The 55,856-nt window shown below is 69.4% G+C and carries 46 protein-coding genes and 1 pseudogene (2 of these 47 running past the window's edge); 17 read left to right on the forward strand and 30 right to left on the reverse strand.

Annotation, left to right across the window (positions count from 1 at the left end; genetic code table 11):
- A protein-coding gene (locus ALA01S_RS00295; protein WP_066330543.1) for an AEC family transporter crosses the window boundary here: on the reverse strand, nt 1-97 show its 5' portion. 929 nt of this gene lie to the left of the window's left edge; the window shows 97 of its 1,026 coding nt (coding positions 1-97); its start codon is at nt 95-97; its stop codon lies off the left edge, out of view.
- A gap of 138 nt (nt 98-235) precedes the next feature.
- On the opposite strand from ALA01S_RS00295, the gene cysQ reads away from it, so the two are divergent.
- Nucleotides 236-1,027, forward strand: a complete 792-nt coding sequence (cysQ, locus tag ALA01S_RS00300; RefSeq protein WP_066330544.1) for a 3'(2'),5'-bisphosphate nucleotidase CysQ — start codon at nt 236-238, stop codon at nt 1,025-1,027.
- A 96-nt stretch (nt 1,028-1,123) separates the two neighbouring features.
- On the opposite strand, the gene ALA01S_RS00305 is transcribed toward cysQ, so the two are convergent.
- Nucleotides 1,124-3,733 (reverse strand): DNA topoisomerase III, encoded by a 2,610-nt coding sequence (locus ALA01S_RS00305; protein WP_066330546.1) that lies wholly within the window; start codon nt 3,731-3,733, stop codon nt 1,124-1,126.
- Nucleotides 3,734-3,844: 111 nt separating this feature from the next.
- On the opposite strand from ALA01S_RS00305, the gene ALA01S_RS00310 reads away from it, so the two are divergent.
- The 3 genes from ALA01S_RS00310 to ALA01S_RS00320 are packed head-to-tail and all read left to right on the forward strand — an operon-like array spanning nt 3,845 to nt 6,179.
- Nucleotides 3,845-4,336 (forward strand): SET domain-containing protein, encoded by a 492-nt coding sequence (locus ALA01S_RS00310; RefSeq protein ID WP_066330547.1) that lies wholly within the window; start codon nt 3,845-3,847, stop codon nt 4,334-4,336.
- A 44-nt stretch (nt 4,337-4,380) separates the two neighbouring features.
- Complete coding sequence (locus ALA01S_RS00315) at nt 4,381-5,316, forward strand: biotin--[acetyl-CoA-carboxylase] ligase (protein WP_066330548.1); 936 nt, start codon at nt 4,381-4,383, stop codon at nt 5,314-5,316.
- Nucleotides 5,310-6,179, forward strand: coding sequence for a hypothetical protein (locus ALA01S_RS00320; protein ID WP_066330549.1), 870 nt, complete (start codon nt 5,310-5,312; stop codon nt 6,177-6,179). The genes ALA01S_RS00315 and ALA01S_RS00320 overlap by 7 nt, the downstream gene beginning before the upstream one ends.
- 66 nt (nt 6,180-6,245) lie before the next feature.
- Here the strand turns inward: ALA01S_RS00320 and ALA01S_RS00325 are convergent, their stop codons facing one another.
- The 3 genes from ALA01S_RS00325 to tkt all read right to left on the reverse strand — a co-directional run bounded on the left by ALA01S_RS00325 (nt 6,246) and on the right by tkt (nt 11,436).
- Nucleotides 6,246-8,117 (reverse strand): S8 family serine peptidase, encoded by a 1,872-nt coding sequence (locus tag ALA01S_RS00325; RefSeq protein ID WP_066330550.1) that lies wholly within the window; start codon nt 8,115-8,117, stop codon nt 6,246-6,248.
- Between the two features lie 194 nt (nt 8,118-8,311).
- On the reverse strand, nt 8,312-9,310 hold the full coding sequence (gene gap / locus ALA01S_RS00330) for a type I glyceraldehyde-3-phosphate dehydrogenase (protein WP_066330552.1): 999 nt from the start codon (nt 9,308-9,310) through the stop codon (nt 8,312-8,314).
- A 74-nt stretch (nt 9,311-9,384) separates the two neighbouring features.
- Nucleotides 9,385-11,436: a transketolase gene (tkt, locus tag ALA01S_RS00335; protein ID WP_066330553.1), complete on the reverse strand. Its 2,052-nt coding sequence runs from the start codon at nt 11,434-11,436 to the stop codon at nt 9,385-9,387.
- A gap of 213 nt (nt 11,437-11,649) precedes the next feature.
- Here tkt and ALA01S_RS00340 point away from each other — a divergent pair, with 213 nt between their 5' ends.
- From ALA01S_RS00340 to ALA01S_RS00350, 3 genes are all read left to right on the forward strand, one after another.
- Nucleotides 11,650-12,228: a hemerythrin domain-containing protein gene (locus ALA01S_RS00340; protein ID WP_066330554.1), complete on the forward strand. Its 579-nt coding sequence runs from the start codon at nt 11,650-11,652 to the stop codon at nt 12,226-12,228.
- A 576-nt stretch (nt 12,229-12,804) separates the two neighbouring features.
- Nucleotides 12,805-13,515 carry a nucleotidyltransferase family protein gene (locus ALA01S_RS00345; protein WP_066330555.1) on the forward strand — a complete coding sequence of 237 codons (711 nt, stop codon included), beginning with the start codon at nt 12,805-12,807 and terminating at the stop codon, nt 13,513-13,515.
- Complete coding sequence (locus ALA01S_RS00350) at nt 13,512-14,750, forward strand: FAD-dependent monooxygenase (RefSeq protein WP_084267075.1); 1,239 nt, start codon at nt 13,512-13,514, stop codon at nt 14,748-14,750. Before ALA01S_RS00345 ends, ALA01S_RS00350 begins: the two co-directional genes overlap by 4 nt.
- Before the next feature lie 76 nt (nt 14,751-14,826).
- Here the strand turns inward: ALA01S_RS00350 and ALA01S_RS00355 are convergent, their stop codons facing one another.
- From ALA01S_RS00355 to ALA01S_RS00365, 3 genes are all read right to left on the reverse strand, one after another.
- Nucleotides 14,827-15,723, reverse strand: coding sequence for an NlpC/P60 family protein (locus ALA01S_RS00355; protein ID WP_066330556.1), 897 nt, complete (start codon nt 15,721-15,723; stop codon nt 14,827-14,829).
- Between the two features lie 219 nt (nt 15,724-15,942).
- Nucleotides 15,943-16,755: a carbon-nitrogen hydrolase family protein gene (locus ALA01S_RS00360; RefSeq protein ID WP_066330557.1), complete on the reverse strand. Its 813-nt coding sequence runs from the start codon at nt 16,753-16,755 to the stop codon at nt 15,943-15,945.
- Between the two features lie 65 nt (nt 16,756-16,820).
- On the reverse strand, nt 16,821-20,900 hold the full coding sequence (locus ALA01S_RS00365; protein WP_066330766.1) for a YhdP family protein: 4,080 nt from the start codon (nt 20,898-20,900) through the stop codon (nt 16,821-16,823).
- A 132-nt stretch (nt 20,901-21,032) separates the two neighbouring features.
- On the opposite strand from ALA01S_RS00365, the gene glnE reads away from it, so the two are divergent.
- On the forward strand, nt 21,033-23,765 hold the full coding sequence (gene glnE, locus ALA01S_RS00370) for a bifunctional [glutamate--ammonia ligase]-adenylyl-L-tyrosine phosphorylase/[glutamate--ammonia-ligase] adenylyltransferase (RefSeq protein WP_066330559.1): 2,733 nt from the start codon (nt 21,033-21,035) through the stop codon (nt 23,763-23,765).
- A complete protein-coding gene (rrtA, locus tag ALA01S_RS00375) occupies nt 23,762-24,478 on the forward strand; it encodes a rhombosortase (RefSeq protein ID WP_066330560.1) in 717 nt (238 codons plus the stop codon). Before glnE ends, rrtA begins: the two co-directional genes overlap by 4 nt.
- A gap of 106 nt (nt 24,479-24,584) precedes the next feature.
- On the opposite strand, the gene ALA01S_RS00380 is transcribed toward rrtA, so the two are convergent.
- From ALA01S_RS00380 to recA, 11 genes and pseudogenes are all read right to left on the reverse strand, one after another.
- Entirely contained in the window at nt 24,585-25,451 is an 867-nt protein-coding gene (locus ALA01S_RS00380; RefSeq protein WP_066330561.1) for a ferritin family protein, read from the reverse strand.
- A gap of 441 nt (nt 25,452-25,892) precedes the next feature.
- Complete coding sequence (corA, locus tag ALA01S_RS00385) at nt 25,893-26,879, reverse strand: magnesium/cobalt transporter CorA (protein WP_066330562.1); 987 nt, start codon at nt 26,877-26,879, stop codon at nt 25,893-25,895.
- 196 nt (nt 26,880-27,075) lie between these two features.
- Complete coding sequence (locus ALA01S_RS00390; RefSeq protein ID WP_084267077.1) at nt 27,076-28,032, reverse strand: serine/threonine-protein kinase; 957 nt, start codon at nt 28,030-28,032, stop codon at nt 27,076-27,078.
- A gap of 70 nt (nt 28,033-28,102) precedes the next feature.
- A complete protein-coding gene (locus tag ALA01S_RS00395) occupies nt 28,103-28,546 on the reverse strand; it encodes a hypothetical protein (RefSeq protein WP_066330564.1) in 444 nt (147 codons plus the stop codon).
- A 25-nt stretch (nt 28,547-28,571) separates the two neighbouring features.
- A complete protein-coding gene (locus ALA01S_RS00400) occupies nt 28,572-29,273 on the reverse strand; it encodes a TerC family protein (protein ID WP_066330565.1) in 702 nt (233 codons plus the stop codon).
- A gap of 476 nt (nt 29,274-29,749) precedes the next feature.
- Entirely contained in the window at nt 29,750-30,466 is a 717-nt protein-coding gene (locus ALA01S_RS00405; protein ID WP_066330566.1) for a TerC family protein, read from the reverse strand.
- Between the two features lie 167 nt (nt 30,467-30,633).
- A complete protein-coding gene (gene sucD / locus ALA01S_RS00410; protein ID WP_066330568.1) occupies nt 30,634-31,527 on the reverse strand; it encodes a succinate--CoA ligase subunit alpha in 894 nt (297 codons plus the stop codon).
- 38 nt (nt 31,528-31,565) lie between these two features.
- Entirely contained in the window at nt 31,566-32,726 is a 1,161-nt protein-coding gene (gene sucC / locus ALA01S_RS00415; RefSeq protein WP_066330569.1) for an ADP-forming succinate--CoA ligase subunit beta, read from the reverse strand.
- 390 nt (nt 32,727-33,116) lie between these two features.
- Complete coding sequence (locus ALA01S_RS00420; RefSeq protein WP_238455649.1) at nt 33,117-33,749, reverse strand: regulatory protein RecX; 633 nt, start codon at nt 33,747-33,749, stop codon at nt 33,117-33,119.
- A 27-nt stretch (nt 33,750-33,776) separates the two neighbouring features.
- Nucleotides 33,777-33,884: pseudogene (locus tag ALA01S_RS34560) on the reverse strand (recombination regulator RecX); the annotation flags it as partial.
- Between the two features lie 29 nt (nt 33,885-33,913).
- Nucleotides 33,914-34,981: a recombinase RecA gene (gene recA, locus ALA01S_RS00425; protein WP_066330571.1), complete on the reverse strand. Its 1,068-nt coding sequence runs from the start codon at nt 34,979-34,981 to the stop codon at nt 33,914-33,916.
- A 174-nt stretch (nt 34,982-35,155) separates the two neighbouring features.
- Between recA and ALA01S_RS00430 the strand changes: the two genes are divergently transcribed.
- Both ALA01S_RS00430 and ALA01S_RS00435 read left to right on the forward strand, forming a co-directional pair.
- Nucleotides 35,156-35,827, forward strand: coding sequence for a response regulator (locus ALA01S_RS00430; protein ID WP_066330573.1), 672 nt, complete (start codon nt 35,156-35,158; stop codon nt 35,825-35,827).
- A 76-nt stretch (nt 35,828-35,903) separates the two neighbouring features.
- Nucleotides 35,904-37,448 carry a sensor histidine kinase gene (locus ALA01S_RS00435; protein ID WP_066330574.1) on the forward strand — a complete coding sequence of 515 codons (1,545 nt, stop codon included), beginning with the start codon at nt 35,904-35,906 and terminating at the stop codon, nt 37,446-37,448.
- A gap of 131 nt (nt 37,449-37,579) precedes the next feature.
- Here the strand turns inward: ALA01S_RS00435 and rodA are convergent, their stop codons facing one another.
- The 5 genes from rodA to ALA01S_RS00460 form a co-directional block, all read right to left on the reverse strand.
- Nucleotides 37,580-38,737 (reverse strand): rod shape-determining protein RodA, encoded by a 1,158-nt coding sequence (gene rodA, locus ALA01S_RS00440; protein WP_066330576.1) that lies wholly within the window; start codon nt 38,735-38,737, stop codon nt 37,580-37,582.
- Complete coding sequence (gene mrdA / locus ALA01S_RS00445; RefSeq protein ID WP_066330577.1) at nt 38,734-40,755, reverse strand: penicillin-binding protein 2; 2,022 nt, start codon at nt 40,753-40,755, stop codon at nt 38,734-38,736. Before mrdA ends, rodA begins: the two co-directional genes overlap by 4 nt.
- 162 nt (nt 40,756-40,917) lie before the next feature.
- Entirely contained in the window at nt 40,918-41,439 is a 522-nt protein-coding gene (mreD, locus tag ALA01S_RS00450; RefSeq protein ID WP_066330579.1) for a rod shape-determining protein MreD, read from the reverse strand.
- Complete coding sequence (gene mreC, locus ALA01S_RS00455; RefSeq protein WP_066330581.1) at nt 41,436-42,344, reverse strand: rod shape-determining protein MreC; 909 nt, start codon at nt 42,342-42,344, stop codon at nt 41,436-41,438. The genes mreD and mreC overlap by 4 nt, the downstream gene beginning before the upstream one ends.
- Before the next feature lie 57 nt (nt 42,345-42,401).
- Nucleotides 42,402-43,445: a rod shape-determining protein gene (locus ALA01S_RS00460; RefSeq protein WP_066330582.1), complete on the reverse strand. Its 1,044-nt coding sequence runs from the start codon at nt 43,443-43,445 to the stop codon at nt 42,402-42,404.
- A 388-nt stretch (nt 43,446-43,833) separates the two neighbouring features.
- Between ALA01S_RS00460 and gatC the strand changes: the two genes are divergently transcribed.
- The 3 genes from gatC to gatB are packed head-to-tail and all read left to right on the forward strand — an operon-like array spanning nt 43,834 to nt 47,082.
- Nucleotides 43,834-44,133, forward strand: coding sequence for an Asp-tRNA(Asn)/Glu-tRNA(Gln) amidotransferase subunit GatC (gene gatC / locus ALA01S_RS00465; protein ID WP_066330583.1), 300 nt, complete (start codon nt 43,834-43,836; stop codon nt 44,131-44,133).
- On the forward strand, nt 44,130-45,620 hold the full coding sequence (gene gatA, locus ALA01S_RS00470; protein WP_066330584.1) for an Asp-tRNA(Asn)/Glu-tRNA(Gln) amidotransferase subunit GatA: 1,491 nt from the start codon (nt 44,130-44,132) through the stop codon (nt 45,618-45,620). The genes gatC and gatA overlap by 4 nt, the downstream gene beginning before the upstream one ends.
- Nucleotides 45,621-45,630: 10 nt before the next feature.
- Nucleotides 45,631-47,082, forward strand: coding sequence for an Asp-tRNA(Asn)/Glu-tRNA(Gln) amidotransferase subunit GatB (gatB, locus tag ALA01S_RS00475; RefSeq protein WP_066330586.1), 1,452 nt, complete (start codon nt 45,631-45,633; stop codon nt 47,080-47,082).
- A gap of 75 nt (nt 47,083-47,157) precedes the next feature.
- Here the strand turns inward: gatB and pyrE are convergent, their stop codons facing one another.
- Nucleotides 47,158-47,838, reverse strand: coding sequence for an orotate phosphoribosyltransferase (gene pyrE, locus ALA01S_RS00480; RefSeq protein ID WP_066330588.1), 681 nt, complete (start codon nt 47,836-47,838; stop codon nt 47,158-47,160).
- A 222-nt stretch (nt 47,839-48,060) separates the two neighbouring features.
- On the opposite strand from pyrE, the gene ALA01S_RS00485 reads away from it, so the two are divergent.
- Together ALA01S_RS00485 and ALA01S_RS00490 are read left to right on the forward strand one after the other, a co-directional pair.
- Nucleotides 48,061-49,125, forward strand: coding sequence for an acyltransferase family protein (locus ALA01S_RS00485; RefSeq protein WP_066330590.1), 1,065 nt, complete (start codon nt 48,061-48,063; stop codon nt 49,123-49,125).
- Between the two features lie 35 nt (nt 49,126-49,160).
- Nucleotides 49,161-49,952 carry an exodeoxyribonuclease III gene (locus tag ALA01S_RS00490; protein ID WP_084267079.1) on the forward strand — a complete coding sequence of 264 codons (792 nt, stop codon included), beginning with the start codon at nt 49,161-49,163 and terminating at the stop codon, nt 49,950-49,952.
- A 4-nt stretch (nt 49,953-49,956) separates the two neighbouring features.
- Here ALA01S_RS00490 and ALA01S_RS00495 read toward each other — a convergent pair whose 3' ends face one another.
- Both ALA01S_RS00495 and ALA01S_RS00500 read right to left on the reverse strand, forming a co-directional pair.
- Nucleotides 49,957-50,634 (reverse strand): alpha/beta hydrolase, encoded by a 678-nt coding sequence (locus tag ALA01S_RS00495; RefSeq protein ID WP_066330591.1) that lies wholly within the window; start codon nt 50,632-50,634, stop codon nt 49,957-49,959.
- Nucleotides 50,635-50,637: 3 nt separating this feature from the next.
- Complete coding sequence (locus tag ALA01S_RS00500; RefSeq protein ID WP_084267080.1) at nt 50,638-51,834, reverse strand: DUF1615 domain-containing protein; 1,197 nt, start codon at nt 51,832-51,834, stop codon at nt 50,638-50,640.
- A 54-nt stretch (nt 51,835-51,888) separates the two neighbouring features.
- Here ALA01S_RS00500 and ALA01S_RS00505 point away from each other — a divergent pair, with 54 nt between their 5' ends.
- Entirely contained in the window at nt 51,889-52,536 is a 648-nt protein-coding gene (locus tag ALA01S_RS00505) for an MBL fold metallo-hydrolase (protein WP_066330772.1), read from the forward strand.
- 25 nt (nt 52,537-52,561) lie between these two features.
- Here ALA01S_RS00505 and ALA01S_RS00510 read toward each other — a convergent pair whose 3' ends face one another.
- The 3 genes from ALA01S_RS00510 to ALA01S_RS00520 form a co-directional block, all read right to left on the reverse strand.
- Nucleotides 52,562-53,539 carry a M48 family metallopeptidase gene (locus tag ALA01S_RS00510; protein WP_066330593.1) on the reverse strand — a complete coding sequence of 326 codons (978 nt, stop codon included), beginning with the start codon at nt 53,537-53,539 and terminating at the stop codon, nt 52,562-52,564.
- 165 nt (nt 53,540-53,704) lie between these two features.
- Nucleotides 53,705-55,312 (reverse strand): AmpG family muropeptide MFS transporter, encoded by a 1,608-nt coding sequence (locus tag ALA01S_RS00515; protein WP_084267081.1) that lies wholly within the window; start codon nt 55,310-55,312, stop codon nt 53,705-53,707.
- A gap of 72 nt (nt 55,313-55,384) precedes the next feature.
- Nucleotides 55,385-55,856, reverse strand: the 3' portion of a protein-coding gene (locus ALA01S_RS00520) for an anti-sigma factor family protein (RefSeq protein ID WP_066330595.1). 329 nt of this gene lie beyond the right edge of the window; 472 of the gene's 801 nt are visible here — the last part of the coding sequence; its start codon lies off the right edge, out of view; it ends in the stop codon at nt 55,385-55,387.

The raw sequence follows: 55,856 nt of genomic DNA on the forward strand, positions 1-55,856 counted from the left end.
GGCGCCCATCGGTGAGCCAGCCGAAGCGGGCCGCGGCCCAGCCCAGCAGCACGGTGGCGAACAGGGCCGGGAGCTTGTCGAGCACGGAGTCGGGCATGGGGGCGCGAGTATGCGGGCGCGGGCGGTAGCCCCGAGACGGGTGGGGAGCGCATCCCGCAGGTACCGGGCCTGAAGCCCGCAAGGTGGGACGTAGATTCGCGTTTCCCCCTAATCACGTCCGCTTGGAGCGACCTGCATGACCTCTTCCCAGCCCCTGGAACCCTTGTCCGCCGCCGGTCTGGACGCCATCGCCAAGCTCACGCGTGACGCCGGCGCGCTGATCATGGACATCTACGCCACCGACTTCGCCGTGCGCGGCAAGAACGACGCGTCCCCCGTCACCGAGGCCGACGAGAAGGCCGAGGCGCTGCTGCTCAAGGGCCTGGCCAAGCTCTTCCCCGGCATTCCCGTGGTGGCCGAAGAGGCCGTGGCCGCCGGCGGCGTGCCGGAGGCGGTGGAGGACCAGTTCTGGCTGGTCGATCCGCTGGACGGCACCAAGGAGTTCATCAGCCGCAACGGCGAGTTCACCGTCAACGTGGCGCTGGTGCGCCAGGGGCAGCCGGTGATGGGCGTGGTCTACACCCCGGCGCTGGACAAGCTCTACGCCGGCGCCCAGGGCCTGGGTGCCTACATGGAGCACGCCGGCCAGCGCCAAGCCATCCAGGTGCGCGCGGTGCCGGACGAGGGGCTGACGGTGGTGGGCAGCCGCTCGCACGGCGACGCGGACGCGATGAACGCCTTCCTCAACGGCCGCAAGGTGGCCGAGTTCCGCAGCGCGGGCTCGTCGCTGAAGCTGTGCCTGGTGGCCGCTGGCGAAGCGGACCTCTACCCGCGCTTGGGCCGCACCATGGAATGGGACATCGCCGCCGGCCACGCCGTGCTGGCCGCCGCCGGCGGCAGCGTCAGCCGCGTGGACAACGGCGCGCCGCTCACCTACGGCAAGCCGGGCTTCGACAACCCGCATTTCGTGGCGGCGGGCCAGGCCTGAGCAAGTATTGATGGGCGCCTGAGACGCGCCCATGAAAAAGCGGCCGGCGGGCTCACCACCCGCCGGCCGCTGCCGTTTTCAGCGCTGTATGCCGGCTTACTCCGCTGCCACCTTGCGCGCCGCCTTCTTGGCCGGCACCTTGGCCGCGCGGGGCTCGAACTCGAAGCCGACCTTGCCTTCCTTCTTGTCGTAGGTCAGGAAGGCCTTGAACTTGCGCCGCGTCTTGTTGGAGACGAAGCCGTCCAGCAAGTCGGTCTTGCCCGTGGCCAGCAGCTTGGCCATCTGCTCGCGCGAGACGGGCTGCTGCAGGATGACCTTGCCGGTCTTGAAGTCGCAGCTCACGTGCGCGCCCACGGCGTGCTCGCACACGTAGTTGACGCCGTGCTCGTAGATGTGGCCCTTGCACTTGGGACAGCTGCCCACGCTCTCCTGCTCGCTGAAGTCCACGTCCTCGCCGCCCTCCTCGGCCTTCTTGGCGTCCTCGCCGAAGTCGAACTCCATCTTCCAGTTGTGCAGCTCCTCGTCGCGCACGAGCCTGAGCTCGGCCGTGAACGGCCAGCCGGCCTTGGAGCGGAAGCCTTCCAGCGGGCCGATATGGTGCTCGCGCAACAAGTGCTCGACCTCGTTGAGCTCGAAGCTGCGCCCGGCCGGGATCTTGGTGATGCTGAAGCCGCAGCCCGCGCCCTCGGCCTGGCCGGCCGCGCCGCCGTTGCGGCCCACGCAGCTGAAGCGCCGGTAGTTCTCCTTGATCACGCCGCCGCAGTTGGGGCAAGGCACGGAGAGGGTGACGTAGTCGCCGGGAATGGTGTCGCGGTCGTACTCCTTGGCCTTGCGCACGATGCGCTCGGCCATGGCCGCGATGGCCGCCATGAACTCCTCGCGCTTGAGCTTGCCGTGCTCCATCTGCGAGAGCTGGTATTCCCAGTTGCCGGTGAGCTCAGGCTTGGTCAGGTCTTCCACGGCCAGACCGCGCAGCAGCGTCATGAGCTGGAAAGCCTTGGCCGTGGCGATGAGCTCGCGCCCCTCGCGCAGCAGGTACTTCTCGGTGATGAGGCCTTCGATGATGGCCGCGCGCGTGGCTGGCGTGCCCAGGCCCTTCTCGGCCATGGCCGAGCGCAGCTCGTCGTCATCCACCAGCTTGCCCGCGCCTTCCATGGCCGACAGCAGCGTGGCTTCGGTGTAGCGCGCGGGCGGCTTGGTCTTGAGCGAGAGCACGTCCACGGCCTCGGTGCGCACCATCTCGCCCTTGTCCACGGGGACGAGCGAGGCGTCGCCCTGCTGTTCCTCGCGGCCGTAGACGGCCAGCCAGCCCGGCTTGACCAGCACCTTGCCGTTGGTCTGGAACTGGTGCTCCTTGCCCTCGGCCTTCACGGTGCTGATGCGCGTCGTGACCATGAACTCGGCCGCCGGGTAGAACACGGCGATGAAGCGCTTGACCACCAGGTCGTACAGCTTGGCCTCGATCTCGGTCAGGCTCTTGGGCGCCTGCATGGTCGGGATGATGGCGAAGTGGTCAGACACCTTGGCGTTGTCGAAGACGCGCTTGGTCGGCTTGACGTAGCCCTCGTTGAGCGCCTTGCGCGCGTGCAGGCTCAGCTCGCGCAGCGGGCCGGGCAGGTCCTCGTTGGCGATCAGGTTGAAGGTGTCCAGCGCGACGTCGACGTAGTCCTCGGGCAGGAAGCGCGAGTCCGTCCGCGGGTAGGTCAGCACCTTGTGCTTTTCGTACAGCGCCTGGGCGATGGACAGCGTCGTCTTGGCCGAGAAGCCGAAGCGCGAGTTGGCCTCGCGCTGCAGCGTGGTCAGGTCGTACAGGCCCGGGCTGCTCTGCGTGCTGGGCTTGGCCTCCTCGGTGACGCTGGCGGGCTGGCCCTGCACGGCCTGGGCGATGGCGCGGGCCGTGGCCTCGTCCCACAGCCGGTCGGCGCGGGTCTCGGCGTCGTTGGGGTCCTTCTTGAACTTGGGATCGAACCACTTGCCCTCGTACTGGCCGGCCTGGGCGTCGAAGGTGGCCTTCACTTCCCAGTACGGACGTGCCACGTGCTTGCGGATCTTCTCTTCGCGCTCGACCACGATGGACAGCGTGGGCGTCTGCACCCGGCCCACGGTGGTGAGGAAGAAGCCGCCGTCGCGCGAGTTGAAGGCCGTCATGGCGCGCGTGCCGTTGATGCCCACCAGCCAGTCGGCCTCGCTGCGGCTGCGCGCGGCATCCGACAGGCCGCGCATCTGCTCGTCGCTGCGCAGCTTGTCGAAGCCGTCGCGGATGGCCTGCGGCGTCATGCTCTGCAGCCACAGGCGGCGCACGGGCTTGTCGATCGGCTTCTTGTCGCCCGCGGCGTACTGGACGAGGAGGCGGAAGATCAGCTCGCCCTCGCGCCCGGCGTCACAGGCGTTGATCAGCTCGGTGACGTCCTTGCGCTTGACGAGCTTCACCACGGCGTTGAGCCGCGACTTGGCCTTGTCTATGGGCGCCAGCTCGAAGTGCGGCGGTATGACGGGCAGATGGTTGAAGCTCCATTTGCCGCGCTTGACCTCGTAGGCCTCCGGCGCCTTGATCTCCACCAGGTGGCCCACGGCGGAGGTGACCACGTAGCGGTCGTTCTCGAAGTGCTCGGCGAGCTTTTCGAACTTGCCCGCGACGGGCGTGAGCGCGCGCACGATGTCCTGCGCGACGCTGGGTTTCTCGGCAATGATCAGCGATTTGCTCATGGTGTCTTGTTCAAACGGCCGCAGGCCGACTTGGGCGGCCTGCGTGCCTACAATCCGTGTCTCTCGCGCGCACGCACGTGCATGCGTGCGCCCATGAAATCAATGTACCGAATGAAGCCCTCCGTGCAAGCCGAGCCCCAATCTGCCCGTGGCCGCCGCATCCAGGTGCGCCGCTCCGGCGTGCACGGCAAGGGCGTTTTCGCCCTGCAAGCCATTGCCGAGGGCGACACCATTCTTGAATACAAGGGCGAGGTCATCACCTGGGAAGAGGCGCTGCGCCGCCACCCGCATGACCCCAGCAACCCTGACCACACTTTCTACTTCCACGTCGATGACGAGCGCGTGATAGACGGCGGGCACGGCGGCAACGCCTCGCGCTGGATCAACCACGCCTGCGTTCCCAACTGCGAGGCCGAGGAGGACGAGGGCCGCGTCTTCATCAAGGCGCTGCGCCCGCTGCAGGCCGGCGAGGAGCTGTTCTTCGACTACGGCCTGATCATCGACGAGCGCTACACCGCCGCGCTCAAGAAGCGCTTCGCCTGCCACTGCGGCCACGACGAATGCCGCGGCACCATGCTCGCGCCCAAGAAGAAGAAACGCTGAAACGCCCGGTCCACGAAGCGGACCTGCCACCCGTTAAGCCTGTCATGAACGAATCCCGCCTGCACTGGCAAGCCGAAACCCTGTGGCGGCAGTTGCAGCCGCTGCTGCCGGGGCTTTGCGTCGAAGTCGTGGCGCATGCCGACTCCACCAACACCCGGCTGCTGGAACGCGCGCGGCTGTCCGGCGGCGGCCGCCACGAGCGTGCGCTCTACCGCTCGCCTGAAGCGCTGCCCTCGCGCGGCGAGCCGCCCACGCCGCTGGGCCGCCGCGCCGACGACACGCAACCCTGCCTGCTCGTGGCCGAGCACCAGACGCGCGGCCGCGGCCGCCTTGGGCGCAACTGGCAGTCCACGCCCGGCGCCTCGCTCACCTTCTCGCTGTCGCTGCCCTACGAGCCCGCGGACTGGTCCGGCCTGTCGCTGAGCGTGGGCGTGGCACTGGCCGACGCCCTGGACCCGCTGGCCCCCGGCCAGGCGCCGCGCATCGCGCTGAAGTGGCCCAACGACCTGTGGCTCCTGGACCCCGCCGTCGTCGGCCGCAAGCTCGGCGGTGTGCTGATCGAAACCGTGGCCGTGGGCCGCCAGCGCATGGCCGTCATCGGCGTGGGCCTGAACCTGCTCCCGCAGCCCGTGCGCGACGTGGCCAACGGCTTCGCCAGCCTGAACGAGTTGGAAGTGGACATCACCCCGCCTGACGTGCTGCACCGCGTGGCGCTGGCGCTGGTGGAAGCCCTGCGCCAGCACGAGCGCGAAGGCTTCAAGCCGTTTGCCGAGCGCTACGCGCGGCGCGACCTGCTGCTGGACCGCCCCGTGACCACCACCGCCCCCGCGCTGGAAGGCACGGCCCGCGGCGTGGCCGAGGACGGCGCGCTGCTGGTGGAAACGGCCCAAGGGCTGCAGCGTCTGTCCAGCGGCGAGGTGAGCGTGCGCCTGTCCGGCCAGGCCGATCCGGCCGCAGCCGCGGCGGACGACCAGTGCTGACGCGCCGCCTCACGGCGGCGCTGCTGCTGCTCAACCTCATTTTGCTGGCCTGGCTGCTGTTGGGCGACTTCACGGGCCAGACCGAACGCGAGCCCGCACGCCTCGAACAGCAGATCAAACCCGACAGCGTGGAAGTGCTGCCGGACGCGGCCGCCCCGGACGCGAACGAGTCCAGCCTGCCCAACGCGTCGCGCGGTACCTCGGCCGCCCCGGCCTCCGCCGTGACGGCGCAGGGCGGCAAGGCGGCGGTGTCCCAGGGCTCGTCCTCCAACGAGACGCTGACCGTCTCCACCGCGGCGGCCGCGGCCGCCGCTGTCGCCGTGGCCGCGGGCGTGGGCGCCTCCACCGCCGCCGGCGGCAAGGGTGCGGTGTCCGGCGCGGTGACGGCGCTCAACGCCGTGTGCCTGGAAGCCGGCCCCTTCGACGCCCAAACCCTGCCCGCGGCCGAAGCCGCGCTGGCCGCGCTGCCCAAGGGCACCTGGCGCCGGCAGACGCTCATGCCCGCGCCGGCCTACCTGGTCTACCTGGGCAAGATGTCGGACCAGCGCGCCGCGCAGCGCCGCCTGGACGAGCTGCGCAAGCAGGGCGTGCGCGCCGAGCTCGCGCGCGACCTGCCGGCGCTGGAGCCGGGCCTGGTGTTCAGCCGCCACGCCCAGGCCTCGCAGGCCGAAGCGGCGCTGGCGGCCCTGCAGGACGCGCGCGGCCCGCGCCAGGCGCGCGTGGTGTCCACCAGCGAAGCCGCGGCCACGCTGCTGCGCGTGGAGCGGCCGACCGACGAGGTGCGCTCCATGATCGCCGGCATGGAGCCCACGCCGGCCCTGCGCGGCGGCTTCCGCGGCTGCCGCAAGCCGGCCAAGAGCTGACCCTTGACGGGCAGGTGATGGCGCGGCGCGCGGCCCTTCCGGGCAGCGCGCCGGCTCAGGCCCGCCTTACTGCGCCGCGCGGCGTCGGCGCCTACACAGCAGCGCCCCCGAGGCCGCCAGCAGGCCCAGCAGCCAGCCCGGCTGCATGGCGCCGGCGCACACGTTGTCGCGCCCGCACGGGCCGGCCGGGGTAGTGGGCACCACGGGGTTGGCGCTGCGGTCCTGGGTATTGGCGGTGTGCGCGTTGGTCAGGTCCGTGCTGTCGATGTTGGCCGCCGCCACCGGCGAAAGCGTGGTGGAAGGCGCTGCGGCGTAGGCCAGGGCGCGGGGCACGTCCAGGATGCCCTTGCCGCAGGTGGCTTCCGTGCAGATGCAGCGCCCGGGGTTGGCGTCGGAGCACTGGGCCATCACCGTGGAAGTCACGTGCGGCCGTGCGCTGGCCTGCAGCCCGGCCACGATCTGATCCGCCGTGAGCGCCCCATTGCGCCCAAGCATCAGGCTGATGGCCGCGGACACCAGCGGCGCGGAGAAGCTGGTGCCGAACACAGAGGCGTAAGTCGCACTGCCCGCCGTCGTGCTGCCGCCGTTGCTGGTCGTCAGCAGCCCGCTGTCGCCCAAGGCACTGCCCCAGTTGCCGGAATCGGTGGGATCGCCGCCCACCGTGGAAATCACCAGCGAGGAGCCGAAATTGGAATAGGTGGCCTTGAAGCCGTCGCGGTTGAGCGCGCCCACACCGATGACGTTGCTGCAGTTGGCCGGGCGCGTGGGCGCGGTGTGCTCGTTGCCAGCGGCGGCCACCACCACGGCACCGACGGCACGCGCCGCGTCTATGGCCTGCTGGTAGAGCCGCCCCTCGTCGGTGCTGGTGCAGTCGGCGGTGCCGCCGAAGCTGATGTTGATGATGCGTGCCCGCGGCAGGCTCTGCGCCGCGAAGCCCGTGAGCTCCAAACCCGCCGACCAGCGGATGCCATCCACGATGTCGGCCACCTCCGCCCCGCACTTGCCCGCCACGCGCACGGGCAGCACCACGGCGTTCCAGTTGGCGCCGGCCACGCCGGCGTTGTTGTTGGTCAGGGCGGCGATCAGCCCGGCGATCTTGGTGCCGTGCCAACTGCTGGTGGCACCGCAATCGGAAGCGAAGAAATTGGGATTGGCGGTGCGGTCGTCGCTGCTGACGAAGTCCCCCGGGTCGGTCGGGTCCGTGTCGCGGCCACCGCCGTCACCCGCTGAGGCCACGGTGCTCACGAAGTCGTAGCCGGTGCCTATGTGGCCCGCGAGGTCGGCGTGTGGCGTGATGCCGGTGTCCAGCACGGCCACAGGCACCGCTGCCGCGGTGGAGCCGTTGAAAGTGCCCCACGCCGTCAGGAAGTCCGGCACGCCGCGGCGCCGGTCGGCCTTGGCGCTGCCGCTGGCGCCATTCACTCCAAACAGCCACCACTGGCCTTCCGTGTTGAACGAATTGGAGGCGTTGGCGAAGTAATAAGGGTCGCTGACCGAGGTGCTTTGCTGCGGGCGCTCCAGCGTGTTGGGCTCGGCCCAAAGCACGTCGCCGCGGGCGGCCAGCCGCTTGGCCAGGCGGCGGGCCTCGTCCAGGGTCATCATGCGTTCGAAGCGCAGCACCTGCGAGGCACTGCCCGTGTCCGCAATGCGCGGCGCCGAAGGCACGTCTATGGTCGCGCGGTCCAGCGACGCGGCCTGCAGCACGTGCTGCAGCCGCTCGCGGTGCGCCTGCCCTCGGGCGCTGTGGCCGTCAGCGGCCTGGGCCTGCTCACGCGCCACCTGCGCGTGCGTAGGCGCGTCACGCAATTGCACGATCAGCCCGTTGGCCAACTGCGGCCTAAACACCGGCGCAAGGGCCGCAGCCGGCAATTCCGCCCACGCCGTGCCGCCGAAGCCCAGCAACGCCAGCGCCGTCGCGGTCATCGCCGCGTTGTTCATCACTTTCCTCATGGTGGTCCTGAAGTCAGTCGCAGCGGGTCACTATAGGGCCGCCAACAGCGGCTTCGCGACAGCGCGCACCAGCGCAACAGCACTGATGGCCTGACGCCTTGGGGCCGCGCCCAAAAAAGAAAAAGCCGCCCCGGGGGGCGGCTTCGTCACGTCGCGAAGACGCGGGCAGCGGGTGGGCAGCCTCAGGCGGCCACGACGCGCACCATGTCCAGCACCTTGTTGGAGTAGCCCCACTCGTTGTCGTACCAGGCCACGACCTTCAAGAAGGTCTTGTCCAGGGCGATGCCGGCTTCGGCGTCGAACACGGAGGTGCAGGGCTCGCCGCGGAAGTCCGTGGCCACGACCTTGTCCTCGGTGTAGCCCAGCACGCCCTTGAGCGCGCCCTGGCTCTGGGCCTTCATCTCGGCGCAGATCTCGGCGTAGGAGGCTTCGGCGTTGAGCTCCACCGTCAGGTCCACCACCGACACGTCGGAGGTGGGCACGCGGAAGGACATGCCGGTGAGCTTCTTGTTCAGCTCAGGGATGACCACGCCCACGGCCTTGGCGGCACCCGTGGAGGACGGAATGATGTTTTCCAGGATGCCGCGGCCACCGCGCCAGTCCTTGTTGGACGGGCCGTCCACGGTCTTTTGCGTGGCAGTGGCGGCGTGCACGGTGGTCATCAGGCCGCGCTTGATGCCCCACTTGTCGTTCAGGACCTTGGCCACGGGCGCCAGGCAGTTCGTGGTGCACGAGGCGTTGGAGATGATGGCCTGGCCGGCGTAGGTCTTGTCGTTGACGCCGTAGACGAACATGGGCGTGTCGTCCTTGGACGGCGCGGACATGATCACCTTCTTGGCGCCGGCCTTCAGGTGCTTCTCGGCGGTTTCCTTGGTCAGGAACAGGCCGGTGGACTCGACGACGATGTCGGCGCCGATCTCGTCCCACTTGAGCTCTTCGGGGTTCTTGACGGCGGTCAGGCGGATCGTCTTGCCGTTGACGATGAGGTTGCTGCCCTCCACCGCCACGTCGCCCTTGAAGCGGCCGTGCACGCTGTCGTACTTCAGCATGTAGGCCAGGTAGTCGGGTTCGAGCAGGTCGTTGATGCCGACCACCTCGATGTCGTTGAAGTTCTGCACCGCGGCACGGAACACCATGCGGCCGATGCGGCCGAAACCATTGATACCGATCTTGATGGTCATCTCGAAAGTCTCCTGCTGAAAAAAACCAACCGCCCGGCGCCGCCGCCCGCGGGCGGCGCAGGCCAACTAAACGATCACTTCTTGCCGAGCACGGCGCGCACGGTGGCGGCCACGTTCTCGGCGGTGAAGCCGAAGTGCTTGAACAGCACGCCCGCCGGCGCGCTCTCGCCGTAGGTGTCGATGCCCACCACGGCGGCGCAGCCGTACTTCCACCAGAAGTCGGTCACGCCCGCCTCCACGGCGATGCGCGGCAGGCCTTCGGGCAGCACGGACGTCTTGTAGGCGCGGCTCTGGCGATCGAACGTGGTGGTGCTGGGCACCGAGACCACGCGCACGGCGATGCCGGCCACGGCGAGCTGCTGCTGCGCGTTCAGCGCCAGGGCCACCTCGCTGCCCGTGGCCACGATCACGGCCTGCGCCTTCTTCTTCAGGCCCACTTCGCTGGGCTCGGCCAGCACGTAGGCGCCCTTGGCGATCTCGTCCAGGCCGGCCTTGGGCAGGTACGGCAGGTTCTGGCGGCTCAGCAGCAGCGCGGAGGGGCGCGTCTTGTTGAGCAGCGCGCAGCTCCAGGCCACCGCCGTCTCGGCCGTGTCGGCCGGGCGCCACACGTCCAGGTTGGGGATCAGGCGCAGCGAGGCGGCGTGCTCCACGCTCTGGTGGGTGGGGCCGTCTTCGCCCAGGCCGATGGAGTCGTGCGTGAACACGTGCACCACGCGCGTCTTCATCAGCGCGGCCATGCGGATGGCGTTGCGGCTGTAGTCGCTGAAGGTCAGGAAGGTGCCGCCGTAGGGGATGTAGCCGCCGTGCAGCGCCACGCCGTTCATGATCGCGGCCATGCCGAACTCGCGGACGCCGTAGTTGATGTGGCGGCCGCCGTTGGGTTTTCCACTCTCGTCAAAGCGCAGCGCGGGCGTGCTGCTGGTGTTGGTGAGGTTGGAGCCCGTGAGGTCCGCGGAGCCGCCCAGCAGCTCGGGCAGCGCCTTGGTGAACGCTTCCAGGGCGATCTGGCTGGCCTTGCGGGTGGCGACGGTCTCGGCCTTCTCGTGGGCGGCGATGGCGGCGTCCACGGCGGTCTGCGCGAAGTTGGCGGGCAGCTCGCCGGCCATGCGGCGCTGGAACTCGGCGGCCAGCTCGGGGAAGGCGGCGGCGTAGGCGTCGAAGCGCTGCTGCCACTCGGCTTGGACGGCGGCGCCGCGCTCCTTGGCGTCCCAGGCGGCATAGGCCTCGTCGGGGATGACGAAGGGCTCGTGGCTCCAGCCCAGCTTGGCGCGGGTGAGCGCGATCTCGTCGTGGCCCAGGGCCTCGCCGTGGGCCTTGGCGGTGCCGGCGCGGTTGGGCGATCCGTGGCCGATGTTGGTCTTGCAGATCACCAGCGTGGGCTGGCCGGTGTGGGCCTTGGCGGCCTGCAAGGCCTCGTCCACGGCGTTGGCGTCGTGGCCGTCCACGGGGCCGATGACGTTCCAGCCGTAGGCCTCGAAGCGCTTGCGGGCATCGTCCACGTACCAGGGCGAGACCTGGCCGTCGATGCTGATGCCGTTGTCGTCGTACAGGGCGGTGAGCTTGTCGAGCTTCCAGGCGCCGGCCAGGGCGCAGGCCTCGTGGCTGATGCCCTCCATCAGGCAGCCATCACCCAGGAAGGCGTAGGTGCGGTGGTCCACCACCGTGTGGCCTTCGCGGTTGAACTCCGCGGCCAGCAGCTTCTCGGCCAGCGCCATGCCCACCGCGTTGGTGATGCCCTGGCCCAGCGGGCCGGTGGTGGTTTCCACGCCCGGGGTGATGCCGACCTCGGGGTGCCCCGGGGTCTTGCTGTGCATCTGGCGGAAGGCGCGCAGGTCGTCCAAGGACAGCGCGTAGCCCGACAGGTGCAGCAGCGCGTAGATCAGCATGGAGCCGTGGCCGTTGGAGAGGACGAAACGGTCGCGGTCGGCCCACTGCGGGTTGGTGGGGTTGTGGCGCAGGTGGCGGCCCCAGAGTGCCACGGCGATGTCGGCCATGCCCATGGGCGCGCCGGGGTGGCCGGAATTGGCTTGCTGCACGGCATCCATGGCCAGCGCGCGGATGGCGTTGGCCATCAGGGTGCTGGGGTCCTGGGCGGTTTCACGGGGGAGATCGGCGACGAGGTCCATGCGGGTTCAGGCCTGAAAGCAGCAAAAACGCGGATTTTAAGCCGCCCCCAATGCCGCACCTGCCGCAGCCGGATCAAGCCGGTCGGCCAGCCCACGCAAGGCGGCCGACTGTCACGCGGCGCGGCGGGCTCAAGAGCCTTGATCGCCGTCAAAACGCCGCCGCGCCGCGCTGCCACGCTGGCGTGTCGCCACGCACGCCAATGGAAACCTGCCATGCGCCACGCCACGCTCACCATCATCCGCGAAGAACACCAGGCCCTGGCGGCCATGCTGCGCTCGCTGTCCATGCTGCTGACGCAGTCGCGGCGCGAGGGCACGGCGCCCAACTTCGAGCTGCTGCGCTCCATGCTCTTCTACATCGACGAGTTCCCCGAGCGGCTGCACCACACCAAGGAGACGCAACTGCTGTTTCCGCGGCTGCGCGAGCGCTGCCCGGAGCTCGTCCCCGTGCTGGACGCGCTGGACGCCGACCACGAGCAGGGCGAACGCGCCATCCGCCGCCTGGAGCACGCACTGCTGGCCTTCGAGATGATGGGCGAGTCCCGCCGCGCCGAATTCGAAGCCGCGGCCGAGCGCTACATCACGTTCTATCTCTCGCACATGGGCACGGAGGAAAACCTCATCCTGCCCGCCGCCGAAGCGCACCTGCTGCCGGAAGACTGGGCCGAGATGGACACCGCTTTCGAAAGCAACCGCGACCCGCTCACCGGGCACGAGCCGGACGACCTGTACCGCCCCCTCTTCACCCGCATCCTGAACATGGCGCCCGCGCCGATCGGGCTGGGCGGCTGAGCACCCGCAGCCCTTCTTCTTCGCCCCTCCCCTGCACGCCGGCCCTTGCGCCGGCGTTTTCATTGGCCCTTTTCGCCCTGAGAAGACGGGGTTCGGATGCGCCTGTGCACAAGCCGCCTGCAGGCCACAACTTATCCAAGCACTTGTCCCGAAAGCGTTTTTCGCTTTCCAGCCGGTTTCTCAACCCGGCTGTGAACAAGGCTTGAGCCCCTCACAGCTTCTCCACTGCCCTATCCCCCGCGAAGCCGTTTTCCGGGCTTTTCGGCTTTTGGGATCCCTCCGCTCGTCCTGATTCGCGTGTTTTTCTTTCCCAAAGAAGTTCATTTTTAAAAGTAGTCGTCGTGGTAGGCCCCGCCCTGGCCTGTGGATAACCGGAGTTTGTTCTTTTCCCTCGCGAACTTGCGCGCGATCGAAGGCTGGGGACCGGCCGCCTGATTGCAAAGGGGCCAACAGAGAACAAACGTCGGCGAAGGGGTGGGGGCTGTGGACAAGCCCAAGTTGTTGTTCAAGCTGATCACAGCCTTGTGCACAGGCGCGTCAAAGAGGCGTGGAAAGGCCCCACCTACACTGCCGCGCATGACCGTGACTGCCCTGATCCTGGCCGCCGGCCGCGGCGAGCGCATGCGCCCGCTGAGCGACCAGACCCCCAAACCGCTGCTGTCCGTGCAGGGACGGCGGCTCATCGAATGGCACCTGCTCAACCTGGCGCGCGCGGGCGTGCGCCGCGTGGTGGTCAACACCGCGTGGCTGGAGGAGCAGTTCGAGCCCGCGCTGGGCGACGGCGCGCGCTATGGCGTGGAGATCCTGTATTCCCACGAGGGCCGCGACCACGGCGGCGCGCTGGAAACCGCGGGCGGCATGAAAAAAGCGCTGCCGTTGCTGGGCGAAATCTTCTGGGTGGTCTCCGGCGACGTGTTCACGCCGCAATTTCCCTTTGACGCCGACGCGGTGCGCCGTTTCGAAGCCAGCGGCCAGCTCGGCAAGCTCTGGCTGACCGGCAATCCGCCCCACCACCCCGCGGGCGACTTCGGCATCCGCGACGGCCTGGCCGTGCGCGAGGCCGACGAGAAATTCACCTGGACCAGCCTGGGGCTGTTCCGCCACGGCTTCGTGGAAGAGCTGATGGCCGACCTGCCGCCGGGCACCAAGGCGCCGCTGCGCCCCTACCTGGAAGCGGCCATGGCCCGCCGCGCGTTGGGCGCCGAGCGCTGGAGCGGCGCCTGGACCGACGTGGGCACGCCTGAACGCCTGGCCGCCCTGAACGCACAAGACGGACGACAAGCATGAGCAGCAGCACCCCTATCTCCTCCCCGCAGGCCACCTCCGCCGCCGTCGGCGCGCCGCCCCTGCGCATTGCCGTGGTGGGCGCCGGCCCGGTGGGCCTGGCGCTGGGCCTGCTGGCCGCGCGCCATCTGCCGCAGGCGCAAATCACGCTGTTCGACGCCCGCCCCGCCGACAAGGACGTGAGCGGCGACCCCCGCGTGCTGGCCCTCTCGCTGGGCAGTGTGCAGATGCTCCAGCAGTTGCGCGCCTGGGATGCCGCCAGCGCGCAGCCCATCCAGGAGGTGATGGTTTCGCAACAGCCTCCCGGTACGTTGCCCCTGGGTGGCCAGCCACAGGTGAACATCCGCGCCCGCGACGAAGGCGTGCCCATGCTGGGCGCCGTGTTGTCCTACGGCGCGGTGGTCGCGCCGCTGCAGCGCGCTTGGTTTGAGCAGGCCCAAGGTGAGCCGCAACGCCTGTTCACCCGCTTCGGCACCCCCGTGGCTTCGTTCAAGCCCGTGCCCGGCGGCGTGGAAGTGGATGCCGGCATCGCCGAAACCTACGACCTGGCCGTGGTGGCCGAGGGCGGCGTCTTTGCCGAGCAGGCGCGCAAGACCATCGCGCGCGACTACGGCCAGACGGCCTGGATTGGCACCGTCACCCTGCAAGGCGCCCGCCCCGGCCTGGCCATAGAACGATTTACCCGCCAAGGCCCGGCTGCCTTACTCCCATTACCTATGGGCGCGGACGGCGAGCAGCGCGCCTCGCTGGTGTGGTGCGTGGACAGCAGCGACGACCCGGTGAAGGATTTGACCGACGCCCAGCGCCTGGCGGTTTTGTCCTCGATATTCCCGGCCGAAGCCGGGCGGCTGGTTTCATTGACGCCCATGAAAGCCTTTGCGCTTGGGCTGAATGCCGAGCGGACTTTGGCGCGCGAGCGCACCGTGAGAATCGGCAATGCCGCCCAAACCCTGCACCCGGTGGCGGGCCAGGGTTTGAACCTGGGTTTGCGTGACGCCTATACCTTGGTGCACGCGCTCAAGCGCGCGGATTCCATCGAATCCGCCCTGCGCCGCGTTGAGTTTCAACGCGCCCCGGACCGCTGGAGCACCATCGCCGTCACCGATTTCCTGGCGCGCACGTTTACCTGGCAAGTCCCGGGATTGCCGACGGCGCGGGCGCTGGGCCTGGCTTTATTGCAGGCGGTGCCGCCGTTGAAATCGGCGCTGGCGCGGCAGATGATGTTTGGGAGAAGGTAAAAAAAGGCGCCGATGGCGCCTTTTTTTGTTTGGGTGCTGATTTTGAAATTTAAAAATGCCGTTCTACCGACCGGCATTACAACAACTGATTCACCACCGCCCTCCCCAACGCCGGTGCACACTGTTGCGCTGCCACGCTGCTCCCCTTCCAATAAAACTCCAGCCCGACGCTGGTCTGGACGAGTTTGGCAATCCCTAAACCCACCCCGTGTTGTGTCGTCCCGCGGGAATCGTCGTCATGCGCGTCCATGGTTTCATCGGCCACGACCACGAACTGGGTATTGCCGCTCTTGTCCGATGGATCCTGGCTCACCGCCACGACCAGCATCACGTGTCCGCTGTCGCTCTGGTTCTTGGTGTTGGCAAATGCCAATAAATCGCCCGGCTGGATTTCGGCCAGGGTCACGGGTTGAAAGCCATTGAGGCCCCGGGTGAAACAGGTGAAGTAATTCTTCGCATTGGGGCTTTGGCACAGGCCGTCGCCCGTGTCCGGCGGATCGAAACAGCCCGCCTCGGGTATGGAATTGTCCTGGCCTGCCTGCCAATCGGAAAATGCGGTGGTGATGCCCTGGCTGTTGACGTAGGTGAATAAAGATGTGATGAAGCCGCTGCAATCGGTATGGCAGTCGGCCACCGTGTTGGTATTGGCTCCTCTATCGGCGACGCGGGCTTCCTGCACCGTGCCGCTCCAGTATTGCGGCGACGTGCCCGGCACGCTGCGCCAGATCACCTGCTGGCCATTCACTGCCGGCCACAGCACGTGGGTATCCTCTTTCGCGTGTATCCAGTAATCCGTGTTCGGGTTGGCGGGCAAGGTGTAGGAGCCGGGCAAATAATCCGGGCTGCCGGCGGTGTAGCCGTAAATGCCCTGCAGCAAACTCTTGGCCGCCTTCAGCAATTGGGCATTGGCTGGCGAAGTGCCCGGGGCGGGAATCGAGGTCCAGGTATAGGTACTGTAGATGCTGGTGTCCATGGTAGGCATTTCTTGAAAAATATCGTATAGGAAATATTGCGACGCGGAATCAATATCCCGCGCCGACGAGTGTAACTTCACATTTTTGGAAATAAAAGCCAGATGTCGGCGTGGCCGTGCCCGCTCGGTAAATGATGGCGGCGTTTCTAACCTGATTGGAATGAAAAATATTTTTGCCAGCCGCTCAATTATTTGGAAACGGCTGGCCAAGGGCGCTTTTTAAATCCGCCTGTGCCCCAGTGCCGGCAATTGCACCCGCACTTCGCCCATGCGCTCGGGGCTGAATTCCGCAATGGCGATGCCCTCGCCTTCTTCAACCACCGCCAAAACCTCGCCCCACGGGTCGATCACCATGCTGTGCCCCCAGGTGCGGCGGCCGTTTTCGTGCTTGCCGCCTTGCGCCGCGGCCACCACGTAGCACTGGTTTTCCACGGCGCGGGTGCGCAGCAGCAATTCCCAATGGGCTTTTCCCGTTGTGTAGGTGAACGCGGCCGGGACGCTGATCACGTCGCACGGCTTCTGTCCGGATTCGAAACTCATGGCGCGATACAGCTCGGGGAAACGCAAGTCATAGCAGACGGACAAACCCACGCGCAAATCGCCGGCCTGCACCGCCACCGGCGCGTCGCCGGGCTCCAGCGCCACGGCCTCGTCGTAATGTTCGCGGCCGTTGTCGAAGGCGAATAAATGCAGCTTGTCGTAGCGCGCGACGCGTTCGCCATTGGGGCCGTAGACGCAGCAGGCGTTGCGCACGCGCGCGCCGTCCAGCGCGCGAATGGGCAGCGTGCCGCCAATCAGCCACAGGCCGTGGCTTTTGGCCTGGCTGGAAAGGAACTCCTGGATGGGGCCGCTGCCGTCGTTTTCCGCGATGCGCAGCTTGTCGCGGTCGTTTTCGCCCATCAGGCAAAAGTATTCCGGCAGCGAGGCCAGCGTGGCACCTTGGGCGGCAGCGTCGGCAATCAGCCGGTCGGCGGCTTTCAGATTGCGGTCCACGTCCGGCGTGGAGACCATTTGCAGCGCGGCGAGTTTCATCTGGCGGTTCTCCCAATCAATCGTCGATAGGCCCGCCAAGGTTCAAACCCAAACTTGGCGGGAAATCAGTTTTGCGAGCTGCGCGGGCTGGACGCCGCGGCGGCCGCACCCGGGGGCGGCGACGGGTCCAGGTTGGGCAGCGGCTTGTCGGCCGCGCGCTCCAGGCGCGCCACCTGCGGGTCGCTCCACGAGCCGGTGATCTGGAATTCGCGCGTGCCGACCTGCATGAGCGGCTTGCGCAGGAAAAGCTGGGCCAGGAAGGTGCCTAAACCCACCGCCGGGTTGATGGCCGCATAGGCCAGCGACGCCGTGCCGGCGTTGATCTCGGGCACCACCACCACGTGCAAGTCCTGCGTCTCGCGGGCGAGGTCGGCCTTGCCTTCCATCAGCACCGCCGCCTGCAGGCCGCGCATGAGCAGGTTGTTGGTGTCGGCCACGCCGTCGTCGATGTGCACGTCGCCGGTGATGTTGTCGAAGGCAAAGCCCTGCAGGAACACGTCGCGGAAATCCAGCGTCAGCCGCCGCGGTATGGATTGCAGGCTCAGCACCGACAGCAGCCGCCCCGCGCCGGCGCCGGCCTTCAGGAACCGGCCCTGCTGCAGGTCCAGCCGCAACTGGCCGTCCATGCGCGCGGGGTCCGGCGCCAGCGGCGAGCCCGGCCACGACACCTCGCCTTGCAGCCGGCCCTTGCCGCCCTGCAGCACGCCGCCAAAGCCCAGCCGCTCCAGCAGCGCGCCGCCGTCAGCCAGATCCATGCGGAAGTCCATCACCATGCGGCGCTGCCCGCCCGGCGCCGGCACCCAGCGGCCCAGCGCCTTGAGCTCGGCCTCGGCCGTGGTGAGCGAGAGGCGGTCCAGCTGCCATTCGGCCTGCCGGCCGACGGTGCGGCGGTTGACGGCCTGGATCTCGGCGCGGCCCAGGTCGCGGCCGCCGAGCTCGAAATCTTCCACCACGATGTCCAGCGCTGGCACCGTGGACGGCGCCTGCGCCAGCATGTTTTCCACCTGCTGCGCCTCGCTGGGTGGCAGCGCCAGCCGTGCCAGGCGGGCGCGCACCTGGCCGGCCTGCGTGCCGGCGCCGGGGCGGTATTCGACGTGGCCGTCGAGCTGCTGCGCGTGCAGGTTGGCGCGCCAGGTCGGGTCGCCGCCCGCGCGCGAGATGCCGGCCACCACTTGGTCCAGCCGCCGGCCGTGCACCAGCATCTGGCCGACCTGCAGCGAGGCGCTCAGGGGCAGCGAGGCATCCAGCGCCGGGGCGCCGCCGTTGGACGGTGTGCCCGTGGCCGCTGCCGCACCGTTGCTGGCCGGCAGCGGCTGCGACACCCGCTCCAGCGCCTGCTCCCACGCGTCCACGTCCAGCGCGGGCAGCGCCAGGGCCAAGCCGAAGCCTTGGGCCGGCTGGGGCACGGGGGTGAGCACGCCCAGGCCGCCGCGCAGCAGCAGTGGGCTGCCGTCGGCGTCCTTGCGTTGCAGGTCGCGCACGGCCTGGGCCTGGAACAGGCCGGCGGCGTCCACGTGCCAGTGCTCCAGTTGCGGCGTGGCACCGTCGGACACCACGCGGGAGCTCACCTGCAACGGCAGCGCCGCCTCGGCGGCCTTGTGCAGCGGCGCGGGCAAGTCGGACGCCATGCCCACCAGGTTGCTGGTCACCTGGATTTCCGGATGCCCCTGCCGCACCGCCACCACCAGCCGGTAGGGCGACTGGCCGCTGAAGGCGCCGGCCAGCCGCGCCACCAGGCCCAGCTCCGTCGCACGGCGCAGCCCCTCGGCGCTGGCCACGCCGTTGCCGGTGAAGCGCAGCGTGCCGTCGCCCTGTGTGCCGCCCTCGAACACCGCGTCGCCGCCCAACACGCGCGCCCCGCCGGTGAGCGTGATGCGCTGGCGGTTGAAATCCACGCGCGCGCGGGCGGCCGCCATCAGCGGCGCGTCGGGGACGATGCGCACGTCGTTGCCCGCCAGCAGCACGCTGCCCTGCACGGCGGTCTGGTCCAGGTCGGACAGCGGCATCTGCAGCGCCAGCCGCAGCTCGGCGTTGCCGGTGGCGGTGGCGGCGGAAAGGGCCTTGTCCATCCAGCCGCCCACGGGCGACGTGTCCACGAAGCGCAGCATGTCCGCTGCCACGCCGCGGCCCACGCCCTCGATGCGCAGCGTGGCCTGCGCCATGTCGGCCATGCCGCCGTTGACGCCGGTGAGCTCCAGCGCATGGTTGGCCACGCGGGCGTGCACATTGCGCAACTGCATGGACATGCGCTCGAAGACCAGCTCGCCCGCGGCCTGGGTGAAGACGGGCCAGGTGGCGTCGTCGGGGACGTAGGCCAGGGTCACGTCCTCCACCTGGCCGGCGATGCGGAACTCGCCGCTGGCGGCGCGGCGGAAGGGGAAATCGTCCAGGTTGCCGCGCACCTTGAACGTGGCCTGCGGGATGCGCCCGCCGCGCACGGCCTGCTCCACCCAGTGCCGGGTGTCGGCCGGCAGCGTCAGCGGCAGGTAGCGCGCCACGGCTTGGGCGCGGCCGCGCTGGAGCTTGCCCTCCAGCTCCAGCGTGCCGGGCAGGCGGCCTTGGGCGTCGGTGCGCCAGGCGGCGTTGAACTCGGCCTGCGCGTCGGCATTGAGCAGCTTGACGTCACGCAGCAGCACTTCGTACTTGGGGGCGCTGGGGGCGGCGGCCGTCTGCAGCCGCCAGGCCAGCACGGCTGTGAAACGCTCCACCGGCAGCGTGGGCTGCTCGAAGAGGCCGGGGAATTCCAGTGCGCCCTGTGCCACGGCCAGGCGCGCGCTGCCGCCGGCCTCGGTGGCTTCGAAGTCGGCATCCAGCCCCTGCAGGCCTGGGCGGCCGATGTCGCCGCTTTTCCCCGCCGCCGCGCCGGACAGCGACAGGCCCTGCACGCGGCCCTTGGCGCGGTAGTGCGCCGGCTGCTCGGCCGGGCCGTCCCAGCGCAGTTGCAGCCCGCTGACCACGCCGGCGGGTTGCAGCGTGGCCAGTTGCGCCTCCACGGGCTTGGGCAGCGGCACGCGGCTCATCAGCCGCGCCAGCAGAGCCAGGTCCAGCCGGTCGGCCTGCAGCTCGCCGCCCTGGCCGTCGTGGCGCCACTGCAGCCGCGCGTTGCCGGCGGGCCATTGCAGGTGGTCGTCGGTGGTGAAGCCCAGGCCTTGGGCGGTGAAGGTGTAGCGCTCCTCGCCACGCTGCGCGGTGAGCCGGCCCTGCAATTGCGCCAGCGCCAGGGGCTCGTGGTCCGGCAGGCGCAGGTCCACGGCGCGCAGGGCCAGGTCCAGCGTGGCCTCGCGCGCCTGGCCGCGCTCCAGCTCCAGCCAGGCGCGCACGGCGCCCTGGCCGCCGTGCACCGCCGCGGGCAGATCCACGTATTGCTGCAGCGGGACGAAGTCCACGGCCGGCAGGTCGGCGTGCAGCGTGCCGCGCCAGCGCTTGAAGTCGGCCGCGCGCGCCAGCAGCGGCTGCGTGAAGCGGCCCTGCAGCGTCCAGGCCTGGCCCCAGGCTGCCGGCGGCGTGGCGTCCAGCCGCAGCTCGTGGCGGCGCAGCCCGTTGCGCAGCAGCAGCTGCACCTGCGTGAGCGCCAGCGGGGTGGCGCCGCGCTGCTCGTCCGTCCAGCGCACTTGCGCGTTGCGCACCAGGAATTCGGGTTGGGCGAAGAACCAGTCGGCCAGCGACGTGTCGTCGCTCTTGCCGTCGTCGGGGCCTTGCGAGATCGGCAGACCGGCCACGAAGAGGCGGCCCTGGGCGTCGCGGCGCAGGTCCAGTTGCGCGCCGTCGATGACGAGCTGCTCCATGCGCAGCCGCAGCGTCAGCAGGGACCGCACCGACACCGCCGCCGACACGCGCGGCAGCCGCAGTGCCTCGCGCTGGTGGACGTCCAGCAGCACCACGTCGCGCAGCTCCAGCGCCGGCACCCAGCCGCCGCCGCGGAGCTCCAGGTCGCCCACGCGCACGGGTACACCGAGCGAGCGGCTCGCATGCGATTCGAAGTAAGGCAGCCACTCGCGGGCGTGGGGCAATATGACCCAGTGCAGCACGGCCAGGCCCACCAGCAGTAGGCTCCACGCCGCGATCAACAGCCCGGCCGCCAGCCGCAGGCCCAAGGGCCAGCGCGACACGCGGCGGGCTGTGGGATCGGGGGGGATTGGAGGCATGTCGGAACGCCCGCCGGTCGTGCGGCGCGACAGGTACAACAGGTGATCGGGGAACCGGACGCGAGCGCGGTCGAGTTTCCGATGCCGCTCCATGACCCGGTCGAATCTAGCACACGGGGTTTTGCCGGCACGATGGCTTCCGCTTCACCAATCTCGACCGATGTTCCGCCGCCCGCACTGGCGGAGCACAGCCGTTTCGTGCAGCGCGTGCGCCGCCGTCATGCCGATCTTCTCCCCCTCCTGGCAGAGGGCGTGCCTGACGGCGCGACGATCCAGGCCCTCATCGACACTCTCACCGCCGCCGGGCGCCCGCTGGCCTCGGCGCTGCGCATCGCGCGGCAGCTCGTCCTGGAGCGGCTGGCGGTGCTGGACGTGGAGCAACGCGCCAGCTTGGAGGACGTCACCTCCGCCATGACGGCGCTGGCCGAGACCACGCTGGAAGCGGCACTGGCCCAGGCGCGCGCCGAGGAGTCCGAGCGCCACGGCGAGCCCCGCAACGCCGAAGGGCAGCCCATAGAGCTGTGGATCGTCGGCATGGGCAAGCTGGGCGCGCGCGAGCTCAACGTCTCCTCGGACATCGACCTCATCTACGTCTATGAGGAAGAGGGCGAGACCGACGGCGCCGTGCCCATCACCGCGCACGAGTACTTCTCCAAGGTCGTCAAGCGGCTGTACGCGCTCATAGGCGACACCACGGACGACGGCTTCGTCTTCCGCGTGGACCTGGCGCTGCGGCCCAACGGCAACTCCGGCCCGCCGGTGGTGAGCCTGGCCATGCTGGAGACCTACTTCTTCGCACAGGGCCGCGAGTGGGAGCGCTTTGCCTGGCTCAAGAGCCGCGTGGTGGCGCCGCGTGCGGCCGTCACCAGCGGGCGCGCGCTGCAGTTGCGCAACCTGGTGACGCCTTTCGTCTACCGCCGCTACCTGGACTACGGCGTGTTCGAGGGCTTGCGCCAGCTGCACCTGCGCATACGCGAAGAAGCCCAGCGCCGCGCCGCCGGAAGGCCCGAGCGGGCCAACGATGTAAAACTCTCGCGCGGCGGGATCCGGGAGATCGAATTCATCGTCCAGCTGCTGCAGGTGGTGCGCGGCGGGCAGTTCCCCGAGATCCGCACCCGCTCCACGCTGCGCGCGCTGCAAAAGCTCACCGCGCACGGGATGATGCCGCCGGCCACCGCCGAGCGGCTGGCCAGCGCCTACAGCTTTCTGCGCCGCATCGAGCACCGCATCCAATACCTGGACGACCAGCAGACGCACCTGCTGCCCACGGTGGACGGCGACCTCAACTGGATCGCCCGCAGCCTGGAGCTGACCTGCAGCGCCGACGCCTGCGAGCTGCTGGACCGCTTGGGCGAGACGCGCGAGTTCGTCGCGCTCGAATTCGACGCCCTGCTGCACGACGGCCGCAGCCCGCCCGCGCGCTCCAACGGCTGCCGCCACTGTGGCGGCACGCCGCTGCCGGTGGACGACGAGGCTTTTCTGCAAAAGCTGCCGGCCGAGCTGGGCCAGCGCGTGCGCCAGTGGGTGAGCCAGCCCAAGCTGCAGGCCCTGCGCGACGACAGCAAGCTGCGCCTGGCGCGGCTGGTGCAGCGCGCGGCCGACGCGGTGGAGCGCCAGAACTGCACGGCCAACGCGGCGCTGCGCTTCATCGACTGGCTGGAGCCGCTGATGCGGCGCGAAAGCTACTTCGCGCTGCTGGTGGAGCGCCCCGAGGTGCAGGCGCGGCTGCTGCGGCTGCTGGGCCTGGCGCGCTGGCCCATGCGCTACCTGATGCGCCACCCGGGCGTGATCGACGAGCTGGCCGACCGCCGCATCATCGACCAGCGCTTCGACCGCGAAGCCTTCGCCCGCGAGCTCGACGAGCGCCACGCCGCCTGGGAGCGCTCCGGCGAGGCCTCGGAAGAGGCGCTGCTCGACACCCTGCGCCGCGCCCACCACGCCGAGGTGTTCCGCACCCTGGTGCGCGACGTGGAAGGCCACATCACCGTGGAGCAGGTCGCCGACGACCTCTCGGCTCTCGCCGACGTGGTGCTGGAGCGCACGCTGCACTGGGGCTGGCTGCACCTGCGCAACCGGCACCGCGAGGCGCCGCGATTCGCCGTCATCGCCTACGGCAAGCTCGGCGGCAAGGAGCTGGGCTACGGCAGCGACCTGGACGTGGTCTTCCTCTTCGACGACGAGGACGACCGCGCCCCCGAGGTCTACGCCGCGTTCGTCCGCAAGCTCATCACATGGCTGACGCTGCGCACCTCGGCCGGCGAGCTGTTCGAGATCGACACCGCGCTGCGGCCCAACGGCAATTCCGGGCTGCTGGTGACCTCGCTGCAGGCCTTCGAGCGCTACCAGCTCGGCCGCGGCAGCAACACGGCCTGGACCTGGGAACACCAGGCGCTCACGCGGGCCCGCTTCTCGGCGGGCGACGCCGACATCGGCGCGCGCTTCGAGCAGATACGCCGCTCGGTGCTCAGCGCCCAACGCGACGCACTGGCGCTGCGCCAGGAGGTGCAGGCCATGCGCGACAAGATGCGCGCCGCGCGCCCGGTGAAGGACGGCCTCTTCGACGTCAAGCACAGCCCCGGCGGCATGGTGGACGCCGAGTTCGCCGTGCAGTTCCTGGTGCTGGCGCATGGGCAGCGCCACGCGCAGTTGCTGGACAACGTGGGCAACATCGCGCTGATGCAGCGCGCCGAGGAGGCCGCGCTGCTGCCCGCGGGCGTGGGCCAGGCGGCAGCGGCGGCCTACCGCGAGCTGCGCCGCGCCCAACACCGCGCGCGGCTGGACGAGCAGCCCACGCAGTTCCCGCAGGAGCAGCTTGCGGCGCAGCGCGAGGCCGTCCTCGCGCTGTGGCACGCGGTGTTTGATTGAGCCGCCGCGACGGCGCGGCCGGCACTTCCGCTCCCAAGCCGCCGGGCGGGCCGGCCCGTGCGCCGGCCCAGGTGTCCGCCCCCGCGCCGGCCGCCCACTGCACCCCTTCCGCCGTGTTCGCGGGCTGCCGCGCCTGGCTTGGGCTGGCCGCGCTGCTGGGCGTGGGTGCGGTGCTCGCTTTCGCGCTGCCCTCCTCCCTCGACGGCCTGCTCGACGGCCAGCCCGGCCGCTGGCTGGCGCAGCCCTGGCGGCTGTGGACGGCCGCCTGGGTGCACTGGACGCCGATGCACCTGGCCGCCAACGCGGCCGGGCTGCTGGTGCTGGCGCTCTACGGCTGCGCGGCCGAGGTGAGGCCGCGCGAGGCGCTGGCTTGGGCGCTGGCGTGGCCGCTCACGCACCTGGCGCTGGCGTTGTGGACGGCGCCGCCGCTGCCGCATTACGGCGGCCTCTCCGGCGTGCTGCACGCGGGCGTGGCGGTGGCCAGCATGGCGCTGCTGGCGCGCCGCGGACGCTGGCGTGCCGTGGGCGCGGCGGTGTGGCTGGGTTTGCTGGCGAAGCTGTGGGCCGAGTCGCCGTGGTGGCCCTGGAGCGCCGGAGCAGGCGGCATCGCCTGGGACGTCGCCATCGCACCGCAGGCCCACGCGGCGGGCGTGGCGGCCGGTCTGTTGGGCGCGCTGGCCGTGGGCCTGGCCTCCAGGCAGGCGCCGCGCTGAGCTGCGTTGAAAAGCGAAAAGGCTTCCCGAGGGAAGCCTTTTCATTTGCGCCGTGCCGCCGGCCGCAGGGGCGGCGCCAGGGCACGGGAGAAGTTGCTTTGGGAACTCAGGCCGCGTCGGACGTGGCGTCGGCCTGTTGGGCGGCCAGTTTCACGGAGAGCTCCTTGCGGAAGCGGTTGAGCGCCTGCACGGAGGTGAAATCCTGGCCCATGAGCAGGCTCAGGTTGTGCAGCAGGCGTTCGACGACCTTGGTCTCCCAGCTCGCGTCGAACTGGATCTGCTTGTCCAGCCACTGCTCCAGCCAGTCGGGGTCGGGCAGGCGGCTTTGCACCGTGTCGCGCGGGAAGAGCTTCTCGTTGACGTGCAGGTTCGTCGGGTGCAGCGGCTGCGAGGTACGGCGGGCGCTGGCCATGAGCACGCCGACCTTGGCGAAGGCCAGGCGGGCCTCGTCGCCGTGCTGCACCAGGGCACGCTTCATGTAGCGCAGGTAGGCGCCGCCGTGGCGGGCCTCGTCGCGGGCCAGGGTTTCGTAGATGGCCTTGATCACCGGCTCGGTGTGCCACTCGGCGGCGCGGCGGTACCAGTGGTTCAGGCGCACTTCGCCGCAGAAGTGCAGCATCAGCGTCTCCAGCGGCGGGGCCGGGTCGAACTCGAAGCGCACCTCGTGCAGCTCGGCCTCGGTGGGCAGCAGGTCGGGACGGAAGCGCCGCAGGTACTCCATCATCACCAGCGAGTGCTTCTGCTCCTCGAAGAACCACACGCTCATGAAGCCGCAGAAGTCGCTGTCGCCACGGTTGTCGCGCAGGAACATCTCGGTGGCCGGCAGGGCCGCCCACTCGGTGATGGCGTTCATCTTGATGGTGCGCGCCTGCTCGTCGCTGAGCTGCGAGGCGTCGAAGCGGTCCCATGGAATATCGGTGTCCATGTTCCAGCGGACGGCTTCGAGTTGCTTGAAGAGCTCGGGATAAAGCATGACAGGCGGCCTTTTTCTGCAGCGGGCTTGACTTGAGACAGAACCGCGCATTCTAGGTGCCCGTAGTGATTTCCCTATGGAAATCCTGGAACTGCGCTCCGGATGCAAACCTCCCCCAAGGGAACAAGCAGATTCGCGTTGCAGACTTAATGCAAACGTAACTGCGAATCACAGTGGTGGAACCGGACGGGCGGTGTGTTGTCTCATCTGTCCTGCCGGTGTCATCCAGGCCGGCAATTTGGTTTTCTGCCGTGCTGCCCGCCAGCGCCGCTGGCTGCAATCCCGCAAGCGCTTCTCCTCCTCCCTCCCTCCCTCGTTCGCTTCGGGGCGCGGCACGGCAGTCTTTATGAGACGCGGGGCACCGTCATGACGGTGCCCCGTTTTTTTCGTGCGCGCGCAAGGCGGCTTGAAGATGCGCTCAGGCGGCGAGGCGTCGCCGCCTCAGAGCCAGCCTTTGCGCTTGAAGTACCAGAAGGGCGTGATGACGCTGAAGAACATGAGCGCCAGCGCGAAGGGGTAGCCCATCTCCCATTCCAGCTCCGGCATGAACTTGAAGTTCATGCCGTAGAGGCTGGCGATGAGCGTGGGCGGCAGCAGTGCCACGGAGGCCACCGAGAAGATCTTGATGATCTTGTTCTGGTTGATGTTGATGAAGCCGACGGTGGCGTCCATCAGGAAGTTGATCTTGTCGAACAGGAAGGCCGTGTGGCTGTCCAGCGAGTCGATGTCGCGCAGGATCTGGCGCGCCTCCTCGAACTGCTCGGCATTGAGCATGCGGCTGCGCATGAGAAAGCTCAGCGCGCGGCGCGTGTCCATGACGTTGCGGCGGATGCGGCCGTTCAGGTCTTCCTCGCGCGCGATGGCGGTGAGCGCCTCGCCGGCCACCACGTCGTTGACCTCTTCCTTGAGCACGCGCTGGCTGACCTGCTCCAGGCTGTCGTAGATGCTCTCCAGCGCGTCGGCGCTGTACTCGGCGTCGGCGTCGTAGAGCTTGAGCAGTACGTCCTTGGCGTCCTCGATCAGGGCGGGGATGCGCCGCGCACGCAGCCGCAGCAGCCGGAACACCGGCAAGTCCTCGGCATGCACGGAGAACAGCACGTTGTCGCGCAGGATGAAGGCCACGCGCACGCTGCGCGAGCCCTGCTCGTCGTGGCTCTTGTCGGCGTCGATGAGGAAGTCCGAGCGCATGTGCAGCTCGCCGTTGTCCTCTTCGTAAAAGCGCGCCGATTCCTCCAGGTCCTCGTCCACGATGTCGGCCGGCAGCTCCAGTCCGAAGCGGGCGTGCACCCAGGCCTTTTCCTCTTCCGTGGGCGCTTCGAGATCGACCCACACCGGCTTGAGCGCGTTCAGCGCGGCGGTATCGCGAAAGTCGTCCTGCAGCAGCCGGCCCTTGAGCTTGCCGGCTTCCAACGTGAACACATTGAGCATCTGCCCATCTCCAACGACGCGTGTGTGTGTGCGGGGCGCAGCGCGCAGGCTTGAGGTGCCATGCCGGGCCCGCTGGTGGTGTCGTGAACCGCCTCACCCCCCGTGGGTCCGCCAGGCGGTCACGCGTCGGAGTGGACGGTCACCGAGGGTGACTCTGGTCCAATGCAGTCTCCGTAAATGGAACGCCGCGATTATCTCATCGGCTTCGGCGGCCTCCCGGCCAAGAAGCGTCGGCAATCGCCCGCAATTGCTCGGCCAGCACCAGCCCGTCGGCCTCGCGCTGCGCGGGTGCGCGCGAGAGGGCGCGTGCCATCAGCGCCGACAGCAGCGGAGGCAGGTCCGGGCGCAGCGCGTGCAGCGGCTTGGGCTCGTCGCGGGCAATGGACTGCAGCAGGTGGCCCATGGAGTCGCCCTCGTGCGGCAGCCGCCCCGTGAGCAGTTGGAACAGCATGGCCGCCAGGGCGTAGAGGTCGCTGCGCGCGTCGGCGCTGGTGCCGGCCAGCAGCTCCGGCGCCATGAAGGCCGGCGTGCCCAGCAGCAGCCCGCTGCGGGTGCGCGTGGCGTCGTGCACCCTCGCCAGGCCGAAGTCCATGAGCTTCAAGTGGCCCGTGGGCAGGTGAAGCATGACGTTGGCGGGCTTGACGTCGCGGTGCAGCACGCCCTGCCGGTGTGCGTAGGCCAGCGCCAGCGCCAGCCGCGCGCCGATTTCCAGCACCAGCGGTTCCGGCAGCAGCCGCGCGGGGTGCGTGTAGCGGGCCAGGTCGCAGCCGGGCACGAGCTCCATCACGAGGTAGCCCAGGCCTTGCGCTTGGCCGGCGTCCAGCACCTGGACGATGTCGGGGTGGCGCAGCCGCCGCGCGGCCTCGGCTTCCATGTTGAAGGCTTGGCGCAGCGCCTGCTGGGAAGCATCGCCGCCGCCGCTGCCCAGCGGCAGCGTCTTGAGCGCCAGCGCCGTGCCGGTGGCGGGATCGCGCGCCAGGTACACCGCACCCAGCGCGCCGCGGCCTATGAGCCGCTCCACGCGCAGCCCCGCGAACAGCAGGCCCGCGGGCAGGCCTTCTCCGGCGGCATCGGCATCCGTCTCCAGGGTGGAGTCGGACGGCGGCGGCGGCTCGCGCCGCCGTCGCCACCATGCCACCAGACTTTTTGCCATGCGCCGCCGCCCCGTGCCGTATCCCGGTGCGGGGACCTTAGCACGGGGCCCCGGCGCAGCCGCTGCGCCTTCAGTCGCTGAGCGTGAGCACCAGCGTGAGGCCGGAGGTGACGGCAATGGGCACCGTCCAGCGGTCCTGCATGGGCGGCGCTTCCACCAGGCCCGTGGGCAGCGCCTCGTGCGGCTGGCCCATGCGCGGGCGGCGCGCGTCTATGAGGCGCAGGCCCCGCCCGTGGCGCAGTTGCAGCTGCTGCGCCACCTCGGCCAGCGGGCGGCGCGCCACCAGCGTTTCCACGCGCGCACCGGCCAGTTGCGGGCGCAACTCGCTGAAGAGCTGTGACGCCCAGCGCGCACGCCACTGCTCGCGGTTGCTGTGCGACACCCACTTGCTCACGCGATGCGTGAGCTTGGGCGCGCAGCCCACCAGCAGCCAGTGCGTGTTGGGCCCGGCCAGGGGCTGGAGCACGCGCAGCGCCTGAGCGGCATCGTCAACGAACGCAGCGATCATTTCCATGGGATGCCTCCAGGGATGACGGTTCTCAGGCCGCCGGGGATTGCGATTGCATGGCGCCCGTTGCGCGACGCGCCGTCAGCCAGCCCGCGCCCAGCACGCCGACCACCAGCAGCACGTACAGCGCCAGGCGCGCGGCGAGGTGCGGGTCGAACACGGCGTCCAGCAGCGGCTCGCCCACGATCATCTTGGCCGCCGTGAAGGCCAGCACGCCCGCGCCGATGTAGGTGATGGCGGGGAAGCGCTCGACCAGCTTGAGCACTATGGAGCTGCCCCACACCACGATGGGCACGCTGATGAGCAGGCCGATGACCACCAGGTCGAAGGCGCCGTGCGCCGCGCCGGCCACGCCCAGCACGTTGTCCACGCCCATGAGCGCGTCGGCAATGACGATGGTGCGCATCGCGCCCCAGAAGGTGTTGGTGACGGGGCCGCCGTGCGCGCCCTCTTCCGCTTGCGGTGCCAGCAGCTTGTAGGCGATCCACACCAGGCCCAGGCCGCCCACGAGCATCAGCCCCGGGACCTTGAGCAGCCACACCACGCCCAGCGTCATGAGCGAGCGCATGGCGATGGCGCCGACGGTGCCCCACAGGATGGCCTTGCGCTGCAGGTGCTGCGGCAGGCTGCGCGCGGCCAGCGCGATCACGATGGCGTTGTCGCCGGCCAGCACGAGGTCGATCAGGACGATGGCGGCCAGGGCCGAAAACCAGGCGGGGGAAAAAAACTCCATGGGTTCTCCGAAAGGGACGGTTGCAAAGGAAGGACCTAATGCACACCGCCTCCGGCGATAGAACGCGCGCCGACGCCCATGGGGTCGCCTTCGAGCATCCCGCCAGGGGCGGTCTGCGTCGAAGGTCTTGCTCGGCTGGAGTTTTGGTTATGGCCCGGCAGGCCGGAAGCCGATGGCTTCGTATTGACGACCTGCCGATCCGGCGCGCCGCGGCCGTAGTGGCCCGTGGTGCGCTGGAGAGCTACTCCCCTTCGGGAAACTGGATTTCACCAGAGGCCCGCCCCCGCGGCAAGCTTTAGTTGCCGCAGCCCCGGCCGTTGCGGGCCCATTGCATGGGAAACCCTGTCCAAAATGCGCGATCTGGACTCCAAAAGCGCGACGCCCGCGGAGCTTGCGCTTCGCGGGCGTCGTGAGGGCGGCCGTGAGCCGGGCCGGCAGCTTCAGTGCGGAGCGCCGCTGCGGGCGCCTTGTGAAGCTCAGGCTCGTTGAGCGGAGGCTTGCTCGCGCTCCTTGGCCGCGCGCGAGCGGCGCTGCAGCGCCAGGCCGATGCCCACCACCGCGAGCGCGCCGACGGCGCCGGCGACGTTGACCGTGCTGTGCGGCAGCTCCGCGCCGTACCAGGCGGTGACGGCCGGGTCGGTGAGCAGCATCTCGCCGGCCAGGAAGCCCAGCAGCGCCGCGCCCAGCGTGATGATGATGGGGAAGCGCTCCATCACCTTGAGCAGCATGGTGCTGCCGAAGATGATCAGCGGGATGCTCACGCCCAGGCCCACGACCAGCAGCACCGTGTCGCCCTTGGCCGCGGCGGCCACGGCCAGCACGTTGTCCAGGCTCATCACCAGGTCGGCCACGAGGATGGTGCGGATGGCGGCCATCATGCCGGTGCTGGCGTGCTTGCCGTCGTCCTCCTCGTCGTCCTCCTCCAGCAGCAGCGTCACGCCGATGTAGACCAGCAGCAGCCCGCCCACGATCTTGAGGTAGGGCAGCGAGAGCATCTTGACCGCGATGAGCGTGAGCACGATACGCATCACGATGGCGGCGGCGCTGCCCCAGAAGATGGCCTTCTTTTGCTGGTGCGGCGGCAGGGAACGCGCGGCCAGTGCGATCACGACGGCGTTGTCGCCCGACAGCAGGATGTTGGCGACGATGATCGAACCGAGGGCCGCCCAAAAGGCAGCGGACATGATTTCCATGGGACGACAGCGGAAATGGAGGGGGGAAAAGGAAAGAGGGCCGAAGCCCCCTCGAGCGCCGCCGGAGTTTAGGCAGCGAATCCGCCGTCAGCGTTCGTAGTACTACGAACGCCGCGCCGCGCGGCCGGGAATTGTTCCCAACCGCGGCGGCGCGTTGCAGGCCTTGCTTAGAGCATGGCCTTAAGCAGCTTGCCCATCTCAGACGGGTTGCGCGTCACCTTGAAGCCGCACTCTTCCATGATGGCGAGCTTGGCGTCAGCGGTGTCGGCGCCGCCGGAGATCAGCGCGCCGGCGTGGCCCATGCGCTTGCCGGCCGGGGCGGTGACGCCGGCGATGAAGCCGACGATGGGCTTCTTCATGTTGGCCTTGCACCATTGGGCGGCTTCGGCTTCGTCGGGGCCGCCGATCTCGCCGATCATGATCACGGCGTCCGTGTCCGGATCGTCGTTGAACATGCGCATCACGTCGATGTGCTTGAGGCCATTGATCGGGTCGCCGCCGATGCCCACGGCCGAGCTCTGGCCCAGGCCGATTTCGGTGAGCTGCGCCACGGCTTCATAAGTCAGCGTGCCGGAGCGCGAGACCACGCCGATGCGGCCCTTGCGGTGGATGTGGCCAGGCATGATGCCGATCTTGATCTCGTCGGGCGTGATCAGGCCGGGGCAGTTGGGGCCCAGCAGCAGCGTTTCCTTGCCGCCGGCGGCGATCTTGGCCTTCATCTTGTTGCGCACTTCCAGCATGTCCCGCACGGGGATGCCTTCGGTGATGCAGATGGCCAGGTCCAGGTCGGCTTCCACGGCTTCCCAGATGGCGGCGGCGGCGCCCGCGGGCGGCACGTAGATCACCGACACGGTGGCGCCGGTTTCGCCCTTGGCTTCCTTGACGCTGGCGTAGATGGGAATGTCGGCAAACTTCTCGCCGGCCTTCTTGGGGTTCACGCCGGCGACGAAGCAGTTCTTGCCGTTGGCGTAGGCCTGGCAGCCCAGGGTGTGGAACTGGCCGGTCTTACCCGTGATGCCCTGGGTGATGACGCGGGTGTCCTTGTTGATGAGGATGCTCATGGGGTGTTCTTCCGAGATTCAGTGCAGGACAGCGCGGATCACTTCACCGCGGCCACGATCTTGGTGGCGGCCTCGGCCATCGTGTCGGCCGAGATGATGGGCAGGCCGGAGTCGGCCAGCATCTTCTTGCCCAGGTCCTCGTTGGTGCCCTTCATGCGCACGACCAGCGGCACGGACAGGTTCACCGCCTTGCAAGCGGCGATCACGCCTTCGGCGATGGTGTCGCAGCGCATGATGCCGCCGAAGATGTTGACCAGGATGCCTTTGACTTCCGGGTTCTTCAGCATGATCTTGAAGGCCTCGGTGACCTTCTCGGCCGTGGCGCCGCCGCCGACGTCCAGGAAGTTCGCCGGCTCGCCGCCGAAGAGCTTGATGGTGTCCATGGTGGCCATGGCCAGGCCGGCGCCGTTGACCAGGCAACCGATGTTGCCGTCCAGGCTGATGTAGGCCAGGTCGAACTTGGAGGCCTCGACTTCAGCCGGGTCCTCTTCGTCGAGGTCGCGGTAGGCGACGATCTCGGGGTGGCGGAACAGGGCGTTGGCGTCGAAGTTGAACTTCGCGTCCAGGGCCTTGATGTTGCCGTTGCCTTCCAGGATCAGCGGGTTGATCTCGGCCAGCGAGGCGTCGGTTTCCATGTAGCAGCGATACAGGCCCTTGAGCACTTCCACCGCTTGCGCCTGGCTGGCTTCGGGAACGCCGATGCCTTGGGCCAGGAACAGGGCCTGCTCGTCGGTCAGGCCGGCGGCGGGCTCCACGAACACCTTGAGGATCTTCTCGGGGGTGGCGTGGGCCACTTCCTCGATGTCCATGCCGCCTTCGGAGCTGGCCATCATCGCGACCTTCTGCGTGGCGCGGTCGGTCAGCGCGGCGACGTAGTATTCCTTCTTGATGTCGGCGCCTTCCTCGATCAGCAGGCGGCGGACCTTCTGGCCTTCCGGGCCGGTCTGGTGCGTCTTGAGCTGCATGCCCAGGATTTCGCCGGCCAGCGCCTTGACGTCGTCAATGGAGCGGCCGAGCTTGACGCCGCCGCCCTTGCCGCGACCACCGGCGTGGATCTGCGCCTTCACCACCCAGACGTTGCCGCCGAGCTTCTGAGCGGCTTCCACCGCCTCCTGGACGGTGAAGGCCGGGTAGCCGCGCGGCACCGGCACGCCGAACTGGCGCAGCAATTCCTTGCCTTGGTATTCGTGGATCTTCATGGGGCTGTGACTCTGGGGGTGGATTGGGTCGGCGCGGGCCTTGTCAGCCGGCCGGCCGGGATTTTGGGCGCCTCTGATGGGCCGATCCCGCGTGGAGAACACGTAGTGAACGCCTGCCGCGCAAGGCTGCAGCGCCGTGGCCGCCACCGATGCCATCGCCACGCAATGCGCCCGCCACGCCGCGCTTTGGGCGGATGGCAGTCGCGTTTCGCAGAAGGACAGCTGGCATAGAGGCCATGGAACTGCGGCAATGGATCCCACAACTACGGGATTCCTGGGCCTTTGGGCGTGGCAAACGGCGCGCAATGTAGCACGCGCTTCCTGCGCAAAAACTTACGCGGGCTTGACCGCCAGCTTGTGCCGGATCAAGCCTTGGCGGCCGTGCCGGCCTCAGTCGTCCCTGGCCTGCAGCACGCGGCGAATGACGTCGGTGCTGAAGCCGCGCGCGGCCAGGAAGCGCATCTGCCGCGCGCGCGCCGCGGCGTCGGCCGGCGGCTCACCGCCGAACTTGCGCGCCCACACGTCGCGGCAGCGTTCCAGCTCGGTATCGCGCAACTGCTGCGCCGCCTCCTCGCCCAAGGCCACGCCGTGCTGCGCCAGCTCCTGGCGTATGCGCAGGTTGCCGAAGCGCCCGGCGCGCGCATGCACGCGCGACTCCACGAAGCGCTCCTCCGACAAATAGCGGTGGGCCTGCAGCCAGTCCAGCAGCACGTCGAGGTCGCTGTCGGCCTCGGCCCACGCGGCGGCGGTGTCCACGGCAGGCTGGGCGGGCGGCGGCGCGGGCACGTCGAAGTCGTCGGCCCGGTCCGGGGCGCGGCCGGCGGCCCAGGCGCTGTCCGCCTCGTTCGACCCGTCCGCCACACCGCCGCCCTGCCCCGCGCGAGCGCCGCGCGAGTCCCAGCCGCCGCGGCGCGGGCCGGCTTTCGGCGGCGCCCCGGCAGCGTTCCTGGACGAAAAAATGCCCGGCCGGGCAGGCGCCGGGCCGGGCAAGCGGTGCAAATCGTCAGGGTTGCGGGGCGTCACGGCCGCCCCGGCGGCTTTTTCCAGCGCCGCGGCGCGGGCATGGGGCAGCAGCTTGCGGCGCAGCTCGCTGCGGCTGTGCTCGCGCCGCGCCAGCATGGCCAGCGCGCGGGCCTTGAGCGACAGCGACTGCTTCATGCCGCCACCCGCGGCCCAGCTGTGGGCATTTACTCGGCAGCGGCGGCCTTGGCGCCGTCAGCACCGGCGGCAGGCACCGGCAGCAGCGGGATGCCCATGGCTTCGCGCACCTTGTTCTCGATTTCCAGCGCCACGTCGGTGTTCTCGCGCAGGAATTCGCGGGCGTTGTCCTTGCCCTGGCCGATCTTCTCGCCCTGGTAGGCGTACCAGGCGCCGGACTTGTCCACGATCTTGGCGGCCACGCCCATGTCGATGATCTCGCCCTCGCGGCTGATGCCCTCGCCGTAGAGGATGTCGAACTCGGCCGTCTTGAACGGCGGGCTGACCTTGTTCTTCACCACCTTGACCTTGGTCTCGTTGCCGATGACCTCCTCGCCCTTCTTGATGCTGCCGATGCGGCGGATGTCCAGGCGCACCGAGGCGTAGAACTTGAGCGCATTGCCGCCGGTGGTGGTTTCGGGGTTGCCGAACATCACGCCGATCTTCATGCGGATCTGGTTGATGAAGATGACCATGCAGTTGGTCTTCTTGATCGTGGCGGTGAGCTTGCGCAGCGCCTGGCTCATCAGGCGGGCCTGCAGGCCGGGCAGGGAGTCGCCCATCTCGCCTTCGATTTCAGCCTTGGGCGTGAGCGCGGCTACCGAGTCGATGACGATGAGGTCCACCGAACCCGACCGCACCAGCGCGTCGGTGATTTCCAGCGCCTGCTCGCCGGTATCGGGCTGGCTGATGAGCAGCTCGTGCGGATTCACGCCCAGCTTCTGCGCGTACTGCACGTCCAGCGCATGCTCGGCGTCGATGAAGGCGCACACGCCGTTTTGCTTCTGCATCTCGGCGATGACCTGCAGCGTCAGCGTCGTCTTGCCCGACGATTCCGGGCCGTAGATCTCAATCACGCGGCCACGCGGCAGACCGCCCACCCCCAGCGCGATGTCCAGGCCCAGCGAGCCGGTGGAGACGACCTGGATGTCCTCGATCGCCTCGCCCTCGCCCAACCGCATGATCGAGCCCTTGCCGAACTGCTTTTCGATCTGGGCCAGCGCCGCCTGCAGGGCCTTGGCTTTTTCGGTGTTGAGTGCCTTCACAGGTGCGTCCATTGCTTTCTCCGATTTCGTGGCCATGATTTTATCTCAGAACTGTATGTCTATACAGTGGTGAAGGGGCATTGCGTTGTGGGGACGGACGGCGCCGACTCCCTAAAATGGAGCTTGCGCCGTCCGATGCAAGGGCGGTAGTGCTTCTCGCGCCATGAATATCAAGGAGACCCGGCGATGCGCATCCTGATTGCCGAAGACGACCAGGTGCTGGCTGACGGCCTGCTGCGCTCGCTGCGCAACAGCGGCTACGCGGTGGACCAAGTCAGCAGCGGGACCGAGGCCGACGCCGCGCTGTCCTCCCACGAGTTCGACCTGCTCATCCTGGACCTGGGCCTGCCCAAGCTCCACGGCTTCGAGGTGCTGCGCAAGCTGCGTGCGCGCGGCTCCGCGGTACCGGTGCTCATTCTGACGGCTGCCGACGGCATTGAGCAGCGCGTCAAGGGGCTGGATCTGGGCGCGGACGACTACATGGCCAAGCCCTTCGCGCTGGCCGAGCTGGAGGCGCGCGTGCGCGCCCTCACGCGCCGCGGCCTGGGCACGGCCTCCAACGTCATCAAGCACGGGCCGCTGTCCTTCGACGCCACGGGCCGCGTGGCCTACATCAACGACCAGATGATCGACCTCTCCGCCCGCGAGCTCTCGCTGCTGGAGGTGCTGCTGCAGCGCGCCGGGCGCCTGGTGAGCAAGGACCAGCTCGTCGAGCGCCTGTGCGAATGGGGCGAAGAGGTGAGCAACAACGCCATCGAGGTCTACATCCACCGCCTGCGCAAGAAGATCGAGCAGGGCCCCATCCGCATCGCCACCGTGCGCGGCCTGGGCTACTGCCTGGAAAAGATCTCCGGCTGATCCCCAGCCCACCACCGGCTTCCCGCGCCGCCGCGCCGCCGTCGCGGCGCCCAACCTGACTGCGGCGCCCGCGACGATGTTTTCCTCCTCCCGCGAACAACGCTCCCTCTTCGGCGAGATCCTGGACTGGATGCTCGCGCCGCTGCTGCTGCTGTGGCCCATGAGCGTGAGCATCACCTACCTGGTGGCGCAGGGCATCGCCCACCGCCCCTACGACCGCGACCTGGGCGAGATGGCCCGCACCCTGGCGCGGCGCGTGGTGGTGGAAAGCGAGGCCGGGCGCGCGGTGCTGGCGCCCGAGCGCATCGTGGAGACGCTGGGCGACACGCTGCGCGCCGACGACACGGGCCAGTTCTACTTCCAGGTGCTGGGCACGCACGGCGAGCTGGTGGCCGGCGACCGCGAGCTGCCCCCGCCCAACGGCGACCCGGCGCCCGCGGGCGAGCTGCGTTTCCGCGACGACCAGATGCAGGACGAGCCCGTGCGCGTGGCCTCCGTGCGCCTGGCCATGCCGCTGGCCCTGGACGAGGAGCCGCCCCTGGTGCAGGTGGCCGAGACGCTGGACCGCCGCTCCCGTCTGGCCACCGAGATCATCAAGGGCGTGATCCTGCCGCAGTTCGTGATCCTGCCCGTGGCGGTGCTGCTGGTGTGGCTGGCCCTGGCGCGCGGCCTGGCGCCCCTGAACGACCTGCAGCGCCGCATCCGCCAGCGCGAGAGCCAGGACCTGAGCCCCATCGACGAGCGCGACGCCCCCGAGGAGGTCACGCCGCTGGTGCGCGCCATCAACGACCTGCTGCAGCGGCTGGACACGTCCATGAAGTCGCAAAAGCACTTCCTGGCCGACGCCGCGCACCAGCTCAAGACGCCGCTGGCCGGGCTGCGCATGCAGGCCGAGCTGGCCCAGCGCGAAATCGACGCCGGTAGCGAGCCGCAGGCCGTGAAGCGCTCGCTGCAGCAGATCGCCCTGTCCAGCCAGCGCGCGGCGCACATGGTCAACCAGTTGCTGTCCATGGCCCGCGCCGAGGACGACGAGCAGTCGCGCCGCGTGCAGTCCTTCGACCTGGCGCGGCTGGCCACCGAGGCCGTGCACGACCTCGTGCCCAAGGCCATGGACAAGCGCATAGACCTGGGCTACGAGGGCCCGGACGAGGGCGAGTCGCTGCCGCCGCTCGCCGGCCAGCCCGTGCTGGTGGGCGAGCTGGTGCGCAACCTGGTGGACAACGCGCTGCAGTACACGCCCGCGGACGGCACGGTGACGGTGCGCGTATGCCTGGATCCGGCCTCCGGCCCCGAGCAGCCCGTGCTGCTGTTGCAGGTGGAGGACTCCGGCCCCGGCATCGCCCCGGCGGAGCGGGAGCTGGTGTTCCAGCCCTTCTACCGCGCGCTGGGCACCAACGTGGACGGCAGCGGCCTGGGCCTGGCCATCGTTCGCGAGATCGCGCAGCGCCACAACGCCGAGATCACCCTGGACGACACCTACGACCGCGCCACCCACGCCATGCCCGGCACGCGCGTGAGCGTGCGTTTCAAATTGCCGCCGCAGGAGGCAACACCGGACGACGCCCTGCCCGCCCTGCCCGCGCCCGGCGAGCCGCGGCCGGATGCGGGGGCGGCGGGATGAGGTGAGGCGCAGGCTGCGGCGCGCCCCACGGCCTCGTCGTTCAGAAATCTGAACGACGAGGCCCATTCAATGGGGGCCTCAAGTACAAAAAACTGAACGATCGCAAGCCGGCGCACCGGCCCGCCCGCCGCTCAAGACTGCATCAGCCGCCGGCTGCGCGCGATCGACATCAGCATCCCCAGGCTCAGCCCAAGCGTGACCATGGCCGTGCCGCCGTAGCTGATGAAGGGCAGCGGCACGCCCACCACGGGCAGGATGCCGCTGACCATGCCCATGTTCACGAAGGCGTAGGTGAAGAAGCTCATGGAGATGGCGCCGGCCAGGAAGCGCGCGAACGTTGTCGGCGCCTCCGCCGCGATCAGCAGGCCGCGCACGATCAGGAAGGTGAAGCCCAGCAGCAGGCTCAGCGTGCCGGCCAGGCCGAACTCCTCGGAGAAGGCGGCGAAGACGAAGTCCGTGGTGCGCTCGGGAATGAACTCCAGGTGCGTCTGCGTGCCCTTCATGAAGCCCTTGCCGCTCATGCCGCCGGAGCCGATGGCGATCATGCCCTGGATGGTGTGGAACCCCTTGCCCAGCGGATCCTTGCTCGGGTCCAGCAGCGTGCAGATGCGGTGCTGCTGGTAGTCGTGCAGCAGCGGCCAGTCCACGCCGGGCTGGCAGATCTGGTCCTCGCTGGCGATGAGCGCCCCAATGCCTATGGCGCCGGCGATGAACACCGGCAGGATCAGCCGCCAGGGCAGCCCGGCGAAGAAGATCACGTACAGGCCGGACGAGAAGATCAGCAGCGCCGTGCCCAGGTCCGGCTGCTTGGCCACCAGCGCGAAGGGCAGCAGCACCAGGCCGAAGGCGATGAAGAAGTCGCTGCGCCGCGCCTGCCCCTCGCGGCGGTGGAACCACCACGCCACCATCAGCGGCGTGGCGATCTTCAGGATCTCGCTGGGCTGGATCACCACGCCCACGTTGAGCCAGCGCGTGGCGCCCTTCTTGGTGATGCCGAACAGCAGCGTGGCCACCAGCAGCGCCACGCCCAGGCCGTACAGCGGCACGGCCAACTGCATCAGCCGCTGCGGCGGCACCTGCGCCACCAGGAACAGGATGGCCACGCCCAACAGCATGTTGCGGCCATGGTCCACGAAGCGCGTGCCGTGGTCGTAGCCGGCGGAGTACATGGTCACCAGGCCGCCCGCGGCCAGCGCCAGCACGCCCAACATGAGCAGCAGGTCGAACCCCGAGAGCACCGGCCGCAGCCGCTGCCACAGGGTGGGTTTCTCCAGAATTGCAGCGCTCATCGCTTCACCTCCGCCGCCGCGCCCTGCGCCACGCTTTGCGGCACGGAGAAGCCGGCGGCCAGGTCGGCGGTGCCGGGCAGGGGCACGTCCTCCACGCGGCGCGGTGTGCCTATGGGGGCCACGCTCTCGCCGCGGCGCGTGGCGGCCACGTCGGCCTCGCTGGGGTAGTTGCCCAGCAGCCAGTAGTCGAAGACGCGCCGCGCGATGGGCGCGGCCGCCGCGGCGCCGAAGCCCGCGTTCTCTACGATCACCGCCAGCGCGATGGTGGGCGCCTCCAGCGGCGCGAAGGCCAGGTACAGCGAGTGGTCGCGCTGGTGCTCGGCCAGCCGCCCGGCGTTGTACCGCTCGTTCTGGCGGATGGTCACGGCCTGCGCCGTGCCGGTCTTGCCGCCGCTCTTGTACGGGGCGCCGGCGAAGACCTTGGTGGAGGTGCCTTCCTGCGTCACGCCGTACATGGCGCGCTTGATGATTTCCACGTGCTCCGGCTTCAGGCCCAGCGGCGGCAGCGGCTCGGGGTGCACCTCGCGCTTGGCGTGGGTCACCACGTCCTGCACCTCGTGCACCAGGTGCGGCTTGTTGCGCTCGCCGCCGGACAGCAGCGTGGACATGGCCGTGGCGATCTGCAGCATGGTGAAGTTGTTGTAGCCCTGGCCAATGCCCAGCGAGATGGTTTCGCCGGCGAACCACTTCTGCTGCTCCGGCCGTTTGTACGCACGGCGCTTCCACTCGGTGCTGGGCAGCAGGCCGGTGGATTCGCCCTGGATGTCTATGCCCGTGCGCCGGCCGAAGCCGAAGGGCTCCAGCTGGTCGTGCATCAGGTCCACCCCCATCTCGTTGGCCAGCGAGTAGTAGTAGACGTTGCTGGACATGACGATGGAGCGGTGCATGTCCACCGGGCCCAGTCCGTGGTCGCCGTGGCTGCGGAAGGTGTGGTTGCCGAACTGGAAGCTGCCGTTGTCGTAAATGATCTGGCCGGCGTTGCGCTTGCCCGTGGTCAGCGCCGCGATGGCCATGAAGGGCTTGAAGGTGGAGCCCGGCGGGTAGGTGCCGCGCAGCGCGCGGTTGAGCAGCGGCTTGTCGATGGACTCGTTGAGCTCGCGCCAGTTCTCCACGTCGATGCCGTCCACGAACAGGTTGGGGTCGAAGGTGGGCTTGCTGACGAAGGCCAGCACCTCGCCCGTGCGCGGGTCCATGGCCACCAGCGCGCCGCGGCGGTCGCCGAAGAGCTCCTCCACCATGGCCTGCAGCTTGATGTCCACCGACAGCACCACCGTGTTGCCCGGCGTGGGCGGGTGGGTGCGCAGCCGGCGCACGGCGCGGCCGCCGGCGCTGGTCTCCACCTCCTCGAAGCCCGTGGTGCCGTGGAGCATGGTCTCGTAGCTCTGCTCCACGCCCAGCTTGCCGATGTAGTCGGTGCCGCGGTAGTTGGCCTGCAGGTCCTCGTCCCAATCCTCCATGGCCTTCTTCTCGGCCTGGTTGATGCGGCCCATGTAGCCGATGAGGTGGCTGCCGGTCTCGCCCAGCGGGTACTGGCGGAAGAGGCGCGCCTTCACCTCCACGCCGGGGAAGCGGAAGCGCTGCGCCGTGAAGCGCGCCACCTCGGCGTCCGTGAGCCGGTTGCGTATGGGCAGCGAGTCGAAGTTCTTGCTTTCTTCCTGCAGCCGCTTGAAGCGGCGGCGGTCGCGCGGGGTGACTTCCACCAGCTCGCCGAGCTGTTCGATGACGCGCTCCAGCGGCTGCTCGACCTTGGAGGGCGTGATCTCCAGCGTGTAGGCCGAGTAGTTGGTGGCCAGGATCACACCGTTGCGGTCCACGATCAGGCCGCGGTTGGGCACGGAGGGCAGCACGGCGATGCGATTGGCCTCGGCGCGCGCGGACAGCGCGTCGTGCTGCAGCACCTGCAGGTAGAAGAGCCGGGCGCCCACCAGGCCGAAGCCCAGCAGGACGAAGGCCGCCGCCGCCAGTACACGGCTGCGGAAGCGGTGCAGTTCGCGCTCGACGTTGCGAAGTTCAGTCACGCTGGCAAGGGGCAGTGGCGCTGCCGGGGTGGGAGGGCGCGCACTTTGCGCGAGTCGCCGCCGCCGTGCAGGCGCGGGGATTTTGGCGTGGCGGGCGGTGCTGCATGGCGGGCGGCCGGGCGCGCGGCGTGAATCCTTGGTGGACTGGAGGGCCGGCGCGGCTTACAGCGGCCGGTTCTCGTCCGGGTCGGGCGCGCGGCGCTGCGGCGCCAGCAGCAGCCAGGCGGCCAGCGGCCACAGCAGCGTCTCGAAGAGAGGCGCCAGCAGCAGGCTCCAGCCCGGGAACATGTCGCCGGCGATCATGCGTATGACCAGCGACACCAGGTGCGCGCCCAGGAACAGCGGTGCGATCTGCAGCGCCTGCTCCAGCACGCTGAACCAGCGCAGCCGCCGGTGCACGGTGATGGCGAAGTAGGACAGCAGCGAATACGCCAGCGCGTGCTGGCCCAGCAGCGCGCCGTGGTGCACGTCCATCACCAGCCCGCCCATGAAGGCCACGCCCACGCCGATGCGCCGGGGCTGGTGCACGTTCCAGAACACCAGCACCAGCGCCAGCAGGTCCGGCATGGCGGGCTGGCGGCCCAGCGGCAGCAGGTTGATGGCCAGCGCCGCCAGCAGCGCGAACCAGATGAAGATGGGGTTGGCCGGCAGCAGGAGCTGGTCCGAGCCGCGGGGCATGATCATCGCGGCCCCCCGCTGGCGGCCAGTGCGTCCTGCTTGGGGTCGGGCCGCGGGGGCAACTGGCGGCTGATGGGCTCCAGCACCAGCAGGTGGTGCACGTCGTCCATCTTGGCCGCGGTCTTGAGGCTCACGCGGGCGAAGCCGCCCTCGGCCTGGCGGTCGATGCGCTCCACCGTGGCCACGGCCAGGCCCGGCGGGTACACGCCGTCCAGCCCGGAGGTGAGGATGGGGTCGCCCGGCTGCACGTCGGCGTTGGCGGCCATGAAGCGCAGCTCCAGCGCGTTGTTGACGCCGCCGAAGGCCGCGCCGCGCTGCTGCGTGCGGCCGTTGAGCACGGGAATGGCGGCGTCCTTGTCCGACAGCAGCGTGACTTCGGCCGACAGCGGGTACAGCCGCGTCACTTGGCCCAGCACGCCGTGCTCGTCCACCACCGGCGCGCCCAGCGCGACGCCCTGCTTGGCGCCGCGGTCGATGATGACCTTGCGCGTGTAGGGATCGCTTGCCTCCCACAGCACCTCGGCGGCCTGCGAGCGTGCCGTGATGGACGGGCGCAGCTCCAGCAGCGCGCGCAGCTTGGCGTTTTCGGACTCCAGCTGCTGCACGCGCGCGGCCTGCAGCGACTGCGTGGCCAGGCGCTTGAGCGCGGCCTCCTCGGCGGCGCGCGCCACCTTGAGCCCCTGCACGTAGACGTAGCCCTCCTCCACCAGCCCCACCGGCACGGCCAGCGTGCGCTCCACGGGCAGCAGCAGCGTGGCCAGCACGGCGCGGGCCTGCTGCACCAGCGCGAAGCGGGCGTCGGCCACCATCAGGAACAGCGCCAGTGCCGCAAAAAGCAGCAGCTTGGTCAGCGCCGACGGACCTTGCCTGAAGAAGGGCGGCGGGGTCCGGTCCAGGGTGCCCAGGGCCATGGCGCGTGCGGCGGAAGTCGGGGCTGCTCTCAGGCGCGGTGCGCGGCGCGCGTCGCCTTATTCGGACGTGAAGATGCTGCCCAGGCGCTCCATGCGCTCCAGCGCCATGCCGCAGCCGCGGACGACGCAGGTCAGCGGGTCTTCGGCGACCAGCACGGGCAGGCCGGTTTCCTCGGCCAGCAGCCGGTCCAGGTCGCGCAGCAGCGCGCCGCCGCCGGTGAGCATCATGCCGCGCTCGGCGATGTCGGCGCCCAGCTCCGGCGGGGTCTGCTCCAGCGCGTTCTTGACGCTGGAGACGATGTTGTTGAGCGGGTCGGTGAGCGCTTCCAGGATCTCGTTGGAGCTGATGGTGAAGCTGCGCGGCACGCCTTCGCTCAGGTTGCGGCCCTTGACCTCGATCTCCTTGACCTCGGAGCCGGGGAAGGCCGAGCCGATGTTCTTCTTGATGGACTCGGCCGTGGGCTCGCCGATCAACATGCCGTAGTTGCGGCGGATGTAGTTGATGATGGCTTCGTCGAACTTGTCGCCGCCCACGCGCACGCTGCCCTTGTAGACCATGCCGCCCAGGGAGATGACGCCGACCTCGGTCGTGCCGCCGCCGATGTCCACCACCATGGAGCCGGAAGCCTCGGACACCGGCAGCCCGGCGCCGATGGCGGCAGCCATGGGTTCCTCGATCAGGTAGACCTCGGACGCGCCCGCGCCCAGCGCGGACTCGCGGATGGCGCGGCGCTCGACCTGGGTGGAGCCGCAGGGCACGCAGATGATGATGCGCGGGCTGGGCTTGAGCACCGAGCGCGGATGCACCATCTTGATGAACTGCTTGAGCATCTGCTCGGTGACGGTGAAGTCGGCGATCACGCCGTCCTTCATGGGCCGTATGGCGTCGATGTTGCCGGGCACCTTGCCCAGCATGGCCTTGGCCTCGGCGCCCACGGCCTGGATGGTCTTCTTGCCGTTGGGCCCGCCCTCGTGGCGGATGGCGACCACGGAGGGCTCGTCGAGCACGATGCCCTTGTCGCGGACGTAGATCAGGGTGTTGGCGGTCCCGAGGTCGATGGCCAGGTCGGTCGAGAAGTAGCGCCGGAAGGTTTCAAACATGGTGGGGGATCAGCGTCAGCGGGGTTCGATCGCGCGCGGAGGGCGCATGCGCCTCAGGCTGGGAAAGCGCCAAGCCGCGGCGGGGGTCGAACGCCGGAATTCGTCATCGAAGCTGCGGGGTTGAGTGCGGCTCGTAGCCGCGACGCAGGGGGCTGATAAGAGCCGCCTTGCCTGCGCCAGCTGAAAAAGGTTCCTGCACAAAAAACCCGCCGGCGCGGCTCGCGTTTGTGAAGGCTCTCGGGGGCGTTTCAACTGCTTCGCGCGCCCCGGAAAACGCCTGCATGCGCTCCGCCCCGGTGGGTTCTGGGTAACGGGCGATAATACCCGATCCCCCTGGATCGCCGCCTTTCGGCGACCCTGCAATCGCCTGAACCCGAGCACTATTGCCATGGCCCTCAGCCCCTCGGACGTGAGCCGCATCGCCCACCTCGCCCGCCTCGAACTGCAGGCCGACGAACAGGCCGCGATGCTCCAGCAGCTCAACGGTTTCTTCACCATCGTCGAGCAGATGCGCGCGGTGGACACCAGCGGCGTGGAGCCGCTGTACACGCCCTTGTCAGCGCTGGCGGAAGTGCAGTTGCGCCTGCGCGAGGACCGCGTGAGCGAAACCGACCAGCGCGAGCTCAACCAGCGCAGCGCCCCGGCCGTCGAGGACGGCCTCTTCCTCGTGCCCCAGGTGATCGAATGAAGCAGCAACCGCACGCGCTGGGCGTGGCCGAATTGTCGCGCGCCTTGTCCGCCAAGGACATTTCCAGCACCGAGCTCACGCAACACCTGCTTGCACGGGTTGCGGACCACCAACAGCTCGGCGCTTTCGTCCACGTGGACGCCGAAGGCGCCCTGGCCGCCGCGCAGGCCGCCGACGCGCGCCGCGCCGCCGGCAACGCCTCGGCGCTCACCGGCGTGCCCATCGCGCACAAGGACATCTTCGTGACCGCCGCGGCGCCGACCACCGCGGGCTCCAAGATGCTCAAGGGCTACCAGAGCCCCTTCGACGCGACCGTGGTGGCCAAGCTGTCGGCCGCGGGCATGGTGAGCCTTGGAAAACTCAACTGCGACGAGTTCGCCATGGGCTCGGCCAACGAGAACTCGGCCTGGGGCGCGGTGCTCAACCCCTGGGACCGCTCGCGCGTGCCCGGCGGCAGCTCCGGCGGCTCGGCGGCGGCGGTGGCGGCGCGGCTGCTGCCCGCGGCCACCGGCACCGACACCGGCGGCTCCATCCGCCAGCCCGCGAGCTTCAGCGGCATCACCGGCATCAAGCCCACCTATGGCCGCTGCTCGCGCTACGGGATGATCGCCTTCGCCTCCAGCCTGGACCAGGCCGGCCCCATGGCCCGCTCCGCCGAGGACTGCGCCCTGCTGCTGTCGGCCATGACCGGCTTCGACGAGCGCGACGCTACCAGCGCCGACCGCCCCGCCGAGGACTACCACGCGCAGATGTTGGCCGCCCGCGAAGGCGCCACGCCGGGTAAACCGCTGCAAGGCCTGCGCGTGGGCCTGCCCAAAGAATTCTTCCCCGCGGCGCTGGCGGCCGACGTCAACGGCGCCGTGCGCGGCGCCCTGGCCGAGCTGGAGAAGCTGGGCGCGACGCTGGTGGAGGTGAGCTTGCCGCGCACGGAGCTCTCCATCCCCGTCTACTACATCATTGCCCCGGCCGAGGCCAGCTCCAACCTGCAGCGCTACGACGGCGTGCGCTACGGCCAGCGCGCCCAGAGCTACGGCGACCTGGTGGACATGTACAAGAAGACGCGCGCCCAGGGCTTCGGCGCCGAGGTCAAGCGCCGCATCATGATCGGCACCTACGTGCTCTCGCACGGCTACTACGACGCCTACTACCTGCAGGCGCAGAAGCTGCGCCGCATGATCGCCGACGACTTCCAGCAGTGTTTCAACGACTGCGACGTCATCGCCGGGCCGGTGGCTCCCAGCGTCGCATGGCGCTTGGGTGACAAGGGTGACGATCCCGTGGCGGCCTACCTCGCCGACATCTTCACCCTGCCCGCCAGCCTCGCGGGCCTGCCCGGCATGAGCGTGCCGGCCGGCTTTGGCGAGGGCGGCATGCCCGTGGGCCTGCAGCTCATCGGCAACTACTTCGCCGAAGGCCAACTGCTGCACACGGCCCACGCCTTCCAGCAGGCCACCGACCACCACCTGCGCGCGCCCGCCGGCTTCTGATCCCCGCACCATGACCACGCCCAAACTCATACGCGGCTACGAGGTCGTCATCGGCCTGGAGACGCACGCCCAGCTCTCCACCGCGAGCAAGATCTTCAGCGGCGCCTCCACCGCCTTCGGCGCCGCGCCCAACACCCAGGCCAGCCCCGTGGACCTGGCGCTGCCCGGCACGCTGCCCGTGCCCAACCGCGGCGCCGTGGAGCGGGCCATCCGCTTCGGCCTGGCCGTGGGCGCCAAGGTGGCGCGCCAGTCGATCTTTGCGCGCAAGAACTACTTCTATCCGGACCTGCCCAAGGGCTACCAGATCAGCCAGTACGAGATTCCCGTCGTCCAGGGCGGCGTGATCGAGTTCCTGGCCGGCGAGGAGAAGAAGCGCATCAATCTCACCCGCGCCCACCTGGAAGAGGACGCGGGCAAGAGCCTGCACGAGGACTACCACGGCCTCACCGGCATCGACCTCAACCGCGCGGGCACGCCGCTGCTGGAGATCGTTTCCGAGCCGGAAATGCGCTCCAGCCTGGAAGCCGTGGGCTACGCCCGCGCGCTGCACGCGCTGGTGGTGTGGCTCGGCATCTGCGACGGCAACATGCAGGAAGGCTCCTTCCGCTGCGACGCCAACGTCTCGGTGCGCCGCCCCGGCGAGCCCTTCGGCACGCGGCGCGAGATCAAGAACCTCAACTCCTTCCGCTTCCTGCAGCAAGCCATCGACTACGAGGTGCAGTGGCAGATCGACCAGATCGAGGACGGCTTGTCCATCGAGCAGGCCACCGTGCTGTTCGACCCGGACAGCGGCGAGACCCGCGCCATGCGCAGCAAGGAAGACGCGCACGACTACCGCTACTTCCCCGACCCCGACCTGCCGCCGCTGGTGATCGCGCCGGACTGGGTGGAGCGCGTGAAGGCCGACATGCCCGAGCTGCCCCAGGCCATGGCCGGCCGCTTCCAGCAGCAGGACGGGCTGCCGGCCTATGACGCCGGCATGGTCACGCAAAGCCTGGCCTTCGCCCGCTACTACGAGGCCGCGCGCGACGCCTGCAAGCAACCCAAGCTGGTGGCCAACTGGCTGATGGGCGAGATCAGCAAGCGGCTCAACGCCGACGGCTCGTCCATCGAGGCGGCGCCCGTGGCGCCCGCGACGCTGGGTGCGCTGATCGGTCGCATCGCCGACGGCACCATCTCCAACAACGGCGGCCGCCAGGTGTTCGACGCCTTGTGGGCCGGCGAAGGCGGCGACGTGGACGCGCTCATCGAGGCCAAGGGCCTCAAGCAGATGAGCGACACCGGCGCGCTGGAAGCCATCGTCGAGCAGGTGCTGGCGGCCAACGAGAAGTCCGTGGCCGAGTTCCGCGCCGGCAAGGACAAGGCGTTCAACGCCCTGGTCGGCCAGGTGATGAAGGCCAGCAAGGGCAAGGCCAATCCGGGCCTGGCGGGCGAGTTGCTGAAGAAGAAGCTGCAGGGCTGATCCGGCCGCCCTCCCCGGCTCCCAACGAAACGGCCCGCGACGAGCGGGCCGTTTTTCATTGGGCGACGCCGGGCGTCAGACGCCGTAGCGCTCGCGGTAGGCCGCCACCGGCGCCTTGAACTGCGCCAGGGCCGGGTCCTCGCTGCGGTCCAGGAAGCTCATGAGGTCGGACAGCGCGGCGATGTTCACCACCGCCAGGCCCAGCTTGTCGCGCACGTACTGCACGGCGGACCAGGGCACGTCGGCGCCGTTCTCGGTGGCCTTTTCCTGGCGGTCCAGGGCGATGGTCACGCCGCAGGGCTGGGCGCCGGCGGCGCGGATCATGGCGATGGACTCGCGCACCGAGGTGCCGGCGGAGATCACGTCGTCGATGATCAGCACCCGCCCGCGCACCGGTGCGCCCACCAGCGTGCCGCCCTCGCCGTGGTCCTTGGCTTCCTTGCGGTTGTAGGCGTAGGGCTTGTTGTGGCCCAGGCGCGCCAGCTCCACCGACACGGCCGCGGCCAGCGCGATGCCCTTGTAGGCGGGGCCGAAGAGCATGTCGAACTCCAGGCCGGAGGCGACCAGGCGCTGTGCGTAGAACTGCGCCAGGCGGCCGAGCTTGGCGCCGTCGTCGAACAGCCCGGCGTTGAAGAAGTAGGGCGACAGCCGCCCGGCCTTGGTCTTGAACTCCCCGAAGCGCAGCACGCCCACGTCCACTGCGAACTTCACGAAGTCTTGGGCCAGCGAGTCATTGGTAATCGGGTGCTTGTCCATGGTGGGCGTGCTTTGGTGAGGTGAAAACGAGGGCGCGGCATTGTAGGGGGGCGCCCGCGCGCGCCCGGCACGCCGCCCGCCATCACTAATTCACGCCGGGGCCGCTGGACCGCCTCCGTGCCCGCGGGGGGGCTCCTTATGATCCGCCGACGCTTTTTCCGTGCCCTCCCGTCCATGACCGTTTCCTCCCAAATTCCGCCTGCGCCACGCGCACCGTCCCGGATGGATGCCATAGAAGGCGCCCGCGCCCTGGCCGCCCTCATCGTGGTGCTGCTGCATGCCGGTAATGTCATGCGCGTGGATCATCTCTCCGGCCATATTGGCCTGGGCAATATCTTTGGCTTCGGCTACGTGGGCGTGGATTTCTTTTTCGTGCTCAGCGGCTTCATCATCACCTACGTGCATTTCAAGGAGTTGGGCCGGCCGGAGAGTATTCCACGCTATTTGTGGCGCCGGTTCTCGCGGATATTTCCGATTTACTGGGCCGTGCTGGCGTTGACCATTGTCGTTGCCACCGCAGGCCATCTTGCCGCCGGCAAGGGCCTGCAAATAAGCATGGGCTGGAACGACATTCCCGGCACGATTTTCCTGCTCATGGGCCAGGGCGAGCCGAAATACGTGGGGGTGGCCTGGTCGCTGCAGTATGAGCTGCTTTTCTATGTGCTGTTCTGCCTGCTGCTGCTGAATGTCAGGCTGGGTGCTATCGCATTTTCCACGTGGGCACTCGTGATTCTGGCGCGGATTTTTGGGCTGGTGCAGGTGGAATTGCCTTTCAATATGGCCAATGCACATTGCCTGCAGTTCCTGTTCGGCGTGGTGGTGGGCGTGTGGACGCGCCGCTACCCGCTGCGCCTGCCGCGGGTGGCGCTGCCGGCGGCGGTGGGGTTGTTCATTGGGGCGGTGGTGCTGGAGGTGCGCGGCCCCTGGCCGCTGCATTCCGACATGGGCGCGCTGGCCCTGGGCCTGGCCTCGGCCGCCGTGCTGATGGCGCTGGTGAGCCTGGAGCAGCAGCAGGCGCTGCGCACGCCGGCCTGGCTGGCACGCATGGGCTCGGTGTCCTACTCCATCTACCTGGGCCACATCCTGCTGATCAACGTGAGCTACTGGGTGATGCTCAAGCTGGGCCTGTACCACGCGCTGCCCGAGGTGCTGGTGTATGCCCTGGCCGTCGCCATCGGCCTGGCCGGCACCATGCTGCTGGGCCGCTGTGTGGAGTTGCCGCTGGTGAGCCTGCTCAAGGACCGCATGGGCGCCCGGCCCCGCCACCCGCGCGCAGTGGTGGTGTGACAATCCGGCCCGCTGCAAACCAATGAATCGCGCCCGTGAAAATCATTACCGCCAATTTGAACGGCTGCCGTTCCGCCGCCTCCAAGGGTTTCATGGAGTGGATGGCCGAACAGGATGCCGACCTGATTTGTGTCCAGGAACTGAAGGCCCACGCCTGCGACCTGCCGGCTGAAGTCGCTTCCCCCAAGGGTTTTCATTGCCATTTTCACCATGCGCAGAAAAAAGGATATTCAGGCGTAGGCATTTACACGCGCCGCGAGCCCAGCCATTTTGTTTCGGGCTTTGGCTGCGAGGAGTTCGACGCCGAGGGCCGGTATGTGGAGGCGCGCTTCGATACCAGCGTGCGCAAGTTGAGCGTCATCAGCGCCTATTTCCCCAGCGGCTCCAGCGGCGAGGAGCGCCAGGCCGCTAAATTCCGCTTCCTGGCGGTGTTCTTCGAGCATTTGAAGGAACTGCGCGCCCAGGGTCGTGAATTCGTGATGGTGGGCGACTTGAATATCGCCCATCAAGCCATTGACCTGAAAAACTGGCGCGGCAACCAGAAGAACAGCGGCTTCCTGCCGGAAGAGCGCGAATGGTTCTCGCGCATGGTGAAGGATTTGGAATTGGTGGACGTCTACCGCCACCTGCACCCCGACACCACCGACGAGTGCTACACGTGGTGGAGCAACCGCGGGCAGGCCTGGGCCAAGAATGTCGGGTGGCGGCTGGACTATCAAATCGCCACGCCGGAAATCGCCAAGGCGGCGCGCGGCGCGGCGATCCACAAGGCGACGCGGTTTTCGGACCATGCGCCGCTGACGATCGAGTACGACTTGGCGCTGTGAATTTTCAGGCCACCGCCGTCTTCAATATCCACGTCCGCAGCGCTTCCAGCTCCTCCATGCTGACCGTGTGCCCAATCGGGTACTCGTGCCACTCCACCTCGTGGCCGAGCTGCCGCAGCAGCTCGCGCGTGCCGCTGCCCGCGGCCATGGGCACGACGGGGTCCATGGACCCGTGGGCCAGGAACACCGGCAGATCGGCATTGGCGCCGTGGCGCTCGGCGGCGGTGAGGCTGGCCAGCGGCAGGTAGCCGGAGAGGCCCGCCACGCCCGCCAGGCGCTCTTCGCAGCGCAGGGCCGCCAGCAGCGCCATGGCGCAGCCTTGCGAGAAGCCCGCCAGCACGATGCGCCGTGCCGCCACGCCGCGCTCGCGCTCGCGCGCCACCAGGGCCAGCACTTCCTTGAGCGAGGCGCGCAGGCCCGGCTCGTCTTCGCGGCGCTGCAGCTCGCTGCCCAGCAGGTCGTACCAGGCGCGCATGCGGTAGCCGCCGTTGATGGTCACCGGCCGCACCGGCGCGTGCGGAAAGATCCAGCGCACGGGGCCCAGGGCCGATAAATCCATCTGCTGGGCCAGGGGCTCGAAGTCGTGGCCGTCGGCGCCCAGGCCGTGCAGCACGATCAGGCTGGCCGTTGGGCGGTCGCCGGTTTCCACTTCCAGGGTTTCGACGGTCGGTGCGTTGGACATGGCTCAGGGCTCCACGGGCGATGAAACAGCCGCCTGCGAACCCGCCGGCGCGCGCGCCATGCAGCGCTGCCAGCGCTGCTGCACGCGGTCGGCAAACCAGCGGGTGCTCAGAGGGCGGGTGATCTTTGGGCTGGACAGTGCGATGTCCGGCACCGCCGCGCGCGGCAGAGGTTTGCCCTCGTTGCGCTCGGCGGCCTCGAACACGCGGCGATAGAAGCCGTTCTTCTCCAGGCCCGGCTGGTCGCCCAGCTCCAGGGCGCTGCGCGCTTCCGATTCGGACGCGCCCAGCCGCGGCGCCAGCGACAGCGCCGCGGCTTCCGTCGCGCCGCGCTGGCCGTCGCCGCGCAACAAATCGCCGTCCGGCGTGAGCGGGATGCCGCTGGCGGCGCTGATGGCCCGCTGGAACGCCGCGTTGCGGCTGGCCCAGCGCCCGGCGTTGAAGTCGGCGAAGCGGTAGAGCGGCCGGTCGTAGGGCGCGGCGTAGTCCAGCAGGTGGGCGATGCCGAAGAACATCCCGCCCCGGCGGCTGAACACCGCTGCGCGCACGCCACCGTCCAGCGGGTACGGATAACGCTCGGCGTGCGCTTCCGCCCACGCCACGCTCACCTGCATGGGCCCGCCGGTGCGCACCGGATTGAGCTTGCCGAACAGGCGCTGGCCCAGGGGCACGCGGTTGATGAGGTCCTCGAAGGCGTCGCTCAACTGCCGCTCGGTGCGGGCGGATTCGATGCGCTCGGCATAGCTGCGCCCGTCCGACGAGGGCAGTTGCAGCGCGGCCGACACCAGCAGCGAGGGCACGCCGACGCGGCCGGCGCGCTCGTCGATCTCCTTGCGCGCGATGGCCCCCAGGTTGGGCACGGACGGATCGGCCTGGAAGCTCGATTCCTGCTCCGCCACCGACAGCGCCGCGCAGAAGTTGGCGGCCGTGGGCGGGATCTGCAGCGCCGAGAAGGCGGCGTAGGTGTCCGTGGCCCAGCCGGCGCGGTCCGGCAGTTGGGCGGGCAGCAGGCTCAAGAGCAGCGCGCGGCTGTCCTGCGGACGCGGCCAGGCGGTGGACTGGGATTCGTTGTTGGCACAGCCCGCCAGCAGCAGCGCCGCGGTGGCCAGGCCGGCGGCCGCGTGCGGCAGGCGGCTGCGGGCCGTGCGCGTTGCCGGCGCTTCGCTGGGGTCGTGGGGGCTTGGTGCCCGGGCGTGATCCATCGCTGCTCCTGCGGCAGGCGCAATGCCCGCCCCGTGCCGGCCACAATGGCGGCCATGCTTCGTTACGAAACCCTCCCCGTCACCCCGTTCCAGCAGAACTGTTCGCTGCTGTGGTGCGACCAGACCCAGGAAGCCGTGCTGATCGACGTCGGCGGCGAGCTGGAGATGCTGCGCGCCGCCGTGAAGCAGCGCGGCCTCAAGCTGGTGGCGCTTTGGCTCACCCATGCGCACATCGACCATGCCGGCGGCACCGGCCAGCTCGCGCGCGAAGAGGGGCTGCCCATCATCGGCCCGCACCGCGGCGACCAGTTCTGGATAGACGGCCTGCCCCAGCAGAGCGTGATGTTCGGCTTCCCGCCGGCCGAGCACTTCACGCCCACGCGCTGGCTGGAAGACGGCGACAAGCTGCAGCTGGGCAAAAGCGAGGTGAGCGTGCGCCACTGCCCCGGCCACACGCCGGGCCACGTGGTGTTCCACGCCGCGGAGATCGAGCGCTGCTTCGTGGGCGACGTGCTGTTCGCCGGGTCGATCGGCCGCACCGACTTCCCGCAGGGCGACCACGACCAGCTCATCAGCAGCATCCGCGAGCGGCTGTGGCCCATGGGCAACGACACGGTGTTCATCCCCGGCCACGGGCCGGAGAGCAGCTTTGGGCGCGAGCGGCGGACCAATCCCTACGTGAGGGACTTGCGGGGGGCGTGAGCCCACGCGCGGCCGGCGCGGGTGATCAGCGGTTGCCCGTCTTGGCCGGCGGCCCAAAGCGCTGCGGCGGCTTCGCGGCCTGCGCGTACAGCGGCTGTACGCGCGGCAGCCGCGCCTGGATGTCGCGGATGCGCGTCTCGCTGTTGGGGTGGGTGGACATGAAGGCCAGCGGCTCGCCCTGGCTCACGGCCATCATCTTCTGCCACAGGCTCACGCCGGCGGCCGGGTCGTAGCCGGCGCGCGCCGCCAGCTCCATGCCCACGATGTCCGCCTCGGACTCGTCCTCGCGGCTGAATTTCAGCGTCAGCAACTGGCTGCCCATGCCCAGCACCTGGTTGCCCAGGTTGCCCAGGCCCAGCAGCGCCGAGAGGGCGCCGGCGCCCAACTGCGTCGCGGCCGACTTGCCCATGCGCTCGCGCGCGTGCTCGCGCAGCGCGTGCGCCACCTCGTGGCCCATGATGGTCGCCACCTCGTCGTCGCTGAGCTGCAGCTGCTGCAGGATCCCGTAGAAGAAGGCGATCTTCCCGCCCGGCATGCAGAAGGCGTTGAGCTCCTTGCTGCCGATCAGGTTCACCTCCCACTTCCACTGCCGCGCACGCGGGTTCCAGGTGTCGGTGAAGGGAATGATGCGCTGCGCGATGTAGCGCAGCCGCTGCACCTGCGGGTGCTCGGCCGGCGCCAGGGCGCGCTTGGAGGCGGCTTCCGACAGGAGCTGCTTGTACTGCTGCGTGGCGGCGGCCTCGACCTCCTCGGCCGGCACCAAGCGCGAGAAGGCGGATTCGGACCCCACCTCCTCCCGCACGCCCTGCGCCACCGCGGGCAGCAGCGCGCCGCCCAGCAGCGCGCCGGTGAATAGGCGCCGCGAGACGCCGCCGCCCGCGTTGCCCCCCTCGCCGCCCAGGCGCGCGGCGCCGCGCCCGCACAGCGCGCAGGCGCAGCCCGCGTGCGCCAGCAGCGGCTCGGTGGAGATGTCGGCATCGGTGCGGAAGGCGTCGGTGCTCATGGCGTGAGGTGAGGCCGCTCCAGGCGGCGTTGAATCGTTGGAATGCGCTCAACGGGCACGGTGCGTGCCCGGCTGACGCGATGTGAAAGCCGGTAACGCCAATTTCAAGAACGTCGCAGCCGGCAATGAGTTTGCCGCCCGCGGCTTGCAGGCGGCTTGACGGCTTCAGTCGTCGGCCGCGGCGGGGGCGTCCGGGTCCACTTCCAGGGCACGGACGCTCTCGCGCAGCCGCCACAGCATGGCCAGCGCCGGCACGGCGGCCAGGGTGGAGACGATGAAGAAGTCGGCCCAACCGATGGACTCTGCCAGCACCCCGGCCAGCGGGCCGACCCACACGCGCCCAACCGCCGCGAAGGCGCTCAGCAGCGCGTACTGCGTGGCCGTGAAGCGCTGGTTGCACAGGCTCATCAGGAAGGCCACGAAGGCGGCCGTGCCCATGCCGCCGGAGAGGTTCTCCAGCGCCACCACCAGCAGCAGCCCGCCGTCCACCGCCGTGGGCTGCGCCAGGTGCATGAAGCCCAGGTCGAAGGCCGGGATGGTGATGCCGGGAATGACGCCCTTGCCCGCCACCGCCAGCCACCAGAAGCCCAGGTTGCTGGCCATCTGCAGCAGGCCGAACAGCAGCAGCGAGCGCCACAGGCCCAGCTTCAACATGAGCGCCCCGCCCACCAGCGCGCCCAGGATGGTCAGCCACAGGCCGATGAGCTTGTTGACCACGCCCACCTCCGCCGGGCTGAAGGCCATGGCTTTCAGCAGGAACGGCGTCAGCAGCGAGCCCGCGAAGGCGTCTCCCAGCTTGTAGAGGACGATGAAGGCCAGGAAAGCGCCCGCCCCCGGCTGCTCGAAGTAGCTGCGCAGCCCCTGCAGCAGCGTTTCGAACCGCGCCTTGCGCGCGGCCCAGGCGGCAAGCGGCAAGGTGAAGGCGATGCCCAGCATCAGCGCGAGCAATTCGGTCCATTTGGCCTGCAGCGCGGGCGCCAGGGCGCTGCCGCTCCAGAAAGGGCTGAGCAGCCATTGCGCGAAAGCCAGGGCAAAGCGGTCGCTGAGCAGGTAGCCCACGGCCACGGCGGCCATGACGGCCAGGAAGCCGATGACGTCGTGCCGCGCCACGGTGCGCGGGGCGGTGGTGCGCGGCAGGCGCGGCAGCAGCACGGCCGAGACGACGGCCGCGCCCACCATCAGCATGGCCATGAGCCGGTAGACGGCCGGCCAGGTGAAGCCGCCGCCCTGGGCCGGGTCGGTCCAGATGAGGGCCACGCCGCCGGAGAGGATCATGGCCAGGCGGTAGCCCATGACGTTGAGCGAGGAGCCCAGGCCGCGCTCGCGCGCGGGCAGCAGGTCGGTGCGGTAGGCGTCGATCACCACGTCCTGCGACGCGGAGAGGAAGGCCACGGCCACGGCCAGCAGCGCGAAGGCGCGCGTGGCGCCCGCGGGCGGCGTGGACGCCATGAGCAGCAGCGCGCCGGCCAGCAGCAGTTGCGTGACGACCAGCCAGCCCCGGCGCCGGCCCAGGCCCGGGGGCTCGAAGCGGTCCATGAGCGGGGCCCACAGGAACTTGAAGGTGTAGGGCAGGCCCACGAGGCTGAGGAAGCCGATGGTGGCCACGTCCAGCCCCTCGGCCGACAGCCAGGCCTGCATGGCCTGGCCCGTGAGCGCCAGCGGCAGCCCCGAGGCGAAGCCCAGCAGCGTGACGGCGAGAAAGCGGTGGATGGCGGCGGCGCGCTGGGCCGGGGTGCGCGCCGCGTCCGCGGCGGCGGCGGGGGAAGGAGGCATCGCGGGATTTTAGGGAGCGCGCTCCGGCGCCCCGCCGACGCCGCGCCGGCCCGCCCTGCCCCGCCCCGTTTCTCAACCCGGCGTCGCCTGCGCCGTCTGCTGCCTGTGGATCTCCATCGCCAGCGCCAGCAGCCGCTCGCGCGGCAGCGTGCCCACCAGCGCGTAGCCGCAGCCGCTTTCCACCCAGTAGAAGAGGTTCAAGTCGCCCTGCCGCTCGAAGCGGAACGCGGCCGGCGTGCCGGCTTCCGGCTTGCGCAGGTAGACGGTGACGCGGTGCTTTTCGCCGTCCTCGTACATGAGCTGCGCGCTGGGCCCCGCGGCGTCGGGCAACAGCCTTCCTCCCACGAGGCTGAAACCCTGGGGCTGCAGATCGAAGAGTTTCACCGGCAGCGCGGTGCGCTTGGTCAGCCAGCGCGCCAGGTGTTCTTCGTTGGCGCGCACTTCCACCGGGTGGCGCTGCTCCGGCGCATAGACGGCGTGCGCCACGGCGGCGCGTTGCACCCAGGGCTGCGCGCCGCCATGGGCGGCGAGCTGCGGCGGCAGC

The sequence above is a fragment of the Azohydromonas lata NBRC 102462 genome, from assembly GCF_001571085.1.
Classification (GTDB): domain Bacteria; phylum Pseudomonadota; class Gammaproteobacteria; order Burkholderiales; family Burkholderiaceae_C; genus Azohydromonas; species Azohydromonas lata.

What these genes read in the sequence shown, in the direction of transcription:
- recA (WP_066330571.1), bottom strand. Translation starts at nt 34,981, where the DNA reads ATGGACGCACCTGTGAAGGCACTCAACACCGAAAAAGCCAAGGCCCTG.
- ALA01S_RS00505 (WP_066330772.1), top strand. Translation starts at nt 51,889, where the DNA reads ATGCTTCGTTACGAAACCCTCCCCGTCACCCCGTTCCAGCAGAACTGT.
- ALA01S_RS00435 (WP_066330574.1), top strand. Translation starts at nt 35,904, where the DNA reads ATGTTTTCCTCCTCCCGCGAACAACGCTCCCTCTTCGGCGAGATCCTG.
- ALA01S_RS00345 (WP_066330555.1), top strand. Translation starts at nt 12,805, where the DNA reads ATGACCGTGACTGCCCTGATCCTGGCCGCCGGCCGCGGCGAGCGCATG.
- gatC (WP_066330583.1), top strand. Translation starts at nt 43,834, where the DNA reads ATGGCCCTCAGCCCCTCGGACGTGAGCCGCATCGCCCACCTCGCCCGC.
- ALA01S_RS00485 (WP_066330590.1), top strand. Translation starts at nt 48,061, where the DNA reads ATGGATGCCATAGAAGGCGCCCGCGCCCTGGCCGCCCTCATCGTGGTG.
- ALA01S_RS00510 (WP_066330593.1), bottom strand. Translation starts at nt 53,539, where the DNA reads ATGAGCACCGACGCCTTCCGCACCGATGCCGACATCTCCACCGAGCCG.
- ALA01S_RS00495 (WP_066330591.1), bottom strand. Translation starts at nt 50,634, where the DNA reads ATGTCCAACGCACCGACCGTCGAAACCCTGGAAGTGGAAACCGGCGAC.
- ALA01S_RS00325 (WP_066330550.1), bottom strand. Translation starts at nt 8,117, where the DNA reads ATGAACAACGCGGCGATGACCGCGACGGCGCTGGCGTTGCTGGGCTTC.
- ALA01S_RS00405 (WP_066330566.1), bottom strand. Translation starts at nt 30,466, where the DNA reads ATGGAAATCATGTCCGCTGCCTTTTGGGCGGCCCTCGGTTCGATCATC.
- ALA01S_RS00305 (WP_066330546.1), bottom strand. Translation starts at nt 3,733, where the DNA reads ATGAGCAAATCGCTGATCATTGCCGAGAAACCCAGCGTCGCGCAGGAC.
- mreD (WP_066330579.1), bottom strand. Translation starts at nt 41,439, where the DNA reads ATGATCATGCCCCGCGGCTCGGACCAGCTCCTGCTGCCGGCCAACCCC.
- ALA01S_RS00460 (WP_066330582.1), bottom strand. Translation starts at nt 43,445, where the DNA reads ATGTTTGAAACCTTCCGGCGCTACTTCTCGACCGACCTGGCCATCGAC.
- corA (WP_066330562.1), bottom strand. Translation starts at nt 26,879, where the DNA reads ATGCTCAATGTGTTCACGTTGGAAGCCGGCAAGCTCAAGGGCCGGCTG.
- ALA01S_RS00355 (WP_066330556.1), bottom strand. Translation starts at nt 15,723, where the DNA reads ATGGACACCAGCATCTACAGTACCTATACCTGGACCTCGATTCCCGCC.
- ALA01S_RS00350 (WP_084267075.1), top strand. Translation starts at nt 13,512, where the DNA reads ATGAGCAGCAGCACCCCTATCTCCTCCCCGCAGGCCACCTCCGCCGCC.
- gatB (WP_066330586.1), top strand. Translation starts at nt 45,631, where the DNA reads ATGACCACGCCCAAACTCATACGCGGCTACGAGGTCGTCATCGGCCTG.
- sucD (WP_066330568.1), bottom strand. Translation starts at nt 31,527, where the DNA reads ATGAGCATCCTCATCAACAAGGACACCCGCGTCATCACCCAGGGCATC.
- ALA01S_RS00515 (WP_084267081.1), bottom strand. Translation starts at nt 55,312, where the DNA reads ATGCCTCCTTCCCCCGCCGCCGCCGCGGACGCGGCGCGCACCCCGGCC.
- ALA01S_RS00340 (WP_066330554.1), top strand. Translation starts at nt 11,650, where the DNA reads ATGCGCCACGCCACGCTCACCATCATCCGCGAAGAACACCAGGCCCTG.
- ALA01S_RS00365 (WP_066330766.1), bottom strand. Translation starts at nt 20,900, where the DNA reads ATGCCTCCAATCCCCCCCGATCCCACAGCCCGCCGCGTGTCGCGCTGG.
- ALA01S_RS00400 (WP_066330565.1), bottom strand. Translation starts at nt 29,273, where the DNA reads ATGGAGTTTTTTTCCCCCGCCTGGTTTTCGGCCCTGGCCGCCATCGTC.
- mreC (WP_066330581.1), bottom strand. Translation starts at nt 42,344, where the DNA reads ATGGCCCTGGGCACCCTGGACCGGACCCCGCCGCCCTTCTTCAGGCAA.
- ALA01S_RS00315 (WP_066330548.1), top strand. Translation starts at nt 4,381, where the DNA reads ATGAACGAATCCCGCCTGCACTGGCAAGCCGAAACCCTGTGGCGGCAG.
- rodA (WP_066330576.1), bottom strand. Translation starts at nt 38,737, where the DNA reads ATGAGCGCTGCAATTCTGGAGAAACCCACCCTGTGGCAGCGGCTGCGG.
- gap (WP_066330552.1), bottom strand. Translation starts at nt 9,310, where the DNA reads ATGACCATCAAGATCGGTATCAATGGTTTCGGCCGCATCGGCCGCATG.
- ALA01S_RS00380 (WP_066330561.1), bottom strand. Translation starts at nt 25,451, where the DNA reads ATGCTTTATCCCGAGCTCTTCAAGCAACTCGAAGCCGTCCGCTGGAAC.
- tkt (WP_066330553.1), bottom strand. Translation starts at nt 11,436, where the DNA reads ATGGACCTCGTCGCCGATCTCCCCCGTGAAACCGCCCAGGACCCCAGC.
- ALA01S_RS00360 (WP_066330557.1), bottom strand. Translation starts at nt 16,755, where the DNA reads ATGAAACTCGCCGCGCTGCAAATGGTCTCCACGCCGGACGTGGACCGC.
- cysQ (WP_066330544.1), top strand. Translation starts at nt 236, where the DNA reads ATGACCTCTTCCCAGCCCCTGGAACCCTTGTCCGCCGCCGGTCTGGAC.
- sucC (WP_066330569.1), bottom strand. Translation starts at nt 32,726, where the DNA reads ATGAAGATCCACGAATACCAAGGCAAGGAATTGCTGCGCCAGTTCGGC.
- ALA01S_RS00395 (WP_066330564.1), bottom strand. Translation starts at nt 28,546, where the DNA reads ATGGAAATGATCGCTGCGTTCGTTGACGATGCCGCTCAGGCGCTGCGC.
- ALA01S_RS00500 (WP_084267080.1), bottom strand. Translation starts at nt 51,834, where the DNA reads ATGGATCACGCCCGGGCACCAAGCCCCCACGACCCCAGCGAAGCGCCG.
- glnE (WP_066330559.1), top strand. Translation starts at nt 21,033, where the DNA reads ATGGCTTCCGCTTCACCAATCTCGACCGATGTTCCGCCGCCCGCACTG.
- ALA01S_RS00430 (WP_066330573.1), top strand. Translation starts at nt 35,156, where the DNA reads ATGCGCATCCTGATTGCCGAAGACGACCAGGTGCTGGCTGACGGCCTG.
- pyrE (WP_066330588.1), bottom strand. Translation starts at nt 47,838, where the DNA reads ATGGACAAGCACCCGATTACCAATGACTCGCTGGCCCAAGACTTCGTG.
- gatA (WP_066330584.1), top strand. Translation starts at nt 44,130, where the DNA reads ATGAAGCAGCAACCGCACGCGCTGGGCGTGGCCGAATTGTCGCGCGCC.
- ALA01S_RS00390 (WP_084267077.1), bottom strand. Translation starts at nt 28,032, where the DNA reads ATGGCAAAAAGTCTGGTGGCATGGTGGCGACGGCGGCGCGAGCCGCCG.
- ALA01S_RS00310 (WP_066330547.1), top strand. Translation starts at nt 3,845, where the DNA reads ATGAAGCCCTCCGTGCAAGCCGAGCCCCAATCTGCCCGTGGCCGCCGC.